Source organism: Paeniglutamicibacter sp. ORCA_105 (genome assembly GCF_045798545.1).
In the GTDB taxonomy this organism is placed as follows: domain Bacteria; phylum Actinomycetota; class Actinomycetes; order Actinomycetales; family Micrococcaceae; genus Paeniglutamicibacter; species Paeniglutamicibacter sulfureus.
In genome coordinates, this window is record NZ_JBIXLM010000033.1 from 1 (window position 1) to 48,233 (window position 48,233).

Genomic DNA, 48,233 nt, shown 5'->3' on the forward strand with positions numbered 1-48,233 from the left:
CCCGACCATTTGCTTAATTTCCGCTGACGGTGATGATCTGGCGCAGCTTTTGCTGCACACTCGCCAATCACGCGGCGCCTTCCACGATCCGCACAGTGGGCATGCCGGCTCCGGGAGATTCGTCAATGACGGTATTGATGTCGCGACAATCGGCCCACTACTTCGCTTCACGCCACTGCTCGCGGCTGGAGACCCTGCGCGGTGCCGAACGCGAGCATTTGCGTCCGGCGCCGTGTGGTGGGGATTCCAAGGTCCGGGACGCTCTCGTTGCCCGCGATGACCTACGAAGCGGTGCCCGGTGGCCAAGCGGCCCCTAGAATTCAGGCCGGTAAACGGGATCCCCGTTAAAGCAAACAGCCCCTGTTCCCATTCGGGAACAAAGGCTGTTTCTTTGTGGCGGGGACAGGATTTGAACCTGTGACCTCCGGGTTATGAGCCCGGCGAGCTACCGAACTGCTCCACCCCGCGTCGGTAGATACAACAATAACAGTGGATGACCCAGCCACCTAATCGAGCGGTCGATTAGGTGAATTTACCCAGAATTGCGGTATATTCAGGCCATCGACGGTCACGTTCAGCCATTTTCATTGCCAAAAGACCGGCAAACACAGAATATTGCACAGTGAACTCGGTCACCTTCGCCGAGGATCGGGTGCTTCCGGCAGTCTACCTCTGGGGCAGATCCGCACCGGTGTTGCCGATCCCCGCCCGTCCGGCGACTTGGGGCTGTTGCATCCGCACGGGAGGCCCCTCCCCCGGTGCACTAACGCCGGTGGCCCCGTACCCGTCATTTGACGTGTACGGGGCCACCGGGCTCCAATCGCTGGGCTTAGATGCCGGCGTAGGAGTGCAGGCCGTTGAAGTAAATGTTCACGATGGTGAAGTTGAAGACGATGCAGAGGTAGCCAATGATGCTCAGCCAGGCCGAGCGGGCACCTGTCCAACCGCCCGTTGCCCGGGCGTGCAGGTAGCCTGCGTAGACAACCCAGATGACGAAGCTCCAGACTTCCTTGGTGTCCCAGCCCCAGTAACGGCCCCATGCTGCCTCGGCCCAGATCGCTCCGGCCATGACTGTGAAGGTCCACATCACGAAGGCAACCGCATTGATGCGGTAGGCAAAGTTCTCCAGAGGTGCTGCACCGGGGACCAACCGCATGAACGGCATCTTGTCCTTCTTGCCTGCGGCAAGTGCATCCATCCGCGCATGTTGAACGAGTTGGAGCACGTTCATGGCGAAGGTGATGGTGAACAGGGCCGAGGCAAGTACCGCGATGGAGACGTGAATGATCAGCCAGTAGCTCTGCAGAGCGGGCACCAAGTGCGCCACGGGAGTCGGGAAGCCCATGGTGGCGCCGCACAGCATCACGGTGACCAGGCCGATGACGAAGGTACCCATGAAGCGAAGGTCCTTTTTCAGCAACACGATCGAAAACACGAGGGCCACCAGGAAGGAACCTGTGGAGAGGAACTCGTACATGTTGCCCCAGGGCACGCGACCGGCCGCAATGCCACGGGCAACCACGGCGAAGCCCTGCAACAGCACGCCCAGCCAAGTCAGGGAAACCGCAACCTTCGCTGCCATGCGCTTTGCGGAGGTCACGGTGTAGTCCATGGATTCATTGACCAACGCGTTCGACGATCCGTCGGCCGGAGGGGCATCCCCGACACCGGCCGCAACCAGGATCTTCTGTTCCGATGCGAGGGTTGCTGCATCGATCTCCCGGATCAACTTGCTGGACTTGGCAAGGTCCCATGCGAAGGCGATAAAAGCCGAGGCGTAGACAATTGCCGCCAGCAACATGAACAGGTCGCTGTACTGTCCCAGGGCCACGTTGATCGTGGGCATGTCGTTTTCCATAGGGTCTCCTAGACTCCGGCTCGCTCATTGGCGGGCCACTGCTGCTCAAGAAGCTTACGCAGCTCCTTGGCTTCGGATTCAAGTCGGTGGTCTTCACCACGGGCCAGCAATCCGTATTCGATTATCCGCTCTTCGCGGCCCGAGCCGTCAACGGATTTCTTGATTTTCACCCAGGCACGGCGGCGCGGGGTAAAGAGCGAGATGGCCAATCCCAACAAGGCAAGCGCAGCAAAGATTGCCACCGGGCGCTTGCTGGGGTCGTAGGCGATATCCACGCCAATGAAACGCTTGAGCCCGTCAAAGGAAATGCTGCCCTTTCCATCGGGCAATTCGTACGTCTGCCCGGCACCCAACACAATGCCGCCTGCATCAAGGTTTCTACTGTTGAGTTCGGTGAGCTCGTCGGTTTCAAGCACGTACACATTCTGTGGCGTACCGTCATCCAGTCCCAGGTTCCCGTAGTAGGAGTTCAGCTGCAGCTGCGGGTTGATCGCGTTCGGGTCGCCGGATATTGCGAACCCTGTCTCATCGGTCATGGCCGTGGGCAGAAGGAATCCCTGGAATCCAAGTTGCTCGGGATTCGCGTCGGGGACCTTGACGACCATCAACGAGGTGTACATGCCATCCTGGGGCACCGAGACCACGGGACCGCTGAAGGAGATGTCTCCGTTGCCGTCACGTACTGTAACGATGGGGGCGTAGCCGTTGCCAACCAGGTACATGTCAGCGCCGTCGATGCGCAACGGATGGTTCACCCGAAGTTTTTCCTTCTCGGGTTCGGCATCCGGACTGCGCCGGGTCTCGACCTCGGCCGTGAAGTCGATTGGCTGGCCGAAGTGCGTCGTGGATTCGCGGTCAAAGGTGATATTGAACTTGTCGAGCTTCACCGAGTATGGATCCAGGGAGTCTTCCTGGAACCAGGTTCCGGGCTTGAAGGAATCGTAGGACACCAAGGAGTTCACGAAGGTCTCCCCCTCGACAAGTACCCGCTGTCCGTTGTACCCGAAGGCGCCACCGACTCCAACCGAGGCCAATAGGCCAACGAGGGAGATGTGAAAGAGCAGGTTGCCGATTTCACGACTGTATCCACGTTCCGCACCTACTGAGGGGCTGGCACCCTCTGGCCTGGCTTCGGAGCGGTAACCACGCTTCTTGAGAAGCCCGGTGACATCCCGTACGACTTGTTCGTCACTGATTCCCGACTCGTCAGCCGTCTGGATCGCAATGGTGCCGTTCTGGGGTAGCCGGTTAAGTCGCGACGGGGTTCTGGGTGGCGGTGTGCGAAGCGCCTGCGCGTGCTTTTTTACGCGCGGCAGGATGCACCCGACCAGGGAGATGAACAGCAATAGGTAGATCGCCGAGAACCACACCGAAGAATAGACATCGAAGAGCTGGAAACGGTCGAGCCATTCCCCGGTCGTCGGCTTATTGGTCAGGTAGGTTGTCACCTGCTCCGGGTTGATGGAGCGCTGGGGGAAAAGCGACCCGGGTACTGCTGCCACGGCCAAAAGCAGAAGCAGGAAGAGCGCCGTGCGCATGCTGGTGAGCTGGGTCCAGCCCCATCGGAGCATGCCCTTGAAACCGAGGGCCGGGACCGCTACGTCTTTTTTAGAATCTTTTTTTGCCATTAGATGGGCAACCTGACCTCATTGGTGAACCAATCCTGCAATTGCGTAACCCAGGAACCCCATAGGCCGGTGGCCATTAAGATTCCCAGAAGTATCAACATGCCGCCGCCGAAGCGCATGATCGCCAGCTGGTGCCGACGGAAGAACTTCATGGCCCCCATGCCACGCCGAAGCGCCATGGCGATGAAGAGAAACGGGAGCCCCAGACCCATGCAGTAGAAGAAAGTCAACAAGGCACCCTTGGCGGGGTTTGGGTCGATTCCTGTGCTCATGGCCAGAACCGCAGCCAACGTAGGGCCGATACATGGGGCCCATCCCAGGCCGAAAGTGACTCCCAGAACGGGAGCACCCCAAAGGCCGGCAGGCGGTTTCCGATGGATCTTCGCATCGCGTTGCATGAAGGAAAAGCCACCCATGAAAACGACGCCCATGAGAATCACGACCGCGCCCAAGACCTGGATGATCCAGGCACCCTCGAATTGCATCCACGCAGCGATTTGCGAAAAGACCACGCCCGCCAGGACAAAGACGGCAGTGAAGCCCAGGATGAACAGACCGATGCCTGTGACCATGCGGCCGCGCTTTTGATCTGCGAGGTCGGCACCGGACAGGCCAGTGACGTACCCCAAATAGCCGGGAACCAAAGGCAACACGCAAGGCGACAGAAAGGAGACCAGTCCTGCAAGGATGGCAACGGGAACCGCGAGAATCAGTGAACCATCCTGGATGATCTCGGCAAATTGGTTGCCTTGGGCCGGTAGCGTCAAGGCGCCGGCCAGCACGGAGTCGATCACAACGACTCGGTGAGGGCCGTGGTGATCAGGGCCTTGAGTGTGGGTTTGTCGGCAACGCCAAGAATGCGGGCGGAAACGCGCCCCTGCTTGTCCAGGACCAACGTGGTCGGTACGGCCTTAAGCGGAACGTATTTGGTCATGGCGAGTTGGATCGTCCCCTGAGTGTCCTGCACGGAGGGGTATTTGATTCCGAAGGTGCGCTCAAAGGCTTCTGCCGCTTCCTTCTCATCCCGCACGTTGATGCCGATGAATTCCGCTTTGCCCTTGAACTCCTCATTGAGTTCGACCATGTGCGGGGCTTCGATCCGGCATGGAGCACAAGCCGCATACCAAAAATTCAAGACAGTCGCCTGCCCGGCCCAGGTGGCCGAATCGATAGTGCTTCCGTCGTAGGCCACCGCGTTGATCTCCACGGGTTCGGTGCGTGAAGCTGGACCGTATTCCTCCACAGAACCGTCACCGGCAATGTAATTTTTGTTGTTGCCTTCCCTTGCCTGCTTGGCCAGGGGATCTTCGTCCCCCACACACGCCGCCAGCGGCAGCACGGCGGCACCAAGCAGTGCTGCGCGCAAGAATGTACGTCGTCCCAAGCGCTGTGCTCGGGACGAGATGGGATCGATCATGATCTCAAGCTCCAGGGATGTTCGCAGCGTTCACCAGAAGGTCCACGCTAGGTTCTGCATATCGGACTGCGACCAGACTTTCACCATCAAAGTCCAGGCTAGTCACGGAGGTGAGAGTGCACTCGCGTTTCCGCGGGTCGTGCCACAGGGCTTTGCCCTCGGCGGAGCGGCGTGTCACCCAGATGGGCAGCTGATGGCTGACCAAAATGGCTTCCGCCCCCCGTCCGCCAAGTTCCACCGCGCGATCACGGTGTTCAACAATGGCGGTCATCATTCGTTCCACCTGGTCCCGGTAGGGTTCCCCCCAGGATGGACGAAATGGATTGACGACATAGGACCAATACTTTGGTTCCCTCAGTCGATTCTTGATCTGGGAAAGTCCTTGGAAGCGGTTCTCCGCTTCCATAATGCGATCATCTGTCATGATTTCCAGGCCCAAGGCCTGCGACGTCGGCTTTGCCGTTTCCAGAGCCCGAACGAGCGGAGACGACACCAAGTGGGTGATATTGGCACCCGCGTTCCGTTGCCCCGTGAAGTATTCCGCGGCGCGCTCGGCCATTTGGTTGCCTAGATCGGAAAGGTGAAATTCCGGTAGTCGACCGTAGAGGACCCTGTCCGGGTTATACACTTCGCCGTGACGCAGCAGGTGAACGGTGGCAGTCGACATGTTTTAAGTGTCTCAAAACTTTGTACCGTTACCTAAACCGGACACTTGATTTTGCCCACGCACCAGGCTCATGGCGAGCGCCGAAAGCTCAATTGCTCAACCGGAAACGACATCCCGTCCTCATGGGCGGCAGGCGATTCCTGGCCCGAGGAAGGACTTCGGCGAGTGTCCCGATCCAATCGGAAAACCATCCTTTCGGAGGGGTGAAAAGCAATCTTCAACCGATATCGTGAGGGTAAGCCGTAGTTCGTCAAACCAAAGGAGCAGGCCATGTCCACCCCTGAGAATGATCCCGTGAACCCAGAGAAGCCATCGCAGGAACCAGCACCCCCGCAGTACGGACAGCGTGCACCGCAGGATCCGAATGCCGCCGGACAACCTCCCTACGGCCAACCTCCACAGAACGGGACTCCGCCAACTAATCCGTACGGCCAGAACCCCAACCCGTACGGCCAGCCCGCCCCCGCAAACAACCCATACGGTCAGCAGCCGCCGCAGGCGCCCTACGGCCAGCAGCCATACGGCGGATTCCCTGTTCCGCCGCAAGGCAACTTTGCTCCGCCCCAGATGCCGACCCACCGACCCAAGGAACTGGACACCTCATTCTGGGCAATCATTGCGGCAGGCGTCGCGTTCCTGCTGAGCTCGGTGTTTGGTTTGAGCACCACCGCGATCATGGAGCAGCTTCGGGCAGTCCCCGAATTGGAGGAACAGCTTTCGGCTGCTGGCATGAACGTCGCCGACGCAATTCCCATGATCCAGACCACCGCGATCGTGTTCGCCGTGATCGGCTTGCTGATTTACGTCCTGATCGCGTTCATGATCCGCAAGGGAAGCGGCGTTGCACGCATCTTCGCGACGATTCTGGCTGTCCTGTCGTTGTTCAGCATTGCCGGCGGGGTCCTGACGGCCCTTTCCGTCGTCCTGGGAGTGGTTGGCGTCGTGTTTGCTTGGTTGCGTCCCTCCAGCCAGTACATTGCCGCTCGTCGAGCAGCACGTAAAGCCGGATACCGCTAAGCATCAAAATCTAAGAAGTGGTCCCTGGGATTCAGCCGTTGCCGGTTGAATCCCACGGACCACTTGAGTTTAAGACCGGTTCCCGTGGGCGATTTCTAGGAATCGAGGTTCTGCGCGTGGTAGGCAAGGATTTGCAGTTCGGTGGCCAAATCAACCTTCCGCAGCACGACCCCTGCCGGGACTTGCAACACCACGGGTGCGAAGCTCAATATGCTTCGAACACCACATTGAACCAGCATGTCGCACAAATCTTGCGCCGCTGCCCCCGGCACGGATAGGACGGCAATGTTGGCATTCGTGGCCGCAACGATTTCGTCCAAGTCGGAAATGTCTTGGACCTGCAGGTCCCCCACCGTCGTGCCAACCACATCTGGCGATGAATCCAGTAGCGCGACAACTTCAAATCCCCGGCTTCGGAATCCGCCGTATCCGGAAAGTGCGCGACCCAGGTTACCGGCACCGATGATCGCCACGCGCCATTGCCTCAAAAGCCCCATGGCCTTGGAGATCTGTTCGACCAGGTCGGTCACCGCGTATCCCACCCCACGGGTTCCATAGGACCCAAGCAAGGACAGGTCCTTGCGAAGGATCGCAGGGTTGACCCCTGCCTCGGTGGCCAGCACACCGGACGAAGTTCGCGCTTCACCGCGCGTCTGCATGGCACCGAGCGCACGCAGGTACTGGGTCAATCGCGCCAGGGTCGCTTCAGGGAGAATCCTGCCCAGTGAACCCGTGGGTGTTTGTTCCACCGATGCGCCGGGATCCAGGTCGTGATCAATCGGATTTTCGGCAGCAGGGAGCTTCGCTTCGTTGCTTGCTGGTTGGTGTTCGGTGGGCATTCTGCTCTGACTCGATTCCTTGGATACCTTCATGTCTTTCCAACCAGTTCTGCCCATGCCACCGCACCACCCTTGGTGTCGCGGACAGGCGGCGGCTTCGTTGCCCCTAGCTGCTCAACAATGCTTCAAGGCGCTGGGCATCAATCACCCAAAAATCCCGTACCCGTCCGTCTATCAACAGCACGGGGACTTCTTCCGAATGTCGCGCCAAGAGTTCCGGGTCCTGATCGATGTCAACGCTTTGCCAGGTGTAATTCAACCTGCTGGTGACCTCGTCGAGTGTTTCGGCCGCGGCCTTGCAAAGGTGGCATCCGGAACGAACCAACAAAGTAATTTCCCGCGGGGTCTGCACACTGCTCATGACTCAACGCTACAGCTCCGGCGAAAAAAGACTGCAATAGACTGGATGGATGCCCTCCAACCTTTCCCCCGTGACATTTGCTGGGCTCGAGTCGGCGCCATCGGGCACGTCTGCGGCCTTCTTCGATGTAGACAACACCATGATGCGCGGTGCTTCACTCTTTGCAGTGGCCCGAAAAATGTATCAACGACGGGCATTTACGCTGCGTGAGGTGGCGTGGTTTGCCGTTCGACAGTTGCGGTTCGTCGCCCGGGGAGAGAACCTTGGTGACATCCAGGCCATCCGTGACCGTGCGCTATTGCTGTCCGCAGGCTTCTCCGTGGCCGACATGGTTGCGCTCGGGGATGAAATTTATGACGAATTCATTGAGTCGAAAATCTGGCCAGGAACCCGCGCGATCGCCGAACAGCACCTTCACGCCGGGCGGCGGGTGTGGCTAGTCACCGCCACGCCGCTGGAGGTTGCCGCAGTTATGTCAAGGCGGCTCGGGCTCAGTGGAGCGCTCGGGACGACCGTGGAGCATATCGAAGGCCTCTACACCGGCCAACTTGTCGGCGAAATCCTCCACGGAGCGGCGAAGGCCGGAGCTGTCCGGATCCTGGCCCGGGACCAAGGGCTGGATCTTGCCGAATGCTGGGGATACAGCGATTCCCACAACGACATTCCGATGCTTGAGGCGGTGGGCCATCCCGTGGCGATTAATCCCGACCGCAGACTGCGACGCCACGCCAAGGACCGCAACTGGCCGGTCTACGACTTCCGAACCGGGCGCAGGGCGGCTGCCTTCGGCCTGAAGGCAGCCGGCGTCTCGGGCGTCCTCTGGGGCCTGTGGCGCAGCGTCGATGCATTGCGCCGCCGTCCCTGACTCTGGGCAACGTCCCGTACGCCCGTCGCAACATGCAAAAAGGTGCGTTCCCCTATTACGGGAAACGCACCTTTTTACATACTCAATTCCGGGCAAGCCCGGAACCGGTATTTACTTCTTATTACGACGCTGGTGGCGGGTCTTACGAAGCAATTTACGGTGCTTCTTCTTGGCCATACGCTTGCGGCGCTTCTTAATAACAGAGCCCATAATGGTTCCTCACAAACTGATTCGATTGCCGACTACTATTTCTTCGGCACCAAAGCACCAGAATAGCCAACTGGACGTTAAACGTTCCTTAACAGATTACCTGCTTCTAGAGCAGATTCTGACCACTCGTGAAAATCGGCGGCGTTAGCCGGTGTTGAAGTCGCGCCCGAACCCGGCAGCCCGCAAGTACTCCTGTACGGCGTTTTCGGGTACACGGTAGGAGCGGCCGAACCTCACGGCCGGCAATTCGCCGGAATGGACGAGTCGGTAAACCGTCATCTTTGACACACGCATCACGTCGGCGACCTCGGCGACCGTCATGAAACGCGCGCTGGCAAAGTTTTGCGATTCGACCATTCCCTGTTTCTCCTGACAATTCACATAGCAATCGTGCCGTGGCGCGGACCGAGGAACGTACCCTGTCCGCACCAACACCTCAAGATACCCTATGCCCTTGTGATTCATTTTAGTGGCTCGTGGGGCCAATGTGAACGAAAGTCGGCATCGTGGACTGCCATATCCCGCCGCCGACACACGATTGGGGAGGCTTAGCGCGCGGTCCGTACCGCTTCGGCCAAGGTCGCAAGCATTTCAGCACTTGTGTCCCAGTCCATGCACGCGTCGGTGACGGACTGCCCGTAGGTCAACCCCGCCAGGACGTCGGAGCCTTGCGCGACCGCATCAGGGTCATGTTTCTGCGCACCGGCCACCAAGAAACTTTCAGCCATGATTCCGGCAATCATTTGGTCCCCGTCCGCTATGCGGGCAGCCAGCTCGGCGATGACCTCCCGCTGGCGCACGTGGGACTTGCCCGAGTTCGCATGTGAGGCATCGACGATCACCCGCGGGTTCATGCCGGCGTTGCCCATGGCTGCCGATGCTGCACCAACAGGCGCGGCGGCGAAGTTCGGTCCGTCGGCGCCGCCACGCAGGATCAAGTGGGCGTCGTCGTTTCCTGCGGTCTTGACCACTGCCGTACGACCATCCTCGCTAATGCCCAGGAAGGACTGTGGTGCGGAAGCCGCCTGGCAGGCATCGATCGCGACCTGCACCGAGCCGTCGGTCCCGTTTTTGAATCCAACGGGCATGGACAGCCCGGATACCAACTGCCGGTGCGTCTGGCTTTCGGTGGTGCGCGCCCCGATGGCGCCCCAGCTGACCACGTCCGAAAGGTACTGGGCACTGAGCGGCTCGAGGAATTCGGTGGCCAGCGGCAGGCCCATGTTGCTGGCCGCCAACATGAATTCGCGTGCGGCTCGCAGCCCGGCGGCCATGTCATGGCTGCCGTCCAGGTGCGGGTCGTTGACCAGGCCCTTCCAGCCCACGGTGGTGCGTGGCTTCTCGAAGTAGCTGCGCATGACCACGAGCAGTTCGCCCTCGTGCTGCTTCGCGGCCGCGGCGAGCCTGGTGGCGTATTCCAGCCCGGCCGCAGGGTCGTGGATAGAGCAAGGGCCGACGATGACCAACAGACGCCCGTCAAGCCCGGAGAGCACGGCACGGACTTCCTGGCGGGCCCGCATGATCCGGTAACCCTGGGCATCGCCCACTGGCAATTCGGCAATCAGTTCCGCGGGGGTGGGCAGCTCGGTGATTGCCAGCACCCGTTCATTGGTGTTGACGCGGGCCTGTGTCTCGGCGGCGATGGCGGTGCTCATGGTTTGGGGCCTTTCGGTTTCGGCCCCGCGCCGTGCAGTGGGGGCCTCATGGTTTCAATGCGGCCCCGGCGATCACGCTGCGTATTCCTCCAGGGCCGCTATCTTGGAAATAGCGAAGGGCCGGCAAGCATAGCTTGCGGCCCTTGTCGGCTCTGAAGGTGGGTATGCGAAATTATCGCGTCTTAGGCCCCTCCAGAGCCGACACAAAATACGCATACCAACGATTAGTCATGGTTGAGAATCTACAGCCGCGCCACGCGAATCACAAATGGGTTTCCATTCCCGGGCGACACAGTACGTCATGAAGCACGGCAAAGGGCGGGCCGGGCCAGGCGGGTCCATTGCTGTTCCCGTCTGTCCCTGCCCGCCCTCCTGAGGCGGAATTCGGCTGGAGGCCTGTCTGCCTAGATGAGGCCCTGGGCCAGCATGGCGTCGGCAACCTTCACGAAGCCGGCGATGTTGGCACCGGCCACGTAGTTGCCCGGCACACCGTATTCGTCGGCGGTGGAAGCGCAACGGTCGTGGATGCCGACCATGATCTCGGTCAGGCGCTCCTCGGTGTGGGCGAAGGTCCACGAGTCACGGCTGGCGTTCTGCTGCATTTCCAGCGCCGAGGTGGCAACGCCACCGGCGTTCGCGGCCTTGCCCGGGGCAAAGAGCACCCCTGCATCCTGGAACAGCGAGGTCGCTGCGGCGGTGCACGGCATGTTGGCGCCTTCGGCCACTGCGACGACACCGGAGGAAATCAGCTTCTTTGCGTCCTTGGCATCCAGCTCGTTCTGCGTTGCGCATGGCAGCGCCACGGTGGCGTCCACGTCCCAGACGTTGCCGCCTTCGACGAAGTGCACCTTCTTGGAATTGGCACGCTCGGCGTACTCGTTGATGCGTCCGCGCTCGACTTCCTTGATCTGGCGCAGCAGTTCAACGTCGATGCCGCGCTCGTCAACGATGTAGCCGGAGGAATCCGAGGCAGTCACCACGCGGGCACCGAGGGCTTGGGCCTTCTCGATGGCGTTGATGGCCACGTTGCCCGAGCCGGAGACCGAGACGCGCTGGCCGTCGAAGCTGGCGCCACGGGTCTTGAGCATTTCATCGGTGAAAATCACTGCGCCGTAGCCGGTGGCCTCGGGGCGCACCAGGGATCCGCCCCAGCTGATGCCCTTGCCGGTGAGCACACCGGACTCGTAGCGGTTGGTGATGCGCTTGTACTGGCCAAAGAGGTAGCCGATTTCACGGCCGCCCACGCCGATATCGCCGGCCGGCACATCGGTGTATTCGCCGATGTGGCGGTAGAGCTCCGTCATGAACGACTGGCAGAAGCGCATGACCTCGGCATCGGACTTGCCGCGCGGATCGAAGTCCGAGCCGCCCTTGCCGCCACCGATGGGCATGCCGGTGAGCGAGTTCTTGAAGATCTGCTCGAAGCCCAGGAACTTGACGATGCCAAGGTACACCGAGGGGTGGAAGCGCAGCCCGCCCTTGAACGGGCCCAGGGCGGAGTTGAATTCAACGCGGAAACCGCGGTTGATCTGTACCCGGCCTTCGTCATCCATCCACGGGACGCGGAAGATGATTTGGCGTTCGGGCTCACACATACGCTGCAGGATCGCAGCTTCGGCATATTCAGGATGCTTGCGCGAGACCGCTTCGAGGCTTTCGAAAACCTCGGTCACCGCCTGGTGGAATTCTGCTTCACCGGGGTTGCGACGGAACACTTCGTCGCGAATGGTCGCTAGATGCTGGTCCAAGTCTTATCTCCTCATCACTTGGGGCAGGCACGAGGGCACGCTGCCGCCATGTCTGGCGGCACTGCCCCAGACGTCGAGAATGTCACGGCCGGGCACCGCCGACCCAACCGGGCGTCATCAATCGGGCACGGACGCGTAATCTTTTTGTGCTGCCCTGTATGCTTTTGCGCCGCACTTTCTGCGGGTGGAACGGCTGGGTACGGCTACCGTTTCCTGCCGAATTTCGGCTTGGGCAGGCGATCCAGGAAGTCATGGGCGCGGCCGGTCACCTGTTCCAGTCCGCGACCCACGGTGCGGCCCAGTTGCGCGGCGGCCACCGTGGCCTGGCTGGTCCCCTCATGCGATGCCAAATGCGGATCGGCGTACGGTTCCGCGACCAGGTCGGATGCCGGAGCCGGGGGAACGAAGCCGTGCACCCAGTTCTGCAGGTTCAGGAACGTTGCGGATTCCAGGGCATAGTAACGGCGCTGTCCGTCGGCGCGCATGGAGACCATGCCGGCCTCGCGCAGGACCTTCAGGTGCTTGGAAACGGTCGGCTGGGAAACGCCCAGTGCCTCGACCAGGGAACCGACCGAACACGGCTCCCCACGCAGGGAGTCGAGCAACCTGCGTCGGGTGGGGTCGGCCAGGGCGGAAAAGATATCATCATGAGCCACCGCATAACCCTATCCGCATATACGCGCATTGGCATCTTTGTCCGGCTAATCGAACCAGGGGTCGAGTCCGAATAGCGGGAATATCTCCTTGCGGGTGGCCATGACCGTGCGGTCCACCGGGTCCGCCGGGTCGTAGCCGACCTCCCAGCTGCGCCACCACAATTCTGCGTTGTCGCCCATGGACTCGGGGGTGCGGATGCCGTAGCGCTCGAGCACGTAGTCGCGCCAGCTGCGGGGAACGGGAGTCGCCAGCGGGACCGGCTTGCCCGAGGCCACTGCCACCAGATGGCTCCACGCGCGCGGCACCACCGAGGCGGTGTTGTAGCCACCCCCGCCGGTGGCGATCCACCGGCCGCCGCAGAGCCTGCGTGCCAGCTCGGCGATGTCCAGCGCGTTCTGGCGCTGTGCATCAACGGTCAGCCGCAGGTTGGACAGGTCATCGTCCCTGTGCCCATCGCAACCGTGCTGGGAGACGATCACCTCCGGCTCGAAGGCCTCCGCCAGCTGCGGGACCACAGCGTGGAAGGCACGCAGCCAGGCAGCGTCCCCGGTGCGCGGGGGAACCGCGATGTTCACCGCGGTGCCCAGCGCGTTGGGCCCGCCGATCTCGTTGGCGAAACCGGTGCCGGGGAACAGCGACATGCCCGTTTCGTGGATGGAGATGGTCATCACCCGCGGGTCGTCCCAGAAGATCGACTCGGTCCCGTCGCCGTGGTGCGCGTCAACATCGATGTACAGGACCTTCTTCACTCCCCCGTCCAGCAATCGCCGGATCGCCAGGGCCACGTCGTTGTAGATGCAGAAGCCGCTGGCCTTGGATGCGGAGGCATGGTGCATGCCCCCGCCGAAGTTGACCACGTGCAGGGCGCGCTCACCCAGGATGGCATCGGCGGCCAGCAGCGATCCTCCGGCCAACCGTGCGCTGGCCTCGTGCATCCCTTCATAAGCGGGGTTGTCCTCGGTGCCCAGGCCGCGCGCCTCATTGGGGACATCGGGATTGGCGCTGACTTCCCGGACGGCGGCGATGTACTGAGGCTCATGGACTGCGGCCAGCTCCGCGTCGGTGGCCACCGGAGGGGCTGCCAGGGTGAGATTGGCACGGTCAAAAAGGGCCAGGTCCTTGCAGAGGCGGGCGGTAAGCTCCAGCCGGATCGGATGCATCGGATGGGTCTCGCTGAAGCGGTACTCCATCATCTGCTCGCTCCAGATCACCTGGGTCGTGGGCAGGGGCTCATTTACGGCAAACACCCCTTCAGGTTACGCGATCGGCACCTGCAGTGTGTGCCAAGACACCACCGGCTACCCCGGGCCAAGGCCCGGGAAACCGGCCACGCATGTCCGCGCGGTCGCGCATCGGCGGGCCACCGGCGAATCCCGAGGTGGCATGGTTTATTGTGGGAGCTTGCGGGGCAGGGCTTCCGCACCGAACTTTTCCACGTCTTGGAGCCGAGCAAAACACATGGGATCGTCCCCCTCTGCAGAGTCTGTGCGACGGCCGGGCACCGATAGCGGCGCCCCGGCCCGATGGCGCACACGCCTGGGACTGTGGCGCCGGATCGTCTCCGACTTCACCGTCCGCTCCCCCGCGCGCCTGGCGCTGGTCACCTTCGCCCTGGTGATCTCCCTGTTCACCTCCGTGCTGGCGCTTCCGGTGTCATCGGCCAGCGGCGAACCCACGGCCTTTTACGACGCGCTGTTCACCGCCGTATCCGCGGTGTGCGTCACGGGCCTGACGGTTGTCTCCACCGCCACCCATTGGTCTTTCTTCGGGCAACTGGTGATGATCATCGCGGTGTTCGTCGGCGGCCTGGGCATCCTCACGCTGGCATCGCTGCTCTCGCTGGCGGTGTCCAAGCGCCTGGGCGTGCGCGGCAAGCTCCTGGCGCAAAGCTCCATGAACACCTCGGCGGCCTCCACCCTGGGCGAGGTGGGTTCGCTGCTGCGCATCGTGATCACCACCTCGGTGGCGATCGAGGTGGCCCTGGCGCTGATGCTCATCCCGCGCTTCCTGATCCTGGGCGAACCGGTCAACGAGGCCATCTGGCACGGCATCTTCTACTCGATCTCCTCCTTCAACAACGCCGGGTTCACCCCGCACTCCGACGGGCTGGTCCCCTACGAGACCGACCTGTGGATCCTGGTGCCGCTGATGCTCGGGGTGTTCCTGGGCTCGCTGGGATTCCCGGTGCTGATGGTGCTGCTGGCGCACCGCTTCAACACCAAGAAGTGGACGCTGCACGCCAAGCTCACGTTGCTGGTCACCACCATCCTGCTGGTGGCAGGCGCGCTGCTGTGGGCATTGGCGGAGTGGTCCAACCCCGAAACCATCGGCAACATGAACGACTCAGACAAGGTTATCCACTCGGTCTTCGCCTCGGTGATGACCCGCTCGGGCGGCTTCAACCTGGTGGAGCAGGGCGAGATGAACCAGGTGACGATGCTGCTCTCCAACGCGCTGATGTTCGCCGGCGGCGGCTCGGCCTCCACGGCCGGCGGCATCAAGGTCACCACCATCGCGGTGATGTTCCTGGCGATCTTCGCCGAGGCCCGCGGCGACACCGATGTGCGCGCCTTCGGCCGCCGCATCCCCGAGGGCACCATGCGGGTGGCCATCTCGGTCATCGTCCTGGGAGCCACCCTGGTGATGCTGGCCACGGCCGCGCTGCTGGTGATCAGCGGCACCTCGCTCTCCCGGGCGCTGTTCGAGTCGATCTCCGCCTTCGCCACCGTGGGGTTGAGCACCAACCTGTCGGGCGAATTGCCGCCGGCGGGCAAGTACGTGCTCTCCGCACTGATGTTTGCCGGCCGAATCGGTACGATTACCCTTGCCGCGGCATTGACCTTGCGCCAACGCAACCAGCTCTACCACTTCCCCGAAGAGAGGCCGATCATTGGCTGACAAGAACACTGACCACAACGCCGCGGTGCTGGTCATCGGCCTGGGCCGCTTCGGCGCCTCCGTGGCCGAGCAACTGGTGAAGCAGGGCCGCGAAGTGCTGGCCATCGAGCGCAACCAGGAACTGGTCCAGAAATGGGCATCGGTGCTCACCCACGTGGTGGAGGCCGACGCCACCAACATCGATGCGCTGCGCCAGCTCGGCGCCCAGGACTTCACCTCGGCGGTGGTCGGGGTCGGCACCTCCATCGAATCCTCGGTGCTGATCACCGTGAACCTCGTGGACCTGGGCATCGAGCACCTGTGGGTCAAGGCGATCACGCCCTCGCACGGCAAGATCCTCACGCGCATCGGCGCCAACCACGTGATCTACCCGGAGGCCGACGCCGGGGTCCGGGCCGCGCACCTTGTCGGCGGGCGCATGCTTGACTTCATCGAATTCGACGACGGGTTCGCCATCGTGAAGATGTACCCGCCCAAGGAGACCCAGGGCTTCACCCTGGCCGAGTCCCAGGTCCGTTCCAAGTACGGGATCACCGTGGTGGGCGTGAAGTCCCCCGGCGAGGACTTTACCTATGCCCAGCCCGACACCAAGGTCACCCGGCGCGACGTACTGATCGTCTCCGGGCATGTGGATCTGCTCGAACGCTTCGCCGCCAGGCCCTAGGGCCCGCCCGGGTACGCACGCAAGGGGGGGTCCCGCACCCGCAGCTTGACGCCGCGGCCCGAGGGACCCCGCCCCTTGCGTTTGCTAGGCCAGTTCCCGGGTGATCTGCGCGGCACGGGCCGCTGCGGCCGCGGCCCCGCGGACGATGATGCCCGGCAGGCCCTCGGCGTCGAAGGTGGCAATGGCCTGTTCGGTGGTGCCGTTGGGGCTGGTCACGCCCTGGCGCAGCGCCGAGGGATCAACCTGCGGGTCGGCAAGCATCTTGCCCGCCCCGGCGACGGTGGCACGGGCCAGGTCGGTGGCCAGCGCCGGATCCAGGCCCAGCTCAACCCCGGCAGCGGCCATGGCCTCGACCAGGTAGAACACGTAGGCGGGTCCGGAGCCGCTGACCGCCGAGACGGCATCCTGTTGGGATTCGGGGACCACGTGCACCACGCCGGAACCGGCGAACAGGTCCACGACGGCTGCCAGCGCCGCCGCGGAGACCGATTCACCGGCACTGAGACCCACCGCGCCGGCGCCTACCTTCAGCGGGGTGTTGGGCATGGAGCGCACCACCGGCTGGCCCGGGTTCAGGTGCGCCGCGATCATGTCGATGGTGATGGCCGCCGCCACGGAGACCACCACGGCGGAGGGCTTGAGCACGTCCTTGATCTCGTCGCACAGGGCCGTGATGCCCACGGGCTTGACGCCCAGGAAGACGATGTCCGCGTCCTTGGCCGCCTTGATGTTGGATGCAGGGTCGTGCTCGCCGATGAGCACCGTGACACCGGTCTCGGCGCGCAGGTCGTGCGCCTTCGCGTCGCTGCGCAGGGTCGCGACGATCGCCTGGGGGTCGTAGCCGGCGGCGATGATGCCGCGCAGCACCGCCCCGTTCATGGAACCGGTGCCCAGGAAGGCAAGTCTGTTCTCGGCAAGGGACGAAGTCGAAAGCACTGAAGTCATGTGCCCCATTCTTCCACGCCGGTCCCTTCGCGGGCCGGGATGCGCGCGGGTGCGGCTAGATCGAGTGGCTTCCGGCTTCCGCGTCCTCGTTCACCGGGGCCAGGTACCGCCGGGCGAACTCAAGGGTCTCGCCCAGCCAGGCCTCGCGCTCCCCCGCGCCGCGCGCCTTGCGCGTGGAGACCTCCACCGCCACCACGCCGTCCCAGGCCGAGTCCCGCAGGTACTCGATGGCCTCGATCACCGGCTGGGTGCCGCGGCCCGGCACCAGGTGCTCGTCCTTGCCGTTGTTCATCCCGTCGCACAGGTGCACATGGCTCAGCCGCGTCCCCAGGTCGCGGAAGGCCACCGCCGAGTCCATGTCGGCGATCGCCGAATGCGAGAAGTCCCAGGTGACGAACTCGTAGGGTTCGGGGACGGGGTTCCAGTGCGGCAGGTACATCTTCGCCTCGCGGCCCCGGGCACGCCACGGGTACATGTTCTCCACCGCGATCTTCACCCCGTATTCCTCCATGATTCGGCGGATGCCGGTGGCGAACTCGGTGGCATAGGTGCCCTGCCAGCGGAACGGCGGGTGTGCAACCACCACGTCGCACCCCACGTCCACTGCCATCGCGGCGGCGGATTCGATCTTGTTCCAGGCGGTTCCCCAGACCTGCTGGGTCAGCAGCAGCGTGGGCGCGTGAATGGCCATGATGGGCTGTTCGTAGCGTTCGGCCAGCCGGTTCAGCTGCCGCGCATCCTGGGAGATCTGGTTGCCGGTGACCAGCACCTCCAGCCCGTCGTAGCCCAGGTCGTGGGACACCGCAAAGGCGTCGTGGACGTTCAGCGGGTAGACCGAGGCGCTGGACAGCGCGACGGGGATCGGGGCGTTGCCGCCCGGTGAAGACTCGACCATGGAACGTGCCCCTTGTCTTTATCGCTACAGAACGTTGCTGCCCTGGGACATCGACATTACCGAGGAACGGCCCAGGGCTACCTCTCCGACACCCACGCTACTACTGAGCGGGGCGGTCGAGTCAAAAAGTACGTGGTCAAAGCGGCGCAGCATCAAACCCTCGCGCAGCGCCCACGGGCAGATGCGCAGGGACTTGACCTTCAGCGCGCTCATGGCCTCCAGTGCCACGATGGCGCCGGCCAGCAGCTGCGGGGCGCGGATCGCCGAAACCCCCGGCAGCTCGGCACGCTCCTCCCAGTTCATCGCGGTGAGCCGGTTGGTCCAGAGCTTGAGCGACTCGGCACGCAGCACCCGCTTGACGTAGGGACCCTCGGCGCTGGGTGCGGCGCCGGTGATCCTTGCCAGCGAGCGGAACGTCTTGGAGGTGCCGGTGACCACGGTGGGCCGCCCGAACTCGGCCAGCTCGGCCACCGGTTCGGCGAGCACCTCGCGCACGTGATGGCGCAGCGCCTTGACCTGCTTGATCGAGGGCGGGTCCTCCGGCAGCCATTCGCGCGTCAGCCGCCCGGCGCCCAGCGGCACCGAGTGCGCGGTGGTGGGGAACTCGTCCACGCCCAGGGCGAGCTCGAAGGAGCCGCCGCCCATGTCCAGGTTCAGGATCCTATCCGAGCTCCAGCCGAACCAGCGGCGCACCGCGTAGTAGGTCATCCCGGCTTCCTGCTCGCCGGTCAGCTCCGTGAGGTGGACTCCGGTCTCGGCCACGACCCTGGCCAGGACCTCGGCGCCGTTGGCCGATTCGCGGATTGCCGAGGTGCAGAAGGCCAAAAGGTCCTCGGCATGGTGGTTGATGGCGAATTGCGCGGCCTCGTGCACGAAGTCCAGCAACTCGGCCTGCCCGGCCTCGTTGATCGCCCCGTGCTCGTCCAGGTATGCGACGAGCGAGAGCGCCCGCTTGTGCGATGCAAAGGGCACCGGGCGGGCGCCCGGGTACGCGTCGACCAGCAACAGGTGAACAGTGTTCGACCCGATATCCAGTACGCCCAGCCTCATGGTGTCATCCTCATGTGTGTGGCCCTCTTGCCGCGTGCGGCTAGTTGCCGGTCTTCTTGGCTGCAGGCTTCTTGGCAGGTGCCTTTTTCGCGGGTGCCTTCTTGGCAGGGGCCTTGGCAGCGGTCTTGCGCTTGACCGGGCCGCGGGCCCGCTTGTCGGCCAGCAACTCGATGGCCTTCTCGCGGGTCAGCTCCTCCAGCGTGGTGTCGCGCGGGATCGTGATGTTGGTGACCCCGTCGGTGATGTAGGCACCAAAGCGTCCCTCCTTGACCACGATGTTCTTCTCCGAGACCGGGTCCGGGCCGAATTCGGCCAGCGGCGGCACCGCGGCGCGGGCGCCGCGCTGCTTGGGCTGCGAGTAGATCTCCAGCGCCTGCTCGAGGGTGATCGTGAAGATCTCCTCCTCGGAGCCGATGGAGCGCGAGTCGGTGCCCTTCTTCAGGTAGGGCCCGAAGCGGCCGTTCTGCACGGTGATCTCCACCCCCTCGGCGTCAACGCCGAGCACGCGCGGCAGCGAAATCAGCCGCAGGGCCTCCTCGAGCGTGACGGACTCCACCGTCATCGACTTGAACAGCGAACCGGTGCGAGGCTTGGCCTTGACCGGCTTCTTCGGCGGCTTGGGCTTGCCGTTCTTGTAGTACTCCACCGGCATGGCCGCCAGTTCCTCGGCCGTGGGCTCCACAATGACCTCGGTGACGTAGGCGCCGTAGCGCCCTTCCCTGGCCACGATGGTGCGCCCGGTCTCCGGGTCCACGCCCAGCACGTTCTCGCTCGGGCCCTGGTGTTCCATGAGCTCGATGGCCTTCTCGGCGGTGAGCTCGTCCGGTGCCAGGTCCTCGGGGACGTTGGCGCGCTGCGGGTCGGTGCCCTCGGGGGCGTCTGCAGGCAGCGGCTTTTCCAGGTACGGGCCGAACTTGCCCACGCGCAGCACGATGCCCGGGGCGATGTCGATGGAGTTGATGGCGCGGGCGTCGATGTCGCCCAGGTTGTTGACCACCGATTCCAGGCCGGCCTCGCCGCTCTCCGTGGACCCGAAGTAGAAGTCCTTGAGCCAGGCGGTGCGGCCCTTCTGCCCGTGGGCGATCTCGTCGAGGTCGTCCTCCAGGCGTGCGGTGAAGTCGTAGTCCACGTACTTGCCGAAGTGCTCCTCCAGCAGGCGCACCACGGAGAACGCGATCCAGCTGGGCACCAGGGCGCCTCCGCGCTTGGTGACGTAGCCGCGGTCCATGATGGTGGAGATGGTCGGGGCAAAGGTCGACGGGCGCCCGATTTCGCGGGCCTCCAGCTCGGCGACGATCGAGGCCTCGGTGTAGCGTGCCGGCGGGCTCGTAGTGTGCGGAATCGCGTCGATGCCGGTGCCTGCCAGCGGGTCGGAGACCTTCAGCTGCGGCAGGCGCGCCTCCTCGGCGGCCTCGGCTGCCTCTGCCTCGCGGGCTGCGTCGCGGCCCTCCTCGTAGGCGGCCATGAAGCCGCGGAAGGTGATCACGGTGCCGGAAGCGGAGAACTCGGCTACCTGCCCCGTGGCGGACTCGCCGGCGAGCTTGATGGTCGCGGTGAAGCCCTTGGCGTCGGCCATCTGCGAGGCGACGGTGCGCTTCCAGATCAGCTCGTAGAGCTTGAACTCGTCAGCCGAAAGCTGGGCGCGGACGGTGGCCGGGCGGCGGAAGGAGTCGCCGGCGGGGCGGATGGCCTCGTGGGCCTCCTGCGCGTTGTCGCTCTTGCCCTTGTAGGCGCGCATCTTCGCCGGTACCGAGTCGGCGCCGTAGAGTTCGGCTGCCTGCTTGCGGGCGGCGTTCACGGCCTCGTTGGAGAGGAACACCGAGTCGGTACGCATGTAGGTGATGTAGCCGTTTTCATACAGGCGCTGGGCGACCTGCATGGTGGACTTCGAGCTCCAGCGCAGCTTGCGGGAAGCTTCCTGCTGCAGCGTCGAGGTGGTGAACGGCGCGGCCGGGCGGCGGGTGTAGGGCTTCTCGTCGACCGAGGTGACGGCGAAGTCGGCGTCCTTCAGGCCATCGGCCAGGGCTGCTGCCTTGGCCTCGTCCAGGTGCGCCACTGCACCGGATTTCGGGGTCTTCAGCTCGCCGCGGTCGGTGAAGTCGCGGCCGGTGGCAACGCGTGCCCCGTCGACCGAAGAGAGCTTGGCGCCGAAGCTTTCGCCCGCTGCGGTGGCGAAGGTTCCGGTCAGGTCCCAGTAGGAGGCGGTGCGGAAGGCCATGCGTTCGCGTTCGCGCTCGACGACCAGGCGCGTGGCCACCGACTGCACTCGGCCGGCGGACAGACCGCGGGCCACCTTGCGCCAGAGCACCGGGGAGATCTCGTAGCCGTAGAGGCGATCCAGCACCCGGCGGGTTTCCTGGGCGTTGACCAGGTCGGTGTCCAGCTCGCGGATGTTCTCCATCGCGCGGTTGATGCCCTCTTGGGTGATCTCGGTGAAGGCCATGCGGTAGACCGGGACCTTGGGCTTGAGCACCTCGAGCAGGTGCCACGCGATGGCTTCGCCTTCGCGGTCCGCATCGGTTGCGAGATAGAGCGCGTCGGCGCCCTTGAGCTTGGCCTTGAGTTCGGCCACCCGCTTCTTCTTGTCCGGGTACACGACGTAGTAGGGGTCGAAGTCGTTCTCGACGTCCACGGCGAACTTGCCGTAGGGACCCTTCTTCATTTCCGCCGGAAGATCGGCGGGTTGCGCCAAATCGCGGATATGCCCCACCGAGGCGTCGACTTCAAAGCCCTCGCCCAGGTACTTGGCGATGGACTTGCTCTTTGCCGGGGACTCCACGATCACGAGTTTCATTCCGGTCTTTTCCTTGGCCTTGGCGGGCACAACACTCCTATTAGCAACCAGTGGTGCACCAAAGTGGGCGCACAGCACATTCCCTGCTCTAGGTTAGCCGTATTTTTACGCGCCGAGGCAAGCAGCGAGTCCAAGACGCCGTTTTGCGCTACCCGCTGAGGGGCCTCAGGGGCCTTGCTCGCCGCGGATTTCGGGCAGGAAGGAAAGCATGTAGTAAAGCCGATCGCCGTCGACGCCGCGTTGCTCGGGTTCGGCCAGGGCCTCGTATTCATAGAGCAGTCCGTAGACCTTGGCGATGAATTCCTTGCGCTGGACCTCGGAGAGGAACACCACGCCCGTGGTCAGCACCGGAGCCCTGTCGGGTTCCGGTTCCTTGCCTGCCTTGCGTTCTTTGTCACGGCGCGCGATTTCCGCCGAGAGCCGATCGCGGAAGGCGTTGAGCTGGACGTTGAGGTAGGCATTTTTCGCGCTGGTCGAATCCGAGAGCGAGCCCAGGACGAGCTGTCCGCCGGCGGCCTTCCACCGGCGCTCGCGCCCGTCGCCCTCGCTGGCGGCGCGGACCACGTAGCCGTACTTTTCCAGGGCGCGCAGGTGGTAGCTCATCGCGCTGGGCGTCAGTTCACAGCGCGTGGCGAGCTCGGTGGCCGTGCGCGTGGACTGCGAGGCGAAGAGTTCCTCGAGGACCGTCAGGCGCGCCTCGTGGGCGAGCGCGCGAATGGCTTGCGGGTCGCTGATCGACACCGAGGTGACGGGCATCGGCGACAGGCCAGCGCTCTTGGCGCTGGGTCCCGGGGAAGTGTTCTGGCTCATATGAAAAAACTTTAGCGGTTGTTTCGCATCTCCAAAAGGAAGCCACGCTTAATAAGCCTGACAACCCCCTCATGAAGCCGGGTGGAAAAGTCCGGATCGTCGCCTCCCACCAGCGATTCGAGGGCACCGACTAGGGACGATACGCTCAAATCGCCGTCGCAGGCGGAGACGAACCCGGCGAGCGCGGTGTCCAGAATTTCGGTTCGCCGCAAACCGGCTCCTTGCCGTAACAAGATCACCCCGGGGTGCTCCGCGCCCGGGCGCTGGTGCCGTTCCTCGGTGACATCCTCGGCCACCACCAGGTGCAGCTGGCCCGCCTCCCGGGAATCCAGCTCGTCGGCCACGGCGATGTCCCGAGCAAGGTACGGGCCGATGGGCTGTTCGATGGGGTAGCTGATCGATTCGAAGAGCCTGCCGATGCCCGGGTGCTCCGCTGCCGGGCGCCGCAGCCACACCATGCCGAAGCCGATGGCGGCGACGTTGCGGGAGGCGAAGTCGTCGAGGTAGGCACCGTACTGCGCGGCGAAGGCCTCCGGGTCCCGCCCCTGCGAGGCATCGCGCAGCCAGGTCTCGGCGTACCCGGTGGGGCTCACGACCTCGCGCTGGATGAACCATGCCTCGGTGTCGCCGGTGAGCCAGGAGCGCGGCCCGGCGCTCCATTCGGGTTCCTCCTCGGGGTTCTCCGCGGCGGTGATTTCCCAGTTGGCCAGCATCTGCGCGCAGCCCCCGGGCTTCAGGACCCCGGGCAGGGTGCGCACGAGGGTGGCCACCAGGGAATCCCCCGGCATCCCGCCGTCGCGGTAGGTGAAGCGCTCGGAATCGTCCTGGCCGGCGGTGCGCGGGGTGATGACGAAGGGCGGGTTGGAAACCACCAGGTCAAAGTGCTCCCCCGCCACCGGTTCGAGCAGGGAACCCAGGCGCAGGTCCACACGGGCCGAAAGGTCCCCGGGGTCGATGTCCAGGGCCTGGTGGTTAAGCAGCAGGTTGAAGCGCGTGAAACCCAGCGCGCGGGCCGAGATGTCGGTGGCGACGACGCGGCGTGCGTGGGAGAGCAGGTGGAAGGCCTGGATGCCGCAGCCGGTGCCCAGGTCCAGGGCGGTGTCGACTTGCGGGCGGACCGTGGTCTGGGCGAGTGTCAGGGAGGCCTGCCCGATGCCCAGCACGTGGTCGTGGCGCAGCACGCCGGGCCGTTGGTGGGCACCCAGGTCGCTGGCCACCCAGATCTCCGCGTCGGCATCCGAGGCGTGCGGACGCAGGTCGATCCGGGCCCGGCGGTTCCGGCTGCCGTCGGCATCCTCGATCAGGCCCAGCGCGCGCAACCCCTCGATCCCGGTGGCGGGGAAAGCGGCGGCGACCTCGTCGTCCCCGACATCGGTGCCCAGCATGAACATCCCGAGGATGGTTCCCAGCGCCGTTGGCTCGGGCTGGGCCGCGATGCGGCGCAGTGCGGGGATGAGCTGGTCGCGCATGAGCGCCTCGTGGGCGCTGTCCCCCAGGAACTCCGTGATGGCTTCGTGCGCGTATTCCGCCCGCCGCAGGTCCCCGGCGAGTTGTTCAAGAAGACGGACGTCGTCGCTGCGCGGCGCATCGGGAACCTGGGAAAAGTTTTCGGTGGAAGTCACGCTCCACAGTCTAGCGATCCGGGAAAAACGGGGCTCCGTCCTGCTTATGATGGAATCCATGATCGAGATCACCACCACACACCTGCAGCAGCTCTCCGCCGGGGAGCTTCGCCCCTCGTCCCGTGCCCTGCCGGCCGATGCCCGGATCGAGCGGGTCGCGGAGATCACCCCGGAGTTCAGCAAGTTCCTGTACCAGAGCGTGGGCAGCGGCTGGAATTGGGCTGACAGGCTTTCCCTCACCCGCAGCGCCTGGGAGTCGCTTCTTCGCACCCCGGGATCCGAGACCCACGTGCTTTACGTCGACGGGGCACCCGGCGGATACGTCGAATTGAGCGGACGGATCGAGGATTCCGGCACCGAGGTCGAGATCATGTACTTCGGCCTGTTCCCGCAGTGCATCGGACGGGGACTGGGCGGGGCCCTGTTGACGGAGGGGATATCGCGGGCCTGGGACCTCGACTCCCGGGTCGGGGGCTTCCCGCCGGTGAGCCGGGTCTGGGTGCACACCTGTTCGCTGGATGGACCGGCCGCCCTGGCCAACTACGAAGCCCGCGGGCTGCGGATCTTCCACACGGAAACCGAGCTGGTCGAGCCCGGCGACGGGGCGGCCGGGCTGTGGCCAGGGGAATCACTGGCCTCTTAGGCCGCGCGCCAGCGGGGCAGCGCCACACCTTCGTCCCTGCTGCGTGGTTGTCCACAGTTTCCGAATCCCGCGCCCGCCAATCGCCCGCGGGGTGCATGCTGGTGGACATGGACACCGACCGGTTCATCGCACTGGCCACGGGCACCCGTGGCAATCCGGGGCACTCCTTGGCCCCGGTCGATGAGCTGCGCGCCCTGCTGGAGGCCCAGCGCATCATCCGGGACCTGTCCCGACGCGTTGCCGCCAGCACCACCTCCCCCACCGCCGCGGTGCTCTTCGCCCACGCCGCCGAGGACGGGCACCGCGCAGCCGCACACGCGCAACTGATGGCCGCCGACACCGCCCGGCGCACCCTGGCCCACGAACTGCCCGAGGCCACTTTCGACGCAATCGCCGCCATCCACCGCGACCCGGCAGCATACACCGACGGCACCCTGGAATTGCCGGCGGACCCGGCCACCGTACCCACCGGACGCCTTGTCTTCCGGGACACCGCCGAACTGCTCGCCGGGACCCTGAACGTGGGATATTTCCAGGCCCGCGAGCGGGTCAACACCATCGACCTCCTGCTGCCGGGCACCGACATCCACGGCATTGAGCAGCCACCCCGCTTCCCGCTCTTGGCTGAAGACTTCGCCAACGGCACCGCCGACCCGAAGGAAATCGGCGCCGCCGCCCGCAGGCTCGAAAAACTCACACCCCAAATCAACCAGCATCCAGACCCTGCCGTGCTGTCCGCGCAGCTGGAGGCACAGGTCGCCGAATCCGTCCGCCGCGAGGAACCCCGCACCACCGCCAAGCTTCTCGCCGGCATCCAGACCACCCTCGAACACGGCATCAAAGACGTCCCCGCGGAAATCCTGCGCACCAAGGTCGGGCTCTTCTACCGTGGCACCACCAGCGGCATCGGCGAATTCCTGCTCCGTACCCTCCCGGCCGACACCGCTACCCTTCTGGCCCTCTGCGCACAAACCGACAATCCCCGGACCAAGGCCGGGGACCGCGACGGGCTGCTCCAACAAGCCCTCGCCACAGAAACGGCCCTGGGCGCAGCCCCCGCCACGGCAGAAGACGCCATCGGACATGGCGGCGCTTCCAGTGAATCCACCGACCAGTCGACGAACGGTCGCGCCGGTGCCGGTGCGAGCTTCCCGGACTTTCTCGTCGACGCCGCCACCGGCCAGCCATTGACCGACCAGGCGATCGTCAACTCCCTTTCCTTGGACTCCCTCGACATCAACCCGAACAACCTGTTCTCCGGCAACACAGATGGAGCCACCCGAACCAACGGAAACGGGATGGGGGCCGGTGATCCGGTCACCATGAACTCGACGTCCCTCGGAACCGACGGACTGACGCCGCCCCAACGACATCTTCAAGGCCTGATGAACCTCATCAAGGCCGCCGGCAAACCGAGCAACGGGAAGAAAACCACAGGCCTGCCCTCACCCAAGACCCTCATCATTGCAACCCTTGCCGAATTCCAAGGCTTGGCCGACACCCACGGCCTCACCCACACTGGCCAACAACTTTCCCCCGCGGAATTGCGCCAGGCCCTATGCAACGGCGGAGCCATCCCCGCGGTCATGGGCGGTGACAGCCAGATCCTGGACCTCGGGCAGGAGCAACGCTTCTTCCCCGACTACATGCGCGAAATCATCCTCGGCATCTACGGCGGTTGCATCGTCCCGGGCTGCACCGTGCCTCCGGAGCATTGTGAAATCCACCATTTCCAACCATTCGCCATGGGCGGGAAGACTGAGGTCAATTCGGGCGCCCCGGGATGCACCTCGGCCCATCACGGCTTCCACACCGGACTCATGACAGTCGTCCGCGACACCGACGGCCTCTTCAGCGTCATCCTGCCCAAGTTCATGGACCCCGAACAGAAGCCCCGGCGCAACAACTACTGGCGAAGCAACAGCCCCACCCCGCCACTGTTCTAGGATCCGGTTCCCTGTGTTGTGGCCAATCGACGGAGCCGATTTCAGCAGGATCGAGAGCCGGGATTCGGGCAGGAAAAAGGACGACCCTCCCAGCACTGGCTGGAAGCGAGCCGCCCCATGAGGTTTCGAGGAGTTCGGGACCCCTTTCCCCGGGTGATCCCGTAATTCACAAACCGTTTACTACACCTCGATGCGGTCCTTGGCTTCCGCGACACATTCCGGACACTGGCGCAGCTCCTCGTCGGCAGCGCAGTCGGCGCAGAACAGCCGTAGGTTGCGGCAGGACAAGTTGGAGCAGTTCTCGAATTTGTTCGTGGGGGCCGAACAGCCCACGCACTGCCCAATGGTCACGGCGTCCTCACTGAACTCCATGTGCATTCGCTTGTCGAACACGTACAGTGATCCTTCCCACAGGCCCTTGTCGCCGTAGGTCTCCCCGTAGCGCACGATGCCTCCCTGCATCTGGTAAACCTCCGTGAAGCCGCGCTTGACCATGAGCGAGGACAGCACCTCACAGCGGATGCCGCCGGTGCAATAGGTGACGATCGGCTGGTCCTTCATGTCGTCGTACTTGCCCGATTCGATCTCGGCAATGAAGTCATGGGTCGTTTCGACGTCGGGCACAATGGCGTTCTTGAACTTGCCGATCTGTGCTTCAAAGGCGTTGCGTCCGTCAAAGAACAGCACGTCCTGGCCCGCGGCCTTCTTGGTTTCAACGAGTTCGTGCAGGGCCTCGGGCTTCAGGTGGATTCCGCCGCCCACCACACCGTTTTCGTCGACTTCCAATTCGCCCGGGGCACCAAAGGAAACCACTTCGTCGCGGACCTTTACGGAAATCCGGGGGAAGTCCTCAGCCGAGCCCTCCGACCACTTGATGTCCATTTTCTTGAAAGCCGGATACTCCCGGGTGGCCTTGACGTAGGCCTTGACGTTCTTGATCTCACCGCCGACAGTTCCATTGATGCCGTGGCTCGAAATGATGATGCGGCCGCGCAGGCCCCACCTCTCAAGCAGGGCTCGCTGCCAAAGGCGCACGGCCTCGGGATCGGCTAGCGGGGTAAAGGCGTAATACAAGACAATTCGGTTCTGCGACACGCTATTAAGGGTATGGCCTAGAATCCACGTGGCGCACGTGAAGTGGCAACCATCACCGGGTGAACGCTGTGTTTCAAGGTTGCAACAGTTCGCCTAAATGCACGGCATGTAGGCAGTTCACGGGGTAGGGTCTGAATATGGGATCTTCTGCAAGCGATGAATTAATCGGCACATGGGTTACGGGCTGGGCTGGTGCACGAGGCTACGAGAGCAGGCACGAGGGCCGCGTCCATGCCGCCCTGCGCCACGACACCTCGGGCGACTGGGAGTACGTCATTTTCGAGCCATCCAATGAGGAATTGGTGGCCGTTGCCGAGACGCTGCACAAGCACCCCAAGCGTCGGCTGACTGCGTTCGCCAACGAGACCACCACACTGGTTGACGCTGCCCGGGCGGCCGGACTCAAGGTACTCAATGCCGATGAGGTCCTGATGGTCACGGAAATGGGCGGCCACGATGTCGAGGAGCCCCGTCCCTACGACGGCTTCTCCTTCCAGATCGAACGCGACCAGGCCCACGCCTACGTCTCCATCCACCCTGACGAAGACCCCGAGGTGGTGGCCGCCAGCGGCCACGTGTCGGCCGTGAACGGCTACGCGATCTTTGACCGCATCATCACGGCACCGGATTTCCGCCGTCGCGGCCTGGGCAGCCTGACGATGCGCGCATTGGTCTCCCTGGCGCTGGAGCACGATGTCGAGGAGGGTCTGCTGATCGCCAGCATCGACGGGCAGCAGCTCTACAAGTCCCTCGGTTGGACCGATCTGGGCAACGTCGTACTCTTTGAAGGAACCCACGAAGCCTAACCTGCTCGGGTGCCTTGAAGTGGTGGGTCTCGCTGATGCGAGGCCCACCACTTTTTTGTGGCCTGGCTGCCGGAGCTTCCCAGCGATGCCACAATGAATCAGTGAACGCTTACTCGGAACAGATTGCCCAGCTCGGCCACGGGCCAACACCCCAGGCACTGCTCCATTCCCGGATCATCGAGGCCAGGGAGGCATTGCCCGGCCCATGGCCGGAGTGGGTACACCCGGACGTCAGGACCGCCTTTGAACGCACCGGCGTGTCATCCCCATGGCTGCACCAGGTACAGGCCGCAACCCTCGCCCAAGAAGGCCATCACACCATCGTTGCGACCGGCACCGCCTCGGGCAAATCGTTGGCCTACCAGCTTCCCGCCCTCAATGCGATCCACACCTCGTCCTTGGAAAACCAGGCCAGCCTGGTGCCGAACGATGCCACCGTGCTCTATCTTGCACCCACGAAGGCCCTGGCCGCCGACCAGCTCACGGCCATCGAGGGCTACCGGCTGCCCACGGTGCGGGCCGCCGGTTATGACGGAGACACCGAAATATCGGCCCGTCGCTGGATCCGTGACCACTCGAACTTCATACTCTCCAACCCCGACATGCTGCACTTCGGAATCCTTCCCAACCACACCTGGTGGGCACGGGTGTTGCGCCGGCTCAAATTCGTCATCATCGACGAGGCACATTCCTATCGGGGTGTCTTCGGTTCCAACATCGCAAACTTGCTGCGCCGACTGCGCAGGATCTGCGCGCACTACGGGGCCGACCCAGTGTTCATCGGTGCCTCCGCAACCAGCGCGGATCCGGCCGAGTCCTTCTCCCGGCTCATCGGCGCCCCTGCCAGGGAGGTCACCAACGACTTCTCCCCCAAGGGCTCGGTCACCATTGCCCTATGGGAGCCGCCCCTGACCGAGCTACATGGGGAAAACGGAGCACCAACTCGCCGCACGGTGATTGCCGAAACCTCAAACTTGCTGGCCAACCTTGTCTGTTCCCAGGTGCGGACGCTGGCGTTCATCAAGTCCCGACGTGGCGCGGAAACCATTGCCACCATTACCCGCTCCATGGTGGACCAGGTCCATCCTTCCCTTCCCGATCGGGTGGCCGCCTACCGTTCCGGGTACCTGCCCGCCGAGCGCAGGGAGCTCGAAAAAGCGCTCCGCAACGGGACCCTGCTCGGCGTTGCCTCGACATCCGCCCTCGAACTGGGCATCGACGTCGCGGGGCTCGACGCAGTGCTGGTGGCTGGCTGGCCAGGGACCAGGGCCTCGTTCTTCCAACAGATCGGCCGGGCCGGACGCGCCGGGCAGGATTCGCTTGCTGTCCTGGTGGCCAGCGACGACCCCCTGGACACATATTTGGTCAACCACCCCGAAGCCATTTTCGAGGCCGGTGTGGAAGCCACGGTCTTCGACCCGGAGAATCCCTATGTCCTATCCGGACATCTGTGCGCCGCAGCAGAGGAACTCCCGCTGCGGGTCGAGGACCTTGCCGCTTTCGGGCCCTCCGCGCAGGGCCTGCTCGAATCCCTGGTGCAGCGCGGCTTCCTACGCCGTCGCCCCGCCGGCTGGTTCTGGACGCACCCGGAACATGCAGCTTCCATGGTGAATCTGCGCGCCGATGGCGGCGGGCCGGTGAGCATCATCGAGTCGGACACCGGCGCCCTGTTGGGAACCATGGACTCGCCTCAGACCCACTACCAGGCGCACAACGGTGCCATCTACGTGCACCAGGGTGCCACCTATGTGGTTGACGAACTCAACGAAACCGACCATTGCGTCATGGTCACCCGCGCCAACCCGGACTTCTACACCCAGGCCCGGGACATCACCACGGTCGAGGTCATCGAGACCGACCGTTCCGAGGCGTGGGGCCCAATCACCGCGAACTTCGGCGACGTGGTGGTAACCACCCAGGTGGTTTCCTTCCAACGCAAGTCGGTCATGAGCAACGAAATCCTCTCCGAGGAACCACTTGAATTGGAGGCGCGGGACCTGCACACCAAGTCGGTGTGGTTCACCATCCCGGAGAAAAGGCTGTTGGCGGCCGGGATCAGCCCTGAGGAATTCCCCGGCTCGCTTCATGCGGCCGAACATGCCGCCATCGGGTTGCTCCCACTGGTGGCATCCAGCGACAGGTGGGACATCGGCGGCGTGTCAACGGCGCTGCACATGGACACCGGCATGCCAACGATTTTCGTGTACGACGGGCACCCCGGCGGCGCCGGATTCGCCGAGCGCGGATTCGACAAGGCGCGCACCTGGATCGGCGCCACCCGCGACGCGATCGCCGCCTGCGAATGCGCCACCGGGTGCCCCTCGTGCGTCCAATCCCCCAAGTGCGGCAACAAGAACAACCCACTCGACAAGGCAGGTGCCGTGCGCCTGCTCACGGCCCTCCTGCAGGAAGCCCAACGGGCGGCCGGGCCAGTCTTGAAAGGATAGGCCCGTACCGCCCGCAGGGTTTCACCGACGCGGGGTCAGGGACCGCGCCAGGGTTGCGGCGGCGGTCCCGCCCGTGCCACCGAAGTGGCGCGGGTCACCGGCGGCAACCAGCCCACCGGCGAGACCGACACGTGGACTTCCACCGTCACCACTTCCCCACCCTTTCCCTGACGGTTGCAGCTGGTCAGGGTGGCCGCATTGGCAGCGGCTGTGCTGGCGGCGACCCCGCACGGGTCACCCGGAAGCAGGCGGCGGGCGGCGTCCGCTGCGGCCAAGGCCGCCAGATCGGCCGCTGTGCCCGCCTTGGCCCCGGCTTGGGCCACCGCGGTGAACATCAGCACCACCACCAGCCCGAGCGCGGCCACGCACACCACGGACAGCATGAGAACGGTTCCGCTGCCGCGTTGCGCTTGGTTCGTCGCCTGGCTCATCACTGCTGCTCCGTGCGCGCGCTGGCCTCGGCACGGAGTTCGACCTCGCCAAGCAGTGGCAAATGAACCCCGGACCGAACCACGACATGGCCGTATTCGCCGGCTTGGCCACAGCTCACGCTGATTTGGCCACCGGCAATGCGGTGCGCGGTGCCCGTGGCCGTCCCGGAGTCGGAACCGCGAGCCAGTTCCCTGGCCGCGGCACTGGCGGCCTGCTGGATGCGCACCTGTTCGCCTCCCACGGCTCCTGCCCCCGCGACCACGGCCAGCAAGATGGCCACGGCGGGCAGCAGCACTGCCACTTCGGCTGTGCTGCTGCCGGTCTCTGATTGCCTGGCCATGTCGCCTGCTCCCTTTTCCCTAGAAGGACAGGGCCTGGCGAATCAGGCCCATCAGCAGTCCGCGAACGTCGCCGCTGGAGAGAATGCTCACCAGCAGGCCGGCGAAGGCCACCGCGGCCAGCGTGACGATGGCGAATTCAGCGGTGGTGCTGCCTTCCTCGTCGTTCAGCAGGCCGGTGGACGGCTCGATGCGATCGTGCAGGTCGATGTGGCCCGGGGCGTTGTTGTTGTTGTCCATGGTCTTGTCCTTTGCTTGTGCTTGTTGATCGGTTGCTCCTGGAAGGGGATGGGGCTGGCCGGTGGCCCTGATGGCGGGCGGTGGGCGGCTCCCGATTAGAGTCTGTTCCTTGGCTGGCGGCCCGGGGACGGGCCGGGCACCTGCTGGGGATAACCGCGGCCGGGTCTCGGCACCCGGACAGGTCCGGACGGGTGCGGGGAAGCACATGCCGTTAGAAGTGCGGCATCAGGGAAATCACGACGGGCACCACGCCCAGGGCAATGAAGGCCGGCAGTGCGCACACCCCCAGCGGGATTACCAGCTTGATGCCGAATTCCGCTCCCCGTGCCTCAGCTTCCCTGACGGCACGCTTGCGCGCGGCGGCTGCGGATGAACGCAGGAGGGCGGCCGCCGGCGCGCCGGAAAGCTGGGTGAAGCGCAGCGTCTGCTCAAGTTCCCCGGCCGGTCCGGTGCCCTGACTCCAAGCCCTGTCCCATCCGACGTTCAGGTCCATCGCGCGCGAGACGCGCAACAGGGACCCGTACCCCGGGACGTTTGCGCCGATGATCCGCAGCACGGCCCGGACCGGTAGCCCCGATTCCAGCAGCGTGGCACACATTTCAAGCACCAGCGGCACGGGTTCGGCCAGGGGCGACGGCCGGCCCCGGGCAGTGGCGGCCTTGCCGCCACTGCCCGGGACACGGAAACCGCCGGGTGCTGAAATCGCCATCCACACCGCTGCCCCGGCCAGGAGCACCGCGGCCAGGGACCCGATCACGAGGGCACCTTGTTGGTGATGGCGCGCAGCATCCGTGCGCACCAGATCCGGTTGCCCAGCCACAGTGCCACACCACAGACCAGCGCCACCCGGCCCACCGAATGCGTCGTTAGCACCGACAGCGGGTTGATGCCGAGCAGTTGGCCCAGCCCCAGCCCGATCCCGGGCAGGTAGGTCAGCAGCCGGCTAGTGGCCCGCGGTCCGGCGAGAGCCGCCTCGAGGGCGCGGTGCATGTCAGCGGCGGTCTCCGCTTCCTCGGCCAGGGTGTCAAGCAGCTCGGCGAGCGCCGCCCCCGATTCCTCGCTGATGGCAAAGCACCAGGCCAGGCGCGTCCAGAGCCGTCCGCGGCCGGGGTATGCCGCCGCGTGGGCCGCCAGTCCGTCCTGAAGGGTCCCGCCGGTGTGCCATTGGGCCAGGGCCCGGGTGCAGCCGGCGTGGATGTCGGTGGCGGTCCGGGTGGAGTCCGCGGCCCAGATGGTTTGCAGCAGCCCGAAGGCGGAGGCGGAGCTGGTGCCGGCGCGCAGCATGGCAGCGAGCTGGCGGACGAGTTTGGCATAGTCCTCGGCGTCGGTGGCGAGGTTGGCCCGCTGCCGACGCCTTCGTTCAAAGCGGGCGGAAGCGCCGATCGGCCCGCAGCGGCGATGTCCGGGGGCCGGCCACAGCCAGGTCGCGGCTCCCAGCAGCAGCACGGCACAGGCGAGCGTCACCATGGGCTGGACTCCCCCGCTGCCTGCAGTCGGGTCCTGAACCAGTCCACGGCCTCGGCGTCGCAGTTCCCCGTCCCGGTTTCCCGGATCATGCGCACCGCCAGGTTCCCGGCGTCGGTGAGCACCACCCTGCCCAGCTGCACGGGTCCGCGGGCGCCGGTGGCAGGATCCCGCCAGACGTGGATGAGCACGTCCAGGGCACTGGCTGCCTGCAGCGCGGTGGCGGCAGAGTCCATGTTCGCCAGTGCCCCCATGGCGGCAAGCCGTGCCGGCACGGCGGTAACGCTGTTTGCGTGTACGGTGCCTGCGGCCCCCTCGTGGCCGGTGTTCATGGCGCCGAGAAACTCGCGCACCTCCGCTCCCCGGCATTCGCCGACCACCAGCCGGTCGGGGCGCATGCGCAGTGCCTGGCGCACCAGGGTGTCCATCCCGATTTCCCCTGCCCCCTCGACGTTCCCGCCGCGGCTTTGCAGGCCCACCAGGTGCGGGTGCGCCGGGGCTAGTTCCTGGGAGTCCTCGACCACGAGGATCCGCTCGTCGCCGGGCACCCGGGCGAGCATGGCAGACAGCAGCGTGGTCTTGCCCGCCCCCGTGCCGCCGGAGACCAGGAAATTCAGTTTCGCCGCCACGATGGCCCCCAGCGCCGCGAGCCAACCGGGGTCCGCAACCAGCGTCTCCAGCCGCTGGTTCCGGTTGCCCTTGATGCGGATGGACAGCAGCGGCCCGCCGGTGGAGATCGGGGGCAGCACCGCGTGGATGCGATAGTTGCCCAGGGAGACGTCGACGAAGGGCTGGGCGTCGTCCAGCCGCCGTCCCCCGGCCGCTGCAAGGCGCACGGCCAGGGCGCGGATCTGCCCGGGCTCGGTGAAGCCGAGGTCGGAGGCATGGAGCCCGGCGCTGCCGTCCACCCAGACCCGGCCGTTGGCGTCGATGAGGATGTCGGTGGTCCCGGGAACCTGGGCCATGCGTTCAAGGATGCCCAGCCCGTGGATGTCGTCGCTCAGGTTGCGCAGCATCTCGGTGCTGCTCGCCGCGCCCATGACGCGTCCCGAGGCCCGCACCGCCGATGCCAGGTCCACTTCGCTCAGGCCGCCTCCCTGTCCCATGGCCCGCAGCCTGACCTCCTCCAGCACCCGGTCGGGCGCGGCAGCACCCTGGGCAGGGGCCGGGGAGCCGGCTTCCCAGCGCCTGCGTCCGCGGCGTTCGCCACCGGCGGCCGGCCCGCCGGTTGTTCCGGGCGAGTTCGCCTTCATGCCGCCTGCCCCGCTTCGGGTGCAGGTCCCCGGCCCAACATGGCCACGGTGCGCCGCAGCGAGCGGCGGACCAACACGTTCATCAGCGATCCGTCCGCGGCGCCGCGTGCGATGGCCCGGCTGGGTGCGAAGTATCCGCCGAGCCCCATGCCGGCCCGTTGCGCCAGCGCGCGGGTGTCGGTCCCGGAGGCGAGCTTGCCGGTGAGGACCAGGTTCCAGTCCCCCGCACGCTCCCCCAGGCGATCGGCCAGCCGCCGCCCGGTGCCGGCCGCCGCGTTGGAGGACCGGGCCGCGAGCAGCAGCAATCGGGTGTTGGCCAGCCCAGCCACGGACGCCGGGACCCCGGTGACATGCCCGGCATCGATCACGATGTGGTCGTAGATCCGCCGGGAAGCTGCCAGCACTTCGGCCAACAGTGCCTCGGAGGGCACGAAGCTCCCGGGATTCCGCACCCAGGACAGCACCGCGGTGCCCTGGGCCAGCGGCAGGATCTCGGCCAGTTGGCCCGGGGAGAGCTGGCCCCGCGAGCTTTCCAGGTCCTCCCAGCCCAGCCCGTCCGGTTCCCGGGGCTTGAGAATCGGCCACAGCCCTGCCGAATGCGGGTCGGCATCGAGCAACAGCGTGCGTGATCCCTCCAGTGTCGCGGTGGCAGCCAGCAGGGAGGCGAAGGTGCTGGTCCCCGCCCCTCCGCCGGCACCGGCGACGAGGGTGATGCGGGCGCGCCCGGAGTGCAGCCCCAGCTCGCCCAGGTATTCCCCGAGCCAGGCCGCGGCCGCAGGAAGCACCGCGACGCGGGCGCCGGGGCTGGTGGCGGCAGCGCGCCAGAGCACGTCCTGGTGTTCCTCGGTCCCGACGAGGATCAGCGTGGAGGCCGCCAGCCGGGAGCCGATCTCCCCCACGGCGTCCTGCCCCACCAGGATCACCTCGTCGCGGTAGGCGGCTGCCTGTTCCACCTCCCGGCAGGGCAGCAGCTGGACCCCGGCACCCACGGCAACCGAGGCCAGCGCCTGGGCGAGCTCCACGTCGCGGCTGAGCAGGATGCACCTGGCCAATTCCGCCGGCCTGGATCCCGCACGCATCCCGGGAACCTCCACGGGATGCGTGCGCGGCGCATCGGCCGGTTCCGGAGTCCCGTCCAATTCCTGCTCCGCTTCCCGAGCGGGGACGCGTTCAGGTTCCCGCTCCCGCTCCCGCTCATTTTGCCGCGCCTGGGCTGCCCGCAGTGCCGGAAGCTGCAGGGTTCGCTGGCCGGCACCGGGCAGCCGGGCCACAAATCGCATCTCGTCGTTCATGCCTTCCAGCGTGTGCCCGCCCGGTGCCGGGGTGAAGCCCCTTCGGTGCCGGCGGAAGACAACCAGCCACCGGGCCGGATCCCAGGTGTGCGGGAAAGCGGGAAAGCCCGCGCCGCGGGCAAGACCGCAGGGCAAGAGCGGAGGTCAAGAGCGGAGGTCAAGCAGGAGAAGACGCGGGGACCGGGGCGGGTGGGGAAACTGCGAGAATGGAGCGTGCAGCAATTTGCGGTAGTGGCCACCCACTCCATCTCCCAGCCCGAGTCCGAAGCCGGTTCGGCCACCGCCGTGGTGCAGCTCGTCGATGCCGCGGGCACCGCCCTGATGCCCCCGGTGCAGGTGTACGGCAATTCCCTGCCCTCCGTGGTGGCGGAGCTGGAGGCCTCGCGCAGGCCGCGCTGGGTCTTTGACTCGGTGCACGACTGGTACCCGGAATTACTCGCCGCCGGGGTGCGGATCGAGCGGGTCCACGACCTGGGCCTGGTCCGCGCCATCCTGCGCAACGCGCCCTACGCGGAGCAGGGCGGCTACATCGATTCCGTCCGTGCCCTGGCCGATCCCTCCACCGCTGCCCCCGCGCACCTGCTGCCCCCGGCCCGGGTCCCGGAGAACCAGGGAGAGCTGTTTTCCGAACCCAAGGACCAGGCAGGGGCGCTGGAGAACGTGCTGGAGGAGTTCCGGGCCCAGCGCGCCGCGGTTCCCGAGACGGAACGCGGGGCCCGGCTGGGGTTGCTGCTGGCGGCCGAGTCGGCAGGGGCACTCATCGGCGCCGAGATGACCCATGCGGGGGTGCCCTGGGACGTGGCGGAGCACCACCGGCTGCTGGCCGAGGCGCTGGGCGAGCGTGTTCCGGCCGGGGTGCGCCCGCCACGCATGGAGGAACTGGCCGCGCAGCTGCGCGCCCTGCTCGATGCCCCGGGGCTGAACCCGGATTCGCCCGCCGAACTGCTCAAGGCCATGAACCGGGCCGGCATCGCGGTGGCCAACACCCGTGCCTGGGAGCTGACGGAGATCAAGCACCCGGTGATCGAGCCGCTGCTGGCCTACAAGAAGATCGCGCGGCTGGCCACCGCCAACGGCTACGCCTGGGTGGACCGCTGGGTTTCCGGCGGACGCTTCCGCCCCGAATACATCGTCGGCGGGGTGGTCACCGGGCGATGGGCCTCCCACGGCGGCGGGGCGCTGCAGATCCCGCACCAGGTCCGTTCGGCCGTGCGCGCCGATGCGGGCAAGGTGCTGGTGGTGGCCGATGCCGCGCAGCTGGAGCCGCGCATCCTGGCAGCGCTTTCCCGGGACGACGCGCTGGCCACCGCCGCCCGGGGACAGGACTTGTACCAGGGCATCGCCGATGCCGGGTTCGGCGGTGACCGCGCGCACGCGAAGATCGCAATGCTCGGGGCGATGTACGGGGCGACCACGGGGGAATCGGGACGGCTGATGCCCAAGCTCAAGGCCACCTACCCGCGCGCCGTGGGCCTGGTGGAGTGGGCGGCCGCGCAAGGAGAGGCAGGGGCGCCGGTGGCCACCTACCTGGGCCGGGGCACCCCCGAGGTGCCGGCTGCCTGGCGCCAGGCCAAGTCGCGGGCCTCATCGGAGTCCGAGCAGCGCGCGGTGGAGACGGAAGGGCGTTCCCGCGGGCGCTTCACGCGCAACTTCATCGTCCAGGGCACCGCCGCCGAGTGGGCGCTGTGCTGGATGGGCGAGTTGCGCAAGCGCCTGAACGCCGGCAGGACGGCGGGCATCGAGACAGGCGAGCTGGTGTTCTTCCTGCACGATGAGATCATGCTCCATGTCCCGGCCGAGCAGGCGGACACCGTGGTGCAACTGGTGCATGCCTCGGCCAGGGCGGCCTCGGAGCTGCTCTTCGGGCAGATCCCAGTGGATTTCCCGGTCACCGCGGTCATCGTCGACTCCTACGACCAGGCCAAGTAGCGCAGAGGTCCCGGTGCGGGGCAGTCGCTAGGGGTTGCGCCGGTCGCCGACGGCCACCGACACCTCGCGCTCCGCGTCCCAGGGCAGCGTCCAGCCCAGGTCGTTGAAGATCCGGTCCAGCAGGATGCCGGTGAAGCCCCAGATGAAGCCGCCGGCCACGTCGAAGGCAGGGGCGCAAAAGCGCTGCCCGTCGCGCTCCACGACGGCCGAGACCCGGTTGGCGGGGTCCAGCAGGTCGGCGACCGGGGCGCGGAAGACGGCGGAAGATTCCGCCATGTCCACCACGAACACCTCCGAGGTCTGGTGCCACCAGCCGATGACCGGGGTGACGACGAAGTTGGTGATGGGCAGCTCCGCATCGGGCAGCACCCCGAGGATCTCCACGCCCGCCGGATCCAGTCCGGTCTCCTCGCGGGCCTCGCGCAGGGCCGCGGCGACGGCGTCCTCGTCCTCCGGGTCCACCTTGCCGCCGGGAAAGGCGACCTGGCCGGCGTGCTTGCGCAGCGTGTCGGCGCGCGTCACGAAGAGCACGTCAAGGTCGTCGGGGACCGACTTCACACCGGTGGCAGCCGGCACGTCGTCAAGCCGGCCGAAGAGGATCAGCACCGCCGCGTGCCGTGCGCTGGCCGGATCCAGCGCGTTGAATACCCAGCTTTCGGGCATCTTGGTCGCCAGTTCCGGGCCGCGGCCGGAAAGGTGCGCCTTGGCGTCGATCATGGCCAGCAATTCCTCGCGTACGCTCATGCTTCCAGACCATACCCCTCGGCGCGCAGCTCGCGGCGCGTGGCCCCGGCGCGCATCCGCTCCAACAGTTCCTCGCGCCCCGGAGCCAGCTCGTACTTGAGCAACTTGGCGGCCTTCGCCTCGTCGGTCTCGCCCTCGCCGTAGGCGGGGCAGAGCGTGGTCAGCGGGCAGGCGCCGCAGGCGGGCTTGCGGGCGTGACAGACCCGCCGGCCGTGGAAGACCACGCGGTGGCTGAGCATGGTCCAGTCCTTCGGCTCGAAGAGCTCGCCGACCGCGTGCTCGATCTTCACCGGGTCGCTCTCCTTGGTCCAGCCGAAGCGGCGGGCCAGGCGCATGAAGTGCGTGTCGACGGTGATGCCCGGGACCCCGAAGGCGTTGCCGAGGACCACATTGGCGGTCTTGCGCCCCACCCCGGCCAGGGTCACCAGGTCCTCGAGCCGCCCGGGAACCACCCCGTCGTACTCATCGACGATGCGCGTGGACAGGGCCAGCAGCGAGTTGGACTTGGCGCGGAAGAACCCGGTGGGACGGATCAGCTCCTGCAGGGCCTCGGGCTCCGCCTGGCTCATCGCCAGCGGATCGGGGTACGCGGCGAAGAGCGCCGGGGTGATCGCGTTGACGCGCACGTCGGTGGTCTGGGCGGAAAGCACCGTTGCCACCAGCAGCTCGAAGGCGTTGGTGAAGTCCAGTTCCGGGACCGCATACGGGTAGGCCTGCGCCAGTACGCGGTTGATCTTCCGCGCCCGGCGCTTGCGCCCCAGCGGGGTTTCGTCGCTCAGCATGGCTATTTGTCCGGGAATTGCAGGTCATCCAGGTTGCGCAGCACTGCCTGCCTGCCGTCGGCGAGGCTGATGAGGTACTCGTTGCCGCGATCCTCCAGGCACAGGATCCAGGTCCCGGGGTGCGCCGTGGAAAGCATCGTGCCGTTGGCCGGATGGAAAACCGGGCGCGGGTGGTTCAGTGCAAACCAGAAGCTGGCGGCTTCCCCGTCGTGGTCGTGGACCTCGGCCTTGGCCCCGAAGGAGGACTCGGACTCGGCCTTGGCGCGTTCCACGGCAGCTTGGTGGGCGGCGATGTCGGCCCGAGAGAGAGCCGCGGTGGCCTTGATGTCGGCGCCCGTCAGGGGCGTGGCCATGGTCGACGGGTGTGCGGATTGATTCGCCCCGGCGTCCGCACCCGTGGCAGCGGGTGCCTCGGGCTCGGGGGCCTTGTCTGCGGCAGCGGGCTTGGGATCCTGACCTGACGTGGCATCGGCATCGCTGCTGCCGCTGCGTCCGGCACCCTGCACCGCCGCGGTTCCGCTGGCGGCTCCAGCCACCTCGGGCTTCAAGGTTTCTTCCGCGGCGGAGTCCGTCGCGGCGTCCTGGGATTCCGCGCCCTGGGTCGAGGGCAGGCTGCCGGCGTAGGCTGCCTGCGCGTCGGTGCGCGACCCGGCACCGGTCTCCGCAGCGGAATCGGACTCGGGCTGGTGGCCGGCCTTGGCTTCGGCGACCGACTTCCACTCCGTGAGCGGGTGCGCGGCATCGGCCTGGTCCTGGGTGACATCCTCCGACGCACCGTGGGCTTGCTGCCCGTCGCGGGCTTCCGCCTTCTGTGCGTGGGGTGCCTCCGGCTTCACCGATGCCGGCTCAGCCGTGTCGGCGTCTTTGCCAGCTGTGTCTGGGGCAGTGGCCTCGGAACCCCGGCGCTGAGTGGCGGCAGGCGTCGATTCCTGGTCCGGGGCGGGGAAATCCTTCACGGGAGCGGGTGCGGGCGCCGCAACCCCCGCGGCGGCCGCAGCGGCCCCTGCGCCGGCCATGGCACCGGCGACGGGTGCGGAAGCCGAGGTGGACTCCCGGTGGTCTTCGGACCTGTTGGGCGCGGGCGTGCCGGGTCGTCGGGCGGAAGCGGTCCCGGCACCGCCGGCGCTGCTTGCGCCGAAGCCTTCGGATTCCGCCTCGGCGGCCTGCCCGTCGGTGGACTTGGCGGCCTGCCCGTCGGTGGACTTGGCTTTCTTCTCCGCCGGCTCCTTGGGGGCCTGCGCCACCGGGTGCACATCGGCACCGAGCACCGAGTCGTCGCCGGACACGAAGTCGCGGCGGAAGATTCCCAGGTAGGTGGCAAGAGTGGTGCCGGCGATCATGGCCAACGCACCGAGAAGCCCGATCAGGTAGGCCGCGGACATGGAGGCCACGTAGGAGTTGAAGAAGTAGGCGGCAGCGAACAGCGCCACCACCGAACCGGCCTGGTCGAGGCTCAGCGAGGCAACGCGCACGCGGGTGCGGCCGGTGAGCCGGCGCCACAGGAACCCGGCGGCGATGCCCAGCGGCAGCAGCAGCGAGACAAAGAGGTGGAAGGGCAGTCCCGGGAAGATCCACATGTTCACCGACACGGACCTGTTCCACGGGATCGGGACCAACGACCCCACGAGCACCAACACCCCGCCGAGAATGACGAGGGCGTCGCGCATCGACAGCGGCCCGAGGACCGGCTTGAGCGTGTGCCCGGGTTGCGAACCCTGTGCCTTGGCGTGCACCTTATCCATATGAAGACCCCGCTTCTGCTATGTGTTGCGTTCTGTCCCTGCGCCGGCACCGGCATGTGATCCCGCGGCACACCCGTGACTCGGGCGGCCGTTGTCCGGGTTGGCCGGAAAGGCAAAGGCTACTGACAACACTATCCGCGCAGCGGCACAACCGACGTGTTACGGCACACCGGGTCGCCTTTCAGCCCCGCATCTGCCGGCGCGGTGCGGCAGGTTGATGCCCGCCGCACCGGACTGCGGTCAAGCGGCACTCCAAGACGGCCCGCCCGGGACCGCTGAACGCCATCGGGATGCCGTTCAGCGCACAATCGCCACCCTCCACTGTCATACTTGTGACGGGCCACACCCCGATGAGCCATGCGGCTGTAACCTGAATCACAAGATCCATTTGTTTGTTATCGGAAGGACCAAAACCCGTGTCGGATACCCACACCCCCACGCTTGACAACCTCTCGCATGAAACCCGCTCCTTCGCTCCGAGCGCGGAGTTCGCGGCCAATGCCATTGGCACGTCCGCGCAATCCGAGGCCGCCGCGGCGGACCGCCTGGGCTACTGGGCCGACCAGGCACGCAAGACACTGACCTGGGACACCGACTTCACCGAAGTCCTCGACTGGTCGGCCGCCCCGGTGGCCAGATGGTTTGCCGACGGCAAGGTCAACGCCGCCTACAACGCGCTGGACCGCCACGTCGAAAACGGCCTGGGCGACCGCGTCGCCATCCATTTCGAGGGCGAGCCGGGCGACACCCGCAGCTACACCTACGCACAACTCACCACCGCAGTGAAGCAGGCCGCCAACGCCTTCGAGTCCCTCGGCGTGGCCAAGGGCGACCGCGTGGCCGTCTACCTGCCGATGATCCCCGAGGCAGTGATCACCATGCTGGCCTGCGCCCGCATCGGCGCCATCCACTCGGTGGTCTTCGGCGGCTTCTCCGCCGACGCCCTGCGCAGCCGCATCGACGACGCGCAGGCCAAGCTCGTGGTCACCGCCGACGGCACCTGGCGCCGCGGCAAGCCCTCGGCACTGAAGCCCGCCGTCGATGAGGCCCTGGCGAAGGAAGGCCACACCGTCCAAAACGTGCTGGTGGTCAAGCGCAACGGGCAGGACGTCGAATGGAACGACGGCCTGGACAAGTGGTGGTCCGAGACGGTCGACACCGCCTCCGTCGAGCACACCGCCGTGGGACACGAGGCCGAGCACCCGCTCTTCGTGCTCTACACCTCCGGCACCACCGGCAAGCCCAAGGGCATCATCCACACCACCGGCGGCTACCTCACCCAGGCCGCCGCCACCCACCGCGACACCTTCGACCTGCACCCCGAGTCCGACGTGTTCTGGTGCACCGCCGACATCGGCTGGGTCACGGGCCACTCCTACGTCACCTACGCCCCGCTGATCAACGGCGCCACCCAGGTCATGTACGAGGGCACCCCGGATTCCCCGCACCAGGGCCGCTGGTGGGAGATCATTGAAAAGTACGGGGTCACCATCCTGTACACGGCCCCCACCGCCATCCGCACCTTCATGAAGTGGGGCCGGCAGATCCCGGATTCCTACGATCTCTCGTCCCTGCGCGTGCTCGGCTCGGTGGGCGAACCCATCAACCCCGAGGCGTGGATGTGGTACCGCGACGTCATCGGCACCAACAACGGGAAAAACGGGGAACGCAAGGATCACCCGACCCCGATCGTCGACACCTGGTGGCAGACCGAAACCGGCGCGCACATGATCGCCCCGCTCCCGGGCGTCACCGCCACCAAGCCGGGCTCCGCGCAGACCCCGGTTCCCGGCATCACCGTGGACGTGGTCGATGAGATGGGCGTTTCCGTGGGCAACGGCGAGGGCGGCTTCCTGGTCATCCGCGACCCGTGGCCGGGCATGCTGCGTGGCATCTGGGGCGACATGGAGCGGTACAAGGACACCTACTGGTCCCGGTTCGAGGGCATGTACTTCGCCGGCGACGGTGCCAAGAAGGACGAGGACGGCGACATCTGGCTGCTGGGCCGCGTGGACGACGTCATGAACGTCTCCGGGCACCGCCTGTCCACCACCGAGATCGAATCCTCGCTGGTCGCCCACCCGTACGTGGCCGAGGCCGCCGTGGTCGGTGCGAAGGACGAGACCACCGGCGAGGCCGTGGTCGCGTTCGTGATCCTGCAGATCGAGCCGGAGGAAGGCGAGGACGTGGTGGCCACGCTGCGCAACCACGTCGGCAAGGACATCGGCCCGATCGCCAAGCCGCGCCACATCCTGGTGGTCCCCGAGCTGCCCAAGACCCGCTCGGGGAAGATCATGCGCCGCCTGCTCAAGGACGTCGCCGAGGGCCGCGAGGTCGGGGACGCCACCACGCTGGCGGACAACACCGTGATGACGCAGATCGCCGAATCGATGCGCAAGTAGCACCTGCACCGGCGGGAGGGGGGAAGGGCTTCGGCCCCTCCCCCCTCCCGTCATTTAACGCAAGAACGGCTTGCCGCCACGGCCCGAACCACGCAGACTGCCTAAAGTGGACTCATGAGTGAAAACAACACGCCGCGCATCCTGGTCCTCAACGGCCCCAACCTCAATCTCCTGGGCACCCGGGAGCCGGAGATCTACGGCCACGAGACCCTGAGCGATGTCGAGGAGCTCTGCCGTGCCGCCGCCGGGAAGTCGGGCTACGAGATCGAGTTCCTGCAGTCAAACCACGAGGGCGTGCTCATCGACGCGATCCATGCGGCCAGGGGCGCCGTGGCGGGCATCGTGTTCAACCCCGGCGCGTTCACCCACACCTCCGTGGCCCTGGCCGACGCGATTTCCGGCGTCCAGCTGCCGGTGATCGAGGTCCACATCTCCAATGTGCACCGCCGCGAGGCCTTCCGCCACCATTCCTACATTTCCCCGGTGGCGGCCTCCATCATTGTGGGCGCGGGCGTCAACGGGTACGTCCTGGGTGTCCAGCAACTCATCCACCTCGCCGGGAAGTAGTTCCCCGGCGCGCCGGATCGGTATCGTGGGGCCATGAGCACCGAAGACGACGTCCGCAGGCTGTGCCTGGCCCTTCCAGGGGTCGTCGAAAGACCCAGCTGGCAACGTCCGGCGTGGTTCGCCAAAACCCTGATGGCCCGCATATGGGAAGACGGTGTGCTCACCGTGAAAACCGGCGAGCGCGAGGCCCTGGCGGCCATGGACCCCGGCACCTACTTCTGGACACCGCACCATGAGCGCTCGCCAATGCTGCTGCTGGTCAGGCTCGAACGCATCGACCTTGCGGAGCTCGAGGAGCTCCTGCTCGAATCGCACCGGCTGGCAGGCGGCACCGTTTCAGCAGACCTGCCGGGACATGACACCTCGGAGGCGGGCTGATGGGCACCGAACCAACGCAGGGCGCCGCGGAGCTGTACCTCGACTACGCCCGGCACTGGTTCACCGGGCACAGCGAGCTGTACGGGCAGTGGGCCGGAGGGGTCGCCGGCAGCAAGGCACTGCTGGAACTCATCGCGGAGCTGCCCGCGCCCAAGCGCCAGCCCAACCTCGTCTTTGCCGCTGCGCGCTTCCACGGGTGCCCCGACGAACCGTTTCCAGTCCTGGAGAGCTACCTCGGCAGTCATTGGCCGAAGGTCCGCCGGATCATCATGGGCCGCGCCACGCAGACCAACGAGGCCGGGCGCTGCGCCACGCTGCTGCCGGCCCTGGCGATGGTGGAGGAGCAGGAGAAACGCCCCCTGGCGTTGATTGAGGTGGGCCCATCCGCGGGCCTGTGCCTGCTGCCGGATCTCTACTCCTACTCCTACGACGGAGCGCCGCGGCTCGGCACCGGTTCCCCGTTGCTGCGCTGCACCACCACCGGCAATCCGCCGATCCCCCGGGCCCTGCCCGACATCGCCTGGCGGGCAGGGGTCGACCTGAACCCGTTGGACGGCACCGATCCTGACACCGTGGCGTGGCTCCGGGCCCTGGTCTGGCCCGGGCAGGAAGCACGCCTCGAGCAGCTGGATGCCGCCCTGGCCACCTTGGCCACGCTCACGTCGGGTGAACTGCAAGGGGTCGCGGGACCGCCGCTGATCCTGTCCGGGGACCTGAACGAACGCATTGTCGAGCTGGTCGAGGCGGCGCCGAAACATGCAGTGCCGGTGGTCATGCACTCGGCGGTGCTGGCCTACCTGGACGAGCCCCGGCGGACCCGCTTTGCAGAAACCATCGCCACTCTGGGCTGCCGCTGGATTTCCAACGAGGCGTTCTTTATGGATGGATCGAACCAGACCAGGGAGAGCTCCGAGGGCAACCACTTCACGCTGGCACTGGACAGGGTTCCCCTGGCCCGCACCGGGCAGCATGGGGCACAGCTCGATTGGCTCTAAGCCAAGTGGCGGCAGCAGCTGGCCCGTGCGCTTAGTGCGGCGAGCAGGCGCCCGTGGGAACCGCTTCCCTGGATCCTTCGGACTTCTCCAGTGCCGCGTCGAGCTCTTCAAGGGCCAGTGCGTAGCCGACGTCTGCGGCGCCCTTGGCCTTGGCGAAGACCATGCCCACCACGCGGCCCTGGGAATCGAGCACCGGTCCGCCGGAGTTGCCCTGCTCGACCTTGGCGGCCAGCTGGTAGATGCGCAGCGGCGTCGGTTCGGCGCCGTAGATGTTCTGGATCGAGACGGTGCTCAGGGACTCGACCACGGCTCCCATGGCGCGGAACGACCCGCCCCCGGGGTAGCCCAGGAATGCCGCGGTGTCACCGCGCTCCAGGTCCTCACCGCGCTCCAGCGGCTTCAAGCCAAGTCCTGGCACCTCCAGGACAGCTATGTCGGCAACGGAGTCGAAGTACACGACGCTTCCCGAGAGCACTTGCCCATCCTGAGTGGTCACGGACGGCTCGGTGATCCCGGCAACCACGTGCGCGTTGGTCATCACCCGGTCCGATGCATAGACAAAGCCGGAACCGGACTGGTTCACGCCGCAGGCGTAGGCGGTGCCAATGATCTTGACGACCGATCCCTCGGCCGCCTCGACGCCACTGCCAAGGTCCTCCGCCTCGGGAACGTCGATGGCGACCTTCGGTGCAAAAGGCTCAAAAAGCTCCGGAAGCGTCTGGCCCATGACCTGGGCGCGGGCCTCGGTGACAAAATTGGTGATCGGCTTCGGCGTCCAGGCCTGGATCGTGGACAGCACCCGTGAGTCTGCCACTTGCTGGGAAACCCAGGGCACGCCCATCGTCGCTGCCGATAGTGCGATTGCGGAGATCACCAGGGCGGCCATGACGGTGTTGGCAACGCCGCCAAGCAACCTGTCAAAGGTCTTCAGCACCGGGAAGTTCAGCCATAAGCGGATTCGGGACCCGATGGCCATCCCGATTCCCTGGCCAATCAAGATGAAAATCAACCCGGCGGCAACGATCCAGAAGATTCGCCATCCCGGGTTCGTCACCCACGTCGATACGAGGGGGATTCCGTAGAACGCGGCTATTCCACCGGCGAGGAAACCAACGATCGCCCCGAGCGTGACAAAGAAGCCTTTACGCAGGCCAGAGGCCAAAAAGCTGATCAAGGAGATGATGAGCAGCAGGTCCAGCCATGTCAATCCCAACATTCAGTGTGGACTCCTGCCCCTCATACCGTGTTGCCCGACCCAAAATGGGGCCCAAAACACTATTCGTTGCCACGAGTCTAGACCGGCCGCCTGTGTGAAGCCCGCGATTCTAACCACATTTAGCCTGATTTGGCGTGTGGAAGCTGTCACATGGGCCAACCGTACGGCACAATTAGGTGAGCGCTAACGACAGTTGACAGGAGATTTTATGGACATCGAGGTACTGCGCCGAGCACCACTCTTCGCTTCATTGAGCGACGAGGTGTTCTCTGCACTGACTGAAGAACTATCTGAAGTGGATCTGTCCCGTGGCGCCTCGGTCTTCCGCGAGGGCGACCAGGGCGACCAGCTCTACTTCATCGTTTCGGGCAAGATCAAGCTGGGGCGCACTTCCACGGACGGTCGTGAAAACCTCATTGCCGTTCTCGGCCCGGGCGAATTGTTCGGCGAAATGGCCTTGTTCGACCCAAGCCCGCGCAACGCCACCGCTACCGCCGTCTCCGAGACGCGTCTGGCCGGCCTTCGCCACGAAAACCTGCGCAAGGTCATCCTGACCAGCCCGGAGGTTTCGGTCCAGTTGCTGCAGGCCCTGGCTTCGCGCCTGCGCCGCACGAACGAGTCCTTGGCCGACTTGGTCTTCTCGGATGTTCCGGGCCGTGTCGCCAAGGCACTGCTGGACTTGGCCGACCGCTTCGGTCGTCCGGCCACCGACGGCATCCTGGTTGCACACGAGCTGACGCAGGAAGAACTGGCGCAGCTGGTGGGCGCCTCGCGCGAAACCGTGAACAAGGCCCTGGCCGAGTTCGTGCAGCGCGGTTGGCTGCGTCTTGAGGCACGCGCCGTCGTGATCCTGGACATCCAGCGTCTGCGCCAGCGTTCACGCTAAAGCGCACGATGCAGGAACAGGTGTGGGGGGGGGGGG

The 48,233-nt window shown here is 65.8% G+C and carries 45 protein-coding genes and 1 tRNA gene; 14 read left to right on the plus strand and 32 right to left on the minus strand.

The features are described from left to right. Window positions 1-394: 394 nt before the first annotated feature. From ACIPUB_RS15040 to ACIPUB_RS15065, 6 genes are all read right to left on the minus strand, one after another. Window positions 395-468 (minus strand) — tRNA-Met (locus tag ACIPUB_RS15040). Window positions 469-829: 361 nt separating this feature from the next. Then, window positions 830-1,846 (minus strand): c-type cytochrome biogenesis protein CcsB, encoded by a 1,017-nt coding sequence (gene ccsB, locus ACIPUB_RS15045; protein ID WP_407608100.1) that lies wholly within the window; start codon window positions 1,844-1,846, stop codon window positions 830-832. A gap of 20 nt (window positions 1,847-1,866) precedes the next feature. Next, window positions 1,867-3,486 (minus strand): cytochrome c biogenesis protein ResB, encoded by a 1,620-nt coding sequence (locus ACIPUB_RS15050; protein ID WP_407608101.1) that lies wholly within the window; start codon window positions 3,484-3,486, stop codon window positions 1,867-1,869. Beyond that, entirely contained in the window at window positions 3,486-4,277 is a 792-nt protein-coding gene (locus ACIPUB_RS15055; protein WP_407608139.1) for a cytochrome c biogenesis CcdA family protein, read from the minus strand. The genes ACIPUB_RS15050 and ACIPUB_RS15055 overlap by 1 nt, the downstream gene beginning before the upstream one ends. Continuing rightward, the gene (locus ACIPUB_RS15060) at window positions 4,277-4,903 is read right to left on the minus strand and encodes a TlpA family protein disulfide reductase (RefSeq protein WP_407608102.1); all 627 of its coding nucleotides are present in this window, start codon (window positions 4,901-4,903) and stop codon (window positions 4,277-4,279) included. Before ACIPUB_RS15060 ends, ACIPUB_RS15055 begins: the two co-directional genes overlap by 1 nt. A gap of 4 nt (window positions 4,904-4,907) precedes the next feature. After that, window positions 4,908-5,570 (minus strand): histidine phosphatase family protein, encoded by a 663-nt coding sequence (locus ACIPUB_RS15065; RefSeq protein ID WP_407608103.1) that lies wholly within the window; start codon window positions 5,568-5,570, stop codon window positions 4,908-4,910. 270 nt (window positions 5,571-5,840) lie between these two features. Between ACIPUB_RS15065 and ACIPUB_RS15070 the strand changes: the two genes are divergently transcribed. Further along, window positions 5,841-6,587 carry a hypothetical protein gene (locus tag ACIPUB_RS15070; protein WP_407608104.1) on the plus strand — a complete coding sequence of 249 codons (747 nt, stop codon included), beginning with the start codon at window positions 5,841-5,843 and terminating at the stop codon, window positions 6,585-6,587. 95 nt (window positions 6,588-6,682) lie between these two features. Here ACIPUB_RS15070 and ACIPUB_RS15075 read toward each other — a convergent pair whose 3' ends face one another. Both ACIPUB_RS15075 and ACIPUB_RS15080 read right to left on the minus strand, forming a co-directional pair. Next, window positions 6,683-7,426, minus strand: a complete 744-nt coding sequence (locus ACIPUB_RS15075; RefSeq protein WP_407608105.1) for a redox-sensing transcriptional repressor Rex — start codon at window positions 7,424-7,426, stop codon at window positions 6,683-6,685. A gap of 106 nt (window positions 7,427-7,532) precedes the next feature. Then, complete coding sequence (locus ACIPUB_RS15080) at window positions 7,533-7,787, minus strand: glutaredoxin family protein (protein ID WP_407608106.1); 255 nt, start codon at window positions 7,785-7,787, stop codon at window positions 7,533-7,535. A gap of 49 nt (window positions 7,788-7,836) precedes the next feature. Between ACIPUB_RS15080 and ACIPUB_RS15085 the strand changes: the two genes are divergently transcribed. Further along, the gene (locus tag ACIPUB_RS15085) at window positions 7,837-8,652 is read left to right on the plus strand and encodes an HAD family hydrolase (protein ID WP_407608107.1); all 816 of its coding nucleotides are present in this window, start codon (window positions 7,837-7,839) and stop codon (window positions 8,650-8,652) included. A 111-nt stretch (window positions 8,653-8,763) separates the two neighbouring features. Here the strand turns inward: ACIPUB_RS15085 and ACIPUB_RS15090 are convergent, their stop codons facing one another. The 6 genes from ACIPUB_RS15090 to ACIPUB_RS15115 form a co-directional block, all read right to left on the minus strand. Continuing rightward, a complete protein-coding gene (locus ACIPUB_RS15090; protein WP_003792170.1) occupies window positions 8,764-8,862 on the minus strand; it encodes a 30S ribosomal protein bS22 in 99 nt (32 codons plus the stop codon). Window positions 8,863-9,006: 144 nt separating this feature from the next. Further along, entirely contained in the window at window positions 9,007-9,219 is a 213-nt protein-coding gene (locus tag ACIPUB_RS15095) for a helix-turn-helix domain-containing protein (protein ID WP_264270436.1), read from the minus strand. Between the two features lie 191 nt (window positions 9,220-9,410). Further along, window positions 9,411-10,517 (minus strand): 3-deoxy-7-phosphoheptulonate synthase, encoded by a 1,107-nt coding sequence (locus tag ACIPUB_RS15100; protein WP_407608108.1) that lies wholly within the window; start codon window positions 10,515-10,517, stop codon window positions 9,411-9,413. A 404-nt stretch (window positions 10,518-10,921) separates the two neighbouring features. After that, window positions 10,922-12,265 carry an NADP-specific glutamate dehydrogenase gene (gene gdhA / locus ACIPUB_RS15105; RefSeq protein ID WP_407608109.1) on the minus strand — a complete coding sequence of 448 codons (1,344 nt, stop codon included), beginning with the start codon at window positions 12,263-12,265 and terminating at the stop codon, window positions 10,922-10,924. A gap of 203 nt (window positions 12,266-12,468) precedes the next feature. Beyond that, a complete protein-coding gene (locus tag ACIPUB_RS15110; protein WP_407608110.1) occupies window positions 12,469-12,921 on the minus strand; it encodes an ArsR/SmtB family transcription factor in 453 nt (150 codons plus the stop codon). A 45-nt stretch (window positions 12,922-12,966) separates the two neighbouring features. Continuing rightward, window positions 12,967-14,115: an acetoin utilization protein AcuC gene (locus ACIPUB_RS15115; RefSeq protein WP_407608140.1), complete on the minus strand. Its 1,149-nt coding sequence runs from the start codon at window positions 14,113-14,115 to the stop codon at window positions 12,967-12,969. Between the two features lie 265 nt (window positions 14,116-14,380). Here ACIPUB_RS15115 and ACIPUB_RS15120 point away from each other — a divergent pair, with 265 nt between their 5' ends. Together ACIPUB_RS15120 and ACIPUB_RS15125 are read left to right on the plus strand one after the other, a co-directional pair. Further along, entirely contained in the window at window positions 14,381-15,820 is a 1,440-nt protein-coding gene (locus ACIPUB_RS15120; protein WP_407608111.1) for a TrkH family potassium uptake protein, read from the plus strand. Window positions 15,821-15,845: 25 nt separating this feature from the next. Beyond that, window positions 15,846-16,484 (plus strand): TrkA family potassium uptake protein, encoded by a 639-nt coding sequence (locus ACIPUB_RS15125; RefSeq protein WP_264270476.1) that lies wholly within the window; start codon window positions 15,846-15,848, stop codon window positions 16,482-16,484. A gap of 84 nt (window positions 16,485-16,568) precedes the next feature. Here the strand turns inward: ACIPUB_RS15125 and proC are convergent, their stop codons facing one another. The 6 genes from proC to ACIPUB_RS15155 all read right to left on the minus strand — a co-directional run bounded on the left by proC (window position 16,569) and on the right by ACIPUB_RS15155 (window position 24,660). After that, window positions 16,569-17,438, minus strand: coding sequence for a pyrroline-5-carboxylate reductase (proC, locus tag ACIPUB_RS15130; RefSeq protein ID WP_407608112.1), 870 nt, complete (start codon window positions 17,436-17,438; stop codon window positions 16,569-16,571). Window positions 17,439-17,484: 46 nt separating this feature from the next. Continuing rightward, the gene (locus tag ACIPUB_RS15135; RefSeq protein ID WP_407608113.1) at window positions 17,485-18,324 is read right to left on the minus strand and encodes a sugar phosphate isomerase/epimerase family protein; all 840 of its coding nucleotides are present in this window, start codon (window positions 18,322-18,324) and stop codon (window positions 17,485-17,487) included. Window positions 18,325-18,348: 24 nt separating this feature from the next. Further along, window positions 18,349-19,374, minus strand: a complete 1,026-nt coding sequence (locus tag ACIPUB_RS15140) for a Ppx/GppA family phosphatase (RefSeq protein ID WP_407608114.1) — start codon at window positions 19,372-19,374, stop codon at window positions 18,349-18,351. 40 nt (window positions 19,375-19,414) lie between these two features. Then, a complete protein-coding gene (topA, locus tag ACIPUB_RS15145) occupies window positions 19,415-22,198 on the minus strand; it encodes a type I DNA topoisomerase (RefSeq protein WP_407608115.1) in 2,784 nt (927 codons plus the stop codon). A gap of 135 nt (window positions 22,199-22,333) precedes the next feature. Next, the gene (locus ACIPUB_RS15150; protein ID WP_407608116.1) at window positions 22,334-22,978 is read right to left on the minus strand and encodes an ArsR/SmtB family transcription factor; all 645 of its coding nucleotides are present in this window, start codon (window positions 22,976-22,978) and stop codon (window positions 22,334-22,336) included. Window positions 22,979-22,989: 11 nt separating this feature from the next. After that, a complete protein-coding gene (locus tag ACIPUB_RS15155) occupies window positions 22,990-24,660 on the minus strand; it encodes a methyltransferase (protein WP_407608117.1) in 1,671 nt (556 codons plus the stop codon). Here ACIPUB_RS15155 and ACIPUB_RS15160 point away from each other — a divergent pair. Beyond that, window positions 24,659-25,243: a GNAT family acetyltransferase gene (locus ACIPUB_RS15160; protein WP_407608118.1), complete on the plus strand. Its 585-nt coding sequence runs from the start codon at window positions 24,659-24,661 to the stop codon at window positions 25,241-25,243. The genes ACIPUB_RS15155 and ACIPUB_RS15160 overlap by 2 nt on opposite strands. 107 nt (window positions 25,244-25,350) lie before the next feature. Further along, window positions 25,351-27,189 carry an HNH endonuclease signature motif containing protein gene (locus ACIPUB_RS15165; RefSeq protein ID WP_407608119.1) on the plus strand — a complete coding sequence of 613 codons (1,839 nt, stop codon included), beginning with the start codon at window positions 25,351-25,353 and terminating at the stop codon, window positions 27,187-27,189. Window positions 27,190-27,369: 180 nt separating this feature from the next. Here ACIPUB_RS15165 and ACIPUB_RS15170 read toward each other — a convergent pair whose 3' ends face one another. Next, window positions 27,370-28,284: a rhodanese-related sulfurtransferase gene (locus tag ACIPUB_RS15170; RefSeq protein ID WP_407608120.1), complete on the minus strand. Its 915-nt coding sequence runs from the start codon at window positions 28,282-28,284 to the stop codon at window positions 27,370-27,372. 137 nt (window positions 28,285-28,421) lie between these two features. On the opposite strand from ACIPUB_RS15170, the gene ACIPUB_RS15175 reads away from it, so the two are divergent. After that, entirely contained in the window at window positions 28,422-29,090 is a 669-nt protein-coding gene (locus tag ACIPUB_RS15175; protein WP_407608121.1) for a GNAT family N-acetyltransferase, read from the plus strand. 101 nt (window positions 29,091-29,191) lie between these two features. Next, entirely contained in the window at window positions 29,192-31,537 is a 2,346-nt protein-coding gene (locus tag ACIPUB_RS15180; RefSeq protein ID WP_407608122.1) for a DEAD/DEAH box helicase, read from the plus strand. Between the two features lie 35 nt (window positions 31,538-31,572). Here ACIPUB_RS15180 and ACIPUB_RS15185 read toward each other — a convergent pair whose 3' ends face one another. The 7 genes from ACIPUB_RS15185 to ACIPUB_RS15215 all read right to left on the minus strand — a co-directional run bounded on the left by ACIPUB_RS15185 (window position 31,573) and on the right by ACIPUB_RS15215 (window position 36,556). Then, the gene (locus tag ACIPUB_RS15185; RefSeq protein WP_407608123.1) at window positions 31,573-31,968 is read right to left on the minus strand and encodes an Rv3654c family TadE-like protein; all 396 of its coding nucleotides are present in this window, start codon (window positions 31,966-31,968) and stop codon (window positions 31,573-31,575) included. Further along, window positions 31,968-32,309: a TadE family type IV pilus minor pilin gene (locus ACIPUB_RS15190; protein WP_407608124.1), complete on the minus strand. Its 342-nt coding sequence runs from the start codon at window positions 32,307-32,309 to the stop codon at window positions 31,968-31,970. The genes ACIPUB_RS15185 and ACIPUB_RS15190 overlap by 1 nt, the downstream gene beginning before the upstream one ends. A gap of 19 nt (window positions 32,310-32,328) precedes the next feature. Continuing rightward, window positions 32,329-32,547, minus strand: coding sequence for a DUF4244 domain-containing protein (locus ACIPUB_RS15195; protein WP_407608125.1), 219 nt, complete (start codon window positions 32,545-32,547; stop codon window positions 32,329-32,331). Between the two features lie 211 nt (window positions 32,548-32,758). Further along, window positions 32,759-33,304: a hypothetical protein gene (locus ACIPUB_RS15200; protein WP_407608126.1), complete on the minus strand. Its 546-nt coding sequence runs from the start codon at window positions 33,302-33,304 to the stop codon at window positions 32,759-32,761. Then, window positions 33,301-34,014: a type II secretion system F family protein gene (locus tag ACIPUB_RS15205; protein WP_407608127.1), complete on the minus strand. Its 714-nt coding sequence runs from the start codon at window positions 34,012-34,014 to the stop codon at window positions 33,301-33,303. Before ACIPUB_RS15205 ends, ACIPUB_RS15200 begins: the two co-directional genes overlap by 4 nt. Further along, the gene (locus tag ACIPUB_RS15210) at window positions 34,008-35,264 is read right to left on the minus strand and encodes a TadA family conjugal transfer-associated ATPase (RefSeq protein ID WP_407608128.1); all 1,257 of its coding nucleotides are present in this window, start codon (window positions 35,262-35,264) and stop codon (window positions 34,008-34,010) included. Before ACIPUB_RS15210 ends, ACIPUB_RS15205 begins: the two co-directional genes overlap by 7 nt. Next, window positions 35,261-36,556, minus strand: a complete 1,296-nt coding sequence (locus tag ACIPUB_RS15215; RefSeq protein WP_407608129.1) for a hypothetical protein — start codon at window positions 36,554-36,556, stop codon at window positions 35,261-35,263. Before ACIPUB_RS15215 ends, ACIPUB_RS15210 begins: the two co-directional genes overlap by 4 nt. Window positions 36,557-36,769: 213 nt before the next feature. Between ACIPUB_RS15215 and ACIPUB_RS15220 the strand changes: the two genes are divergently transcribed. After that, window positions 36,770-38,485 carry a bifunctional 3'-5' exonuclease/DNA polymerase gene (locus ACIPUB_RS15220; protein WP_407608130.1) on the plus strand — a complete coding sequence of 572 codons (1,716 nt, stop codon included), beginning with the start codon at window positions 36,770-36,772 and terminating at the stop codon, window positions 38,483-38,485. Between the two features lie 27 nt (window positions 38,486-38,512). Here ACIPUB_RS15220 and ACIPUB_RS15225 read toward each other — a convergent pair whose 3' ends face one another. From ACIPUB_RS15225 to ACIPUB_RS15235, 3 genes are read right to left on the minus strand one after another with little or no spacing between them, the layout of a single operon-like run. After that, entirely contained in the window at window positions 38,513-39,229 is a 717-nt protein-coding gene (locus ACIPUB_RS15225) for an NUDIX hydrolase (protein WP_407608131.1), read from the minus strand. Continuing rightward, window positions 39,226-40,011, minus strand: a complete 786-nt coding sequence (nth, locus tag ACIPUB_RS15230) for an endonuclease III (protein WP_407608132.1) — start codon at window positions 40,009-40,011, stop codon at window positions 39,226-39,228. The genes ACIPUB_RS15225 and nth overlap by 4 nt, the downstream gene beginning before the upstream one ends. Before the next feature lie 2 nt (window positions 40,012-40,013). After that, window positions 40,014-41,753: a hypothetical protein gene (locus tag ACIPUB_RS15235; protein WP_407608133.1), complete on the minus strand. Its 1,740-nt coding sequence runs from the start codon at window positions 41,751-41,753 to the stop codon at window positions 40,014-40,016. A gap of 416 nt (window positions 41,754-42,169) precedes the next feature. Here ACIPUB_RS15235 and acs point away from each other — a divergent pair, with 416 nt between their 5' ends. The 4 genes from acs (at window position 42,170) to ACIPUB_RS15255 (ending at window position 46,095) form a co-directional block, all read left to right on the plus strand. Continuing rightward, the gene (gene acs / locus ACIPUB_RS15240; protein WP_407608134.1) at window positions 42,170-44,155 is read left to right on the plus strand and encodes an acetate--CoA ligase; all 1,986 of its coding nucleotides are present in this window, start codon (window positions 42,170-42,172) and stop codon (window positions 44,153-44,155) included. Window positions 44,156-44,269: 114 nt separating this feature from the next. Next, entirely contained in the window at window positions 44,270-44,722 is a 453-nt protein-coding gene (gene aroQ / locus ACIPUB_RS15245; RefSeq protein ID WP_407608135.1) for a type II 3-dehydroquinate dehydratase, read from the plus strand. A 33-nt stretch (window positions 44,723-44,755) separates the two neighbouring features. Continuing rightward, window positions 44,756-45,100 carry an MmcQ/YjbR family DNA-binding protein gene (locus ACIPUB_RS15250; protein WP_407608136.1) on the plus strand — a complete coding sequence of 115 codons (345 nt, stop codon included), beginning with the start codon at window positions 44,756-44,758 and terminating at the stop codon, window positions 45,098-45,100. Next, window positions 45,100-46,095: a DUF2332 domain-containing protein gene (locus ACIPUB_RS15255; RefSeq protein ID WP_407608137.1), complete on the plus strand. Its 996-nt coding sequence runs from the start codon at window positions 45,100-45,102 to the stop codon at window positions 46,093-46,095. The genes ACIPUB_RS15250 and ACIPUB_RS15255 overlap by 1 nt, the downstream gene beginning before the upstream one ends. 31 nt (window positions 46,096-46,126) lie before the next feature. Here the strand turns inward: ACIPUB_RS15255 and ACIPUB_RS15260 are convergent, their stop codons facing one another. Continuing rightward, window positions 46,127-47,311 carry a MarP family serine protease gene (locus ACIPUB_RS15260; RefSeq protein WP_407608138.1) on the minus strand — a complete coding sequence of 395 codons (1,185 nt, stop codon included), beginning with the start codon at window positions 47,309-47,311 and terminating at the stop codon, window positions 46,127-46,129. Window positions 47,312-47,519: 208 nt separating this feature from the next. Here ACIPUB_RS15260 and ACIPUB_RS15265 point away from each other — a divergent pair, with 208 nt between their 5' ends. Next, a complete protein-coding gene (locus ACIPUB_RS15265) occupies window positions 47,520-48,197 on the plus strand; it encodes a Crp/Fnr family transcriptional regulator (protein ID WP_217390218.1) in 678 nt (225 codons plus the stop codon). Window positions 48,198-48,233: the final 36 nt, after the last annotated feature.

What these genes read in the sequence shown, in the direction of transcription:
- ACIPUB_RS15160 (WP_407608118.1), top strand. Translation starts at nt 24,659, where the DNA reads ATGATCGAGATCACCACCACACACCTGCAGCAGCTCTCCGCCGGGGAG.
- ACIPUB_RS15065 (WP_407608103.1), bottom strand. Translation starts at nt 5,570, where the DNA reads ATGTCGACTGCCACCGTTCACCTGCTGCGTCACGGCGAAGTGTATAAC.
- ACIPUB_RS15155 (WP_407608117.1), bottom strand. Translation starts at nt 24,660, where the DNA reads ATGGATTCCATCATAAGCAGGACGGAGCCCCGTTTTTCCCGGATCGCT.
- ACIPUB_RS15085 (WP_407608107.1), top strand. Translation starts at nt 7,837, where the DNA reads ATGCCCTCCAACCTTTCCCCCGTGACATTTGCTGGGCTCGAGTCGGCG.
- ACIPUB_RS15120 (WP_407608111.1), top strand. Translation starts at nt 14,381, where the DNA reads ATGGGATCGTCCCCCTCTGCAGAGTCTGTGCGACGGCCGGGCACCGAT.
- ACIPUB_RS15115 (WP_407608140.1), bottom strand. Translation starts at nt 14,115, where the DNA reads ATGATGGAGTACCGCTTCAGCGAGACCCATCCGATGCATCCGATCCGG.
- ACIPUB_RS15090 (WP_003792170.1), bottom strand. Translation starts at nt 8,862, where the DNA reads ATGGGCTCTGTTATTAAGAAGCGCCGCAAGCGTATGGCCAAGAAGAAG.
- ACIPUB_RS15140 (WP_407608114.1), bottom strand. Translation starts at nt 19,374, where the DNA reads ATGAGGCTGGGCGTACTGGATATCGGGTCGAACACTGTTCACCTGTTG.
- ACIPUB_RS15060 (WP_407608102.1), bottom strand. Translation starts at nt 4,903, where the DNA reads ATGATCGATCCCATCTCGTCCCGAGCACAGCGCTTGGGACGACGTACA.
- ACIPUB_RS15050 (WP_407608101.1), bottom strand. Translation starts at nt 3,486, where the DNA reads ATGGCAAAAAAAGATTCTAAAAAAGACGTAGCGGTCCCGGCCCTCGGT.
- ACIPUB_RS15185 (WP_407608123.1), bottom strand. Translation starts at nt 31,968, where the DNA reads ATGAGCCAGGCGACGAACCAAGCGCAACGCGGCAGCGGAACCGTTCTC.
- ACIPUB_RS15080 (WP_407608106.1), bottom strand. Translation starts at nt 7,787, where the DNA reads ATGAGCAGTGTGCAGACCCCGCGGGAAATTACTTTGTTGGTTCGTTCC.
- ACIPUB_RS15150 (WP_407608116.1), bottom strand. Translation starts at nt 22,978, where the DNA reads ATGAGCCAGAACACTTCCCCGGGACCCAGCGCCAAGAGCGCTGGCCTG.
- nth (WP_407608132.1), bottom strand. Translation starts at nt 40,011, where the DNA reads ATGCTGAGCGACGAAACCCCGCTGGGGCGCAAGCGCCGGGCGCGGAAG.
- ACIPUB_RS15265 (WP_217390218.1), top strand. Translation starts at nt 47,520, where the DNA reads ATGGACATCGAGGTACTGCGCCGAGCACCACTCTTCGCTTCATTGAGC.
- ACIPUB_RS15225 (WP_407608131.1), bottom strand. Translation starts at nt 39,229, where the DNA reads ATGAGCGTACGCGAGGAATTGCTGGCCATGATCGACGCCAAGGCGCAC.
- aroQ (WP_407608135.1), top strand. Translation starts at nt 44,270, where the DNA reads ATGAGTGAAAACAACACGCCGCGCATCCTGGTCCTCAACGGCCCCAAC.
- ACIPUB_RS15175 (WP_407608121.1), top strand. Translation starts at nt 28,422, where the DNA reads ATGGGATCTTCTGCAAGCGATGAATTAATCGGCACATGGGTTACGGGC.
- ACIPUB_RS15250 (WP_407608136.1), top strand. Translation starts at nt 44,756, where the DNA reads ATGAGCACCGAAGACGACGTCCGCAGGCTGTGCCTGGCCCTTCCAGGG.
- ACIPUB_RS15210 (WP_407608128.1), bottom strand. Translation starts at nt 35,264, where the DNA reads ATGAAGGCGAACTCGCCCGGAACAACCGGCGGGCCGGCCGCCGGTGGC.
- ACIPUB_RS15075 (WP_407608105.1), bottom strand. Translation starts at nt 7,426, where the DNA reads ATGCCCACCGAACACCAACCAGCAAGCAACGAAGCGAAGCTCCCTGCT.
- ACIPUB_RS15070 (WP_407608104.1), top strand. Translation starts at nt 5,841, where the DNA reads ATGTCCACCCCTGAGAATGATCCCGTGAACCCAGAGAAGCCATCGCAG.
- proC (WP_407608112.1), bottom strand. Translation starts at nt 17,438, where the DNA reads ATGGGGCACATGACTTCAGTGCTTTCGACTTCGTCCCTTGCCGAGAAC.
- ACIPUB_RS15195 (WP_407608125.1), bottom strand. Translation starts at nt 32,547, where the DNA reads ATGGACAACAACAACAACGCCCCGGGCCACATCGACCTGCACGATCGC.
- ACIPUB_RS15135 (WP_407608113.1), bottom strand. Translation starts at nt 18,324, where the DNA reads ATGGTCGAGTCTTCACCGGGCGGCAACGCCCCGATCCCCGTCGCGCTG.
- ACIPUB_RS15165 (WP_407608119.1), top strand. Translation starts at nt 25,351, where the DNA reads ATGGACACCGACCGGTTCATCGCACTGGCCACGGGCACCCGTGGCAAT.
- ACIPUB_RS15260 (WP_407608138.1), bottom strand. Translation starts at nt 47,311, where the DNA reads ATGTTGGGATTGACATGGCTGGACCTGCTGCTCATCATCTCCTTGATC.
- ACIPUB_RS15095 (WP_264270436.1), bottom strand. Translation starts at nt 9,219, where the DNA reads ATGGTCGAATCGCAAAACTTTGCCAGCGCGCGTTTCATGACGGTCGCC.
- ACIPUB_RS15205 (WP_407608127.1), bottom strand. Translation starts at nt 34,014, where the DNA reads ATGGTGACGCTCGCCTGTGCCGTGCTGCTGCTGGGAGCCGCGACCTGG.
- ACIPUB_RS15100 (WP_407608108.1), bottom strand. Translation starts at nt 10,517, where the DNA reads ATGAGCACCGCCATCGCCGCCGAGACACAGGCCCGCGTCAACACCAAT.
- ACIPUB_RS15215 (WP_407608129.1), bottom strand. Translation starts at nt 36,556, where the DNA reads ATGAACGACGAGATGCGATTTGTGGCCCGGCTGCCCGGTGCCGGCCAG.
- ACIPUB_RS15255 (WP_407608137.1), top strand. Translation starts at nt 45,100, where the DNA reads ATGGGCACCGAACCAACGCAGGGCGCCGCGGAGCTGTACCTCGACTAC.
- ACIPUB_RS15235 (WP_407608133.1), bottom strand. Translation starts at nt 41,753, where the DNA reads ATGGATAAGGTGCACGCCAAGGCACAGGGTTCGCAACCCGGGCACACG.
- ACIPUB_RS15190 (WP_407608124.1), bottom strand. Translation starts at nt 32,309, where the DNA reads ATGGCCAGGCAATCAGAGACCGGCAGCAGCACAGCCGAAGTGGCAGTG.
- ccsB (WP_407608100.1), bottom strand. Translation starts at nt 1,846, where the DNA reads ATGCCCACGATCAACGTGGCCCTGGGACAGTACAGCGACCTGTTCATG.